General features: G+C 71.4%; 34 protein-coding genes, 1 tRNA gene and 1 rRNA gene (1 of these 36 cut by a window edge). 21 read left to right on the top strand and 15 right to left on the bottom strand.

The annotated features are described in order from the left end of the window. The first annotated feature begins 8 nt into the window (after nt 1-8). The 3 genes from rrf to EOT10_RS37655 all read left to right on the top strand — a co-directional run bounded on the left by rrf (nt 9) and on the right by EOT10_RS37655 (nt 1059). Nucleotides 9-125, top strand: a 5S ribosomal RNA gene (gene rrf / locus EOT10_RS37665). A gap of 115 nt (nt 126-240) precedes the next feature. Beyond that, a complete protein-coding gene (locus tag EOT10_RS37660; protein ID WP_189492608.1) occupies nt 241-903 on the top strand; it encodes a DegT/DnrJ/EryC1/StrS family aminotransferase in 663 nt (220 codons plus the stop codon). A gap of 83 nt (nt 904-986) precedes the next feature. Next, nucleotides 987-1059: transfer RNA gene (locus tag EOT10_RS37655), tRNA-Thr, on the top strand. A 67-nt stretch (nt 1060-1126) separates the two neighbouring features. On the opposite strand, the gene EOT10_RS37650 is transcribed toward EOT10_RS37655, so the two are convergent. Beyond that, complete coding sequence (locus EOT10_RS37650) at nt 1127-3808, bottom strand: SpoIIE family protein phosphatase (RefSeq protein ID WP_223281440.1); 2682 nt, start codon at nt 3806-3808, stop codon at nt 1127-1129. A 272-nt stretch (nt 3809-4080) separates the two neighbouring features. Between EOT10_RS37650 and EOT10_RS37640 the strand changes: the two genes are divergently transcribed. The 8 genes from EOT10_RS37640 (at nt 4081) to EOT10_RS37605 (ending at nt 18008) form a co-directional block, all read left to right on the top strand. Next, nucleotides 4081-9585, top strand: coding sequence for a HAMP domain-containing protein (locus EOT10_RS37640; protein WP_127832892.1), 5505 nt, complete (start codon nt 4081-4083; stop codon nt 9583-9585). Between the two features lie 274 nt (nt 9586-9859). Next, nucleotides 9860-10543 carry a response regulator gene (locus EOT10_RS37635; RefSeq protein ID WP_127832891.1) on the top strand — a complete coding sequence of 228 codons (684 nt, stop codon included), beginning with the start codon at nt 9860-9862 and terminating at the stop codon, nt 10541-10543. Between the two features lie 184 nt (nt 10544-10727). Continuing rightward, nucleotides 10728-13475, top strand: coding sequence for a DNA translocase FtsK (locus EOT10_RS37630; RefSeq protein WP_223281439.1), 2748 nt, complete (start codon nt 10728-10730; stop codon nt 13473-13475). A 202-nt stretch (nt 13476-13677) separates the two neighbouring features. Next, nucleotides 13678-14559, top strand: coding sequence for a helix-turn-helix domain-containing protein (locus tag EOT10_RS37625; protein ID WP_127832889.1), 882 nt, complete (start codon nt 13678-13680; stop codon nt 14557-14559). Between the two features lie 78 nt (nt 14560-14637). Continuing rightward, nucleotides 14638-16098 (top strand): 30S ribosomal protein S12 methylthiotransferase RimO, encoded by a 1461-nt coding sequence (rimO, locus tag EOT10_RS37620; protein ID WP_127832888.1) that lies wholly within the window; start codon nt 14638-14640, stop codon nt 16096-16098. Continuing rightward, nucleotides 16095-16778, top strand: a complete 684-nt coding sequence (pgsA, locus tag EOT10_RS37615) for a CDP-diacylglycerol--glycerol-3-phosphate 3-phosphatidyltransferase (protein WP_127832887.1) — start codon at nt 16095-16097, stop codon at nt 16776-16778. The genes rimO and pgsA overlap by 4 nt, the downstream gene beginning before the upstream one ends. A gap of 158 nt (nt 16779-16936) precedes the next feature. After that, nucleotides 16937-17524, top strand: a complete 588-nt coding sequence (locus EOT10_RS37610) for a CinA family protein (RefSeq protein ID WP_127832901.1) — start codon at nt 16937-16939, stop codon at nt 17522-17524. 109 nt (nt 17525-17633) lie between these two features. Next, nucleotides 17634-18008 (top strand): helix-turn-helix domain-containing protein, encoded by a 375-nt coding sequence (locus tag EOT10_RS37605; protein ID WP_127832886.1) that lies wholly within the window; start codon nt 17634-17636, stop codon nt 18006-18008. 565 nt (nt 18009-18573) lie between these two features. On the opposite strand, the gene EOT10_RS37595 is transcribed toward EOT10_RS37605, so the two are convergent. The 3 genes from EOT10_RS37595 to EOT10_RS37585 form a co-directional block, all read right to left on the bottom strand. After that, nucleotides 18574-19350: an SDR family NAD(P)-dependent oxidoreductase gene (locus tag EOT10_RS37595; protein WP_127832885.1), complete on the bottom strand. Its 777-nt coding sequence runs from the start codon at nt 19348-19350 to the stop codon at nt 18574-18576. Nucleotides 19351-19410: 60 nt separating this feature from the next. Further along, complete coding sequence (locus EOT10_RS37590; RefSeq protein ID WP_127832884.1) at nt 19411-20244, bottom strand: Fpg/Nei family DNA glycosylase; 834 nt, start codon at nt 20242-20244, stop codon at nt 19411-19413. Between the two features lie 217 nt (nt 20245-20461). Then, nucleotides 20462-25348, bottom strand: coding sequence for an ATP-dependent helicase (locus EOT10_RS37585; RefSeq protein WP_127832883.1), 4887 nt, complete (start codon nt 25346-25348; stop codon nt 20462-20464). A 109-nt stretch (nt 25349-25457) separates the two neighbouring features. Here EOT10_RS37585 and EOT10_RS37580 point away from each other — a divergent pair, with 109 nt between their 5' ends. From EOT10_RS37580 to EOT10_RS37570, 3 genes are read left to right on the top strand one after another with little or no spacing between them, the layout of a single operon-like run. Continuing rightward, complete coding sequence (locus EOT10_RS37580) at nt 25458-26354, top strand: AraC family transcriptional regulator (protein WP_127832882.1); 897 nt, start codon at nt 25458-25460, stop codon at nt 26352-26354. Continuing rightward, nucleotides 26327-27163, top strand: a complete 837-nt coding sequence (locus tag EOT10_RS37575) for an AzlC family ABC transporter permease (protein WP_127832881.1) — start codon at nt 26327-26329, stop codon at nt 27161-27163. The genes EOT10_RS37580 and EOT10_RS37575 overlap by 28 nt, the downstream gene beginning before the upstream one ends. Beyond that, nucleotides 27160-27468, top strand: coding sequence for an AzlD domain-containing protein (locus EOT10_RS37570; RefSeq protein WP_127832880.1), 309 nt, complete (start codon nt 27160-27162; stop codon nt 27466-27468). Before EOT10_RS37575 ends, EOT10_RS37570 begins: the two co-directional genes overlap by 4 nt. 78 nt (nt 27469-27546) lie before the next feature. Here the strand turns inward: EOT10_RS37570 and EOT10_RS37565 are convergent, their stop codons facing one another. Then, on the bottom strand, nt 27547-28959 hold the full coding sequence (locus tag EOT10_RS37565; RefSeq protein WP_223281438.1) for an alkyl sulfatase dimerization domain-containing protein: 1413 nt from the start codon (nt 28957-28959) through the stop codon (nt 27547-27549). Between the two features lie 179 nt (nt 28960-29138). On the opposite strand from EOT10_RS37565, the gene EOT10_RS37560 reads away from it, so the two are divergent. Then, the gene (locus tag EOT10_RS37560; RefSeq protein ID WP_127832879.1) at nt 29139-30335 is read left to right on the top strand and encodes a PucR family transcriptional regulator; all 1197 of its coding nucleotides are present in this window, start codon (nt 29139-29141) and stop codon (nt 30333-30335) included. Between the two features lie 57 nt (nt 30336-30392). On the opposite strand, the gene EOT10_RS37555 is transcribed toward EOT10_RS37560, so the two are convergent. Next, the gene (locus tag EOT10_RS37555; RefSeq protein ID WP_127832878.1) at nt 30393-31346 is read right to left on the bottom strand and encodes a hypothetical protein; all 954 of its coding nucleotides are present in this window, start codon (nt 31344-31346) and stop codon (nt 30393-30395) included. A 79-nt stretch (nt 31347-31425) separates the two neighbouring features. On the opposite strand from EOT10_RS37555, the gene EOT10_RS37550 reads away from it, so the two are divergent. Continuing rightward, complete coding sequence (locus tag EOT10_RS37550) at nt 31426-31620, top strand: DUF3046 domain-containing protein (RefSeq protein ID WP_127832877.1); 195 nt, start codon at nt 31426-31428, stop codon at nt 31618-31620. 59 nt (nt 31621-31679) lie between these two features. Further along, on the top strand, nt 31680-32960 hold the full coding sequence (locus EOT10_RS37545) for an AI-2E family transporter (RefSeq protein WP_223281437.1): 1281 nt from the start codon (nt 31680-31682) through the stop codon (nt 32958-32960). Here the strand turns inward: EOT10_RS37545 and EOT10_RS37540 are convergent. Further along, nucleotides 32954-33727, bottom strand: coding sequence for a hypothetical protein (locus EOT10_RS37540; protein WP_127832876.1), 774 nt, complete (start codon nt 33725-33727; stop codon nt 32954-32956). The two genes, EOT10_RS37545 and EOT10_RS37540, sit on opposite strands and share 7 nt — an antisense overlap. A 326-nt stretch (nt 33728-34053) precedes the next feature. Between EOT10_RS37540 and recA the strand changes: the two genes are divergently transcribed. The 4 genes from recA (at nt 34054) to EOT10_RS37515 (ending at nt 39525) form a co-directional block, all read left to right on the top strand. Continuing rightward, nucleotides 34054-35178, top strand: a complete 1125-nt coding sequence (gene recA / locus EOT10_RS37535) for a recombinase RecA (protein ID WP_127832875.1) — start codon at nt 34054-34056, stop codon at nt 35176-35178. A gap of 3 nt (nt 35179-35181) precedes the next feature. After that, on the top strand, nt 35182-35952 hold the full coding sequence (gene recX, locus EOT10_RS37530) for a recombination regulator RecX (protein ID WP_127832874.1): 771 nt from the start codon (nt 35182-35184) through the stop codon (nt 35950-35952). A 289-nt stretch (nt 35953-36241) separates the two neighbouring features. Then, complete coding sequence (locus tag EOT10_RS37520) at nt 36242-36985, top strand: ArsR/SmtB family transcription factor (protein ID WP_127832873.1); 744 nt, start codon at nt 36242-36244, stop codon at nt 36983-36985. Further along, nucleotides 36985-39525, top strand: a complete 2541-nt coding sequence (locus EOT10_RS37515; protein ID WP_127832898.1) for an FtsX-like permease family protein — start codon at nt 36985-36987, stop codon at nt 39523-39525. The genes EOT10_RS37520 and EOT10_RS37515 overlap by 1 nt, the downstream gene beginning before the upstream one ends. Nucleotides 39526-39545: 20 nt before the next feature. On the opposite strand, the gene EOT10_RS37510 is transcribed toward EOT10_RS37515, so the two are convergent. The 8 genes from EOT10_RS37510 to EOT10_RS37480 all read right to left on the bottom strand — a co-directional run. Continuing rightward, entirely contained in the window at nt 39546-39938 is a 393-nt protein-coding gene (locus EOT10_RS37510; RefSeq protein ID WP_127832872.1) for a rhodanese-like domain-containing protein, read from the bottom strand. Between the two features lie 53 nt (nt 39939-39991). Then, a complete protein-coding gene (locus EOT10_RS37505) occupies nt 39992-40519 on the bottom strand; it encodes a cupin domain-containing protein (RefSeq protein ID WP_127832871.1) in 528 nt (175 codons plus the stop codon). Between the two features lie 77 nt (nt 40520-40596). After that, complete coding sequence (locus EOT10_RS42950) at nt 40597-40668, bottom strand: putative leader peptide (RefSeq protein ID WP_317453359.1); 72 nt, start codon at nt 40666-40668, stop codon at nt 40597-40599. Between the two features lie 47 nt (nt 40669-40715). Further along, entirely contained in the window at nt 40716-42323 is a 1608-nt protein-coding gene (locus EOT10_RS37500; RefSeq protein ID WP_127832870.1) for an FAD-dependent monooxygenase, read from the bottom strand. A 185-nt stretch (nt 42324-42508) separates the two neighbouring features. Continuing rightward, nucleotides 42509-43396, bottom strand: coding sequence for an amino acid ABC transporter permease (locus EOT10_RS37495; RefSeq protein ID WP_127832869.1), 888 nt, complete (start codon nt 43394-43396; stop codon nt 42509-42511). Continuing rightward, a complete protein-coding gene (locus tag EOT10_RS37490) occupies nt 43393-44040 on the bottom strand; it encodes an amino acid ABC transporter permease (protein ID WP_127832868.1) in 648 nt (215 codons plus the stop codon). The genes EOT10_RS37495 and EOT10_RS37490 overlap by 4 nt, the downstream gene beginning before the upstream one ends. 135 nt (nt 44041-44175) lie before the next feature. Next, nucleotides 44176-45096 (bottom strand): glutamate ABC transporter substrate-binding protein, encoded by a 921-nt coding sequence (locus EOT10_RS37485; RefSeq protein WP_127832867.1) that lies wholly within the window; start codon nt 45094-45096, stop codon nt 44176-44178. A 105-nt stretch (nt 45097-45201) separates the two neighbouring features. After that, nucleotides 45202-45551 carry the 3' end of an amino acid ABC transporter ATP-binding protein gene (locus EOT10_RS37480; RefSeq protein WP_127832866.1) on the bottom strand. It continues 427 nt past the right edge of the window, so 350 of the gene's 777 nt are visible here — the last part of the coding sequence; its start codon lies off the right edge, out of view; its stop codon occupies nt 45202-45204.

Raw genomic sequence — 45551 nt, 5'->3', positions numbered from 1 at the left:
CATAGTGTTTCGGTGGTCATAGCGTGAGGGAAACGCCCGGTTACATTCCGAACCCGGAAGCTAAGCCTCACAGCGCCGATGGTACTGCAGGGGGGACCCTGTGGGAGAGTAGGACGCCGCCGAACTATCATTCAAAGAGCTGGTCCCTGAACTTCGGTTCAGGGACCAGCTCTTTTTTGTTTTGCGTCACTTGTCGTTCACGTTGCGCGGCCAACATCCCGTGTCATGGGGACAGTTGCAATGCTGAGGGCCGTCGGTATCGGAACCGGTGACGAGGTCATCGTGCCCGCCTACGGGAACGTCGAGGTCGCCGAGGCGGTCGAACTGGCCGGTGCCAGGCCGGTGTTCGCGGACATCGACCCCGACACGTACTGCCTCGACCCGAGTTCGGTCGAAGCTGGCGTCAGCGGGCGTACCGCGGGGATCATCGCCATACACCGCTTCGGGCAGCCCGCCGATGTGGCGCGGCTCCGGGAGATCGGTGGGCGGCGTGGGCTGCTGGTTCTCGAGCACGGAGAGTCGGACCAGTCGCACGACGGTCTCGCGCAGCGACGGGCGTACGCCGGCTATCTGAACGCGCGGTTGAGTGGGGTGCGGACGCCGCTCGGGAGCGACCGGCACAGCTACCAGCAGTACGTCGTGCGGGTGCCCGGCAACGGCCGGCCGGACCGGGACGCCTTCGCGCATGCCGTGCGGGCCAGGGGAATTGACTGCCGTGTGCCGGTGAAGACCCCCGTGCACCGGTTGCCGCGGTTCCGGCGTGACGTCGCGCTGCCGGAGACGGAGCGCGCGGCCGACGAGACGCTTGCGCTGCCTCTCAGTGCCTCGCTGTCCCGGCGGGACCTGCACAAGGTCGTGTCCGCGTGCAATGCGCTCGGAGGGCTGCTCCAGCCGGCGTTCTGAAGCGCGGGCGGGGCGGTTCGAAGCGCTCTCAAGTTCGGGTATGCTTAATTCTGTTGCTGCGGGGGAAACCCCGAAAGCGACCGGCCCCTATAGCTCAGTCGGTAGAGCGTCTCCATGGTAAGGAGAAGGTCTGCGGTTCGATTCCGCATGGGGGCTCAGATATGAAGGCCTCCGCCCTTTCGGGCGGGGGCCTTTCGCGTTGTCCGCGGGGCCCTCGGCCCTTTCAGTCCTTGTGGAGTCCGGGGACGCGCATCGTCAGGATGGCCATGTCGTCCGACGGGGCGTCAGAGGCGAAACGCTCCACGGCACGCATGATGCGGGCCGCGACGGCGCCGGCCGTGAGGCCCGTACACGTCGTCAGGACGTCTGCCAGGCCGTCGTCGCCGAGCATGCGGGTTCCTTCGCGGCGCTCGGTGATGCCGTCCGTGACGCAGAGGAGGACGTCGCCCGGGTCGAGGGTCATCGTCTGCTCGTAGAGCTCCAGGTCCTCCATGACGCCGAGGAGCGGCTGCGGTTCCGCGTACGGCTCGACCGTGCCGTCCTGGCGCAGGCGCAGGGGGAGCGGATGGCCGGCGCAGACCATCTTGAGGACCGCCGAGCCGTCCTCCTGCGGCCACAACTCGCCGTAGAGGAGCGTGAGGAAACGGCTGCGGGCGCCCTCGTCGAGGATGGCGGCGTTCAGGCGTTCAAGGACGGCGGGGCCGCCGAAGCCCTCGCGGGCCAGGAGGCGGAGGGCGTGCCGGGCCAGGCCGGTGACCGCCGCGGCCTCCGGACCCGTACCGCAGACGTCGCCGATGGCGAAGCCGTACGCGCCGTCGCGGATGGGGAACAGGTCGTAGAAGTCGCCGCCCACCTCGTTGCCCTCGCCGGCCGCGCGGTAGATGACTTCGACCTCGACGCCCGGGATGTGCGGGAGCTCCGGAGGGAGCAGGCTGCGCTGGAGGGACCGGCTGATGGCCATGCGCTCCGAGTAGAGGCGCGCGTTGTCCAGGGCGAGCGCGGCTCGACGGCTCAAGTCCTCGGCCAGTTCCAGGATTTCCTGGCGGAAGTGTTCGTCGGACGGCTTGCCGAGTGTGAGCATGCCGATGACGCGGTTGCGGGCGACCAGGGGGAGGACGACGGTCTCGCCGCCGACCGCCGCGGCCGTCGCCAGGGTCGTGCCGATGCCCGAGCTGACGCTCGCCGGGGCGCCGAGGCCCAGGCTGCGCATGGACGTCCGCAGAGCCGCCTGGTGGGCCGCTTCGGAGGGGGCGGCCCAGACGCGGGCGCCGGGCGTGGGGACCGGGTCCGGCGGGGCGATCTTGGAGAGGAGCGCCTTGAGGCCGTCGATACGCTCCTCGTCCTCGTGCAGCACGTAGGAGAGGTACGGCTCCGAGGACTGGTCGGCGATCGTGTAGACGGCGCACCAGGTGGCGAGCGTCGGGACCGTCATCTGGGCCATGAGCGCGAGGGTCTGGTCGCGGTCGAGGGTGCCGGCGAGGAGGTCGGATGCCTCGACCAGGAAGCTGAGAGAGCCGCGGCGGAGCTTCTCCAGCTCGCCGAGGCGGGCCGACTCGACGGCCAGGGCGATGCGGTCGGCGGCGAACTGGAGGCGCAGGGCCTCCTCGTTCGAGTACCGGTCGGGTGCTTCGGCGGCGACGCCGAGCGAGCCGGTGAGGCGGCCCTCGACCTTGAGGGGGACGGTGACGACCGAACGCATGCCCGTGCCGTTGAGGAGGGGGACGGCGCCGGGGACGACGGTGAGGTCCTCGTGGACGGCCGGCATGCGGGCCGAGCCGTAGCGGCCCGGGCCCACCTCCACGGGGACGCGGGCGAAGCGCTGGCGGGCCGAGGGGAGGCCGGTGGAGGCGCGGACCTCCAGTTCGGTCTCGTCGTCGGTCGCGAGGAGCAGGAACGCGGAGTCGCCGTCGAGCATGTCGCGGGCGCGCTCGACGGTGCGCTGGAGCAGGCCGTCGAGGTCGTCGGGGGCGGGGGAGCCGATGAAGACCTCGAACGGGTCGGACGCGTTGCCCTCGGAGAGGGTGCCGGTCTCCGCGGTGGTCTGGCCGCGCAACGGGGTCTGCAGGACGGCGCGTTCGTGGTCGCGGACGAGGAGGCAGACCGTGGACGGTTCGCCGTCGGCGTCGCGGACGCGGAGGTGGGAGGCGTAGACGGGTGTCACGCGGCCGTTGGCGCCGCGGATGCCGTAGCTGCCCTCCCAGCGCGAGAGCTGCAGCGCCTCGGCGATGCCCGTGCTCGTGCCGGGGGTGTGCGGCCAGGCCGCGAAGTCGGTGAGAGGTTTGCCGATGACCTGTTCGGCGACGTATCCGAAGAGGTGTTCCGCGTCCTCGCTCCAGGCCGAGACGGCTCCGGTGCGGTCGATCTGGACGACGGCGACCCGCACTCTGCCGTCGGCGGCCAGGGGAAGGACCTCGGTGGGGAGGGCGGGGCCGGCGGTGCGGGTGCCCACGGAGCGCTGGGGAAGGGCGAGTTGGAACCAGACAAGTTTGTGCGTCGGGGTGTAGTCGACGCCCCAGCGGGTGGCGAGGGCCGCGCAGAGCTGGAGGCCGCGGCCGCCCTCGCGGTCGGGGCTGCCCATGCTGACCGCGGACTGCTGGAGCGGGATCTCGCGTTCCGGGTAGCGGTCGGCGACCTCGATGCGTACGCCGTCGTCGGTGCGCAGGCACAGGACCTCGGCGGACGTGCCGGCGTGCACCACGGCGTTCGTCACGAGTTCGCTGGTGAGGACGACGGCGTCGTCGATGATGTCGGGGAAGCCCCACCCCTGGAGGGTGTCGCGCACAAAGGCGCGGGCGGTCGCGACGGACCGCCCGACGGGGTCGAAGGTGGCAGCCGCGCGCGCGGTGATCACAGAACTCCCAGTATCAGTCGTACGAGTCTCGACGCCCAGGTCTCCCGAACTCATGGCGCGGCCGCCCCCTCCGATGCCCGTCGTCCTCGTGCCACCGCCCTGGCCGGGCGGACCGGGGTGGGTGGACAGCCGCTGCCAAGGTTACTTACCTTCGCCGTCCATGCGGATGCCGGTCGTCAGTGTTTTCCGCCCAGAGGGTGTGCGGAGGGTGTGCGAAGCTGCCGAACTGTTATGGCCTGGTTCTGCCATGGTGAAACACTGGGCAGGCTTCCGAAGAGAACCCGAGCAATCCGAGCAGTACGGCCGACCCTTGCGGGAGGGACACAGTGGAGTCTGGCGCAGCGTCGCGAGGCACGAATACGCGCGCAAAGGGCGGTCAGTCCCTGACAAAGCAGCGTAAACCGCGCAATGGGACCACAGCGGTGGACACCGCTGCCCTGAACAGACTGCTCGCCGGGCTGGTGGCCATGCGGGACGGTAACTTCCGCAAGCGCCTCACGGTGTCGGGAGACGGCCTCATGGCCGAGATCGCGGCGGTCTTCAACGAGGTCGCGGACCGGAACCTGCACCTCACCGGCGAGTTGTCGCGCGTGCGGCGCATGGTCGGCCGGGAGGGCAAGCTCACGGAGCGGCTCGAGGCGGGCGCCTGTGAGGGCTCGTGGGCCGCGGCGATCAACGCCTCGAACGCCCTGGTCGACGACCTCGTACGCCCTGTCTCCGAGGTGGGGCGGGTGCTCACGGCGGTCGCAGAGGGTGATCTGTCGCCGCGCATGGAGCTGCGGTCGCAGGTGCCCGACGGGGCGGGGCATCCGCTGCGGGGCGAGTTCCTGAAGGTCGGGCGCACGGTCAACAACCTGGTGGATCAGCTGTCCACGTTCACCGACGAGGTCACGCGCGTGGCCAGCGAGGTGGGCACGGAGGGCAAGCTCGGCGGCCAGGCCCGGGTGCGCGGTATGTCCGGTTCGTGGAAGGACCTCACGGATTCGGTCAACACGATGGCGTACCGGCTGACGGCTCAGGTGCGTGACATTGCTCTCGTGACGACCGCCGTGGCCAAGGGTGATCTGTCCCGGAAGGTCACGGTTCACGTCGCGGGCGAGATGCTCGAGCTGAAGAACACCGTGAACACCATGGTCGATCAGCTGTCGTCGTTCTCCTCCGAGGTCACCCGGGTGGCCCGCGAGGTGGGTACGGAAGGCGAGCTCGGCGGCCAGGCGCAGGTGCCGGGTGTGGCGGGTGTGTGGAAGGACCTCACGGATTCCGTAAATCTCATGGCCGGCAACCTGACGGCCCAGGTGCGCGGGATCGCGCAGGTGACGACGGCTGTCGCCAACGGTGATCTGTCTCAGAAGGTGACGGTTTCGGCGCGCGGTGAGGTCGCCCAGCTCGCCGAGACGATCAACCAGATGACCGAGACGCTGCGCACCTTCGCCGACGAGGTCACGCGCGTGGCCAACGAGGTCGGTGCGGAGGGGCGCCTCGGCGGCCAGGCGAACGTGCCGGGCGCGGCGGGTACGTGGAAGGACCTCACCGACTCGGTGAACACGGTCTTCCGGAACCTGACCACTCAGGTGCGTGACATCGCGACCGTCACGACGGCGGTGGCGAACGGTGATCTGTCGCAGAAGGTCACCGTCGACGTCGCGGGCGAGATGCTCGAGCTCAAGAACACCGTCAACACGATGGTGGACCAGCTCTCCGCGTTCGGTTCCGAAGTGACCCGTGTGGCGCGGGAGATCGGTGTCGAGGGTGAGCTGGGCGGCCAGGCGCAGGTGCAGGGCGCGGCCGGCACGTGGAAGGACCTGACGGACTCCGTCAACACGGCCTTCCGCAACCTGACGGGCCAGGTGCGCAACATCGCGCAGGTGACGACGGCGGTCGCCAACGGTGATCTGTCGCAGAAGGTCACCGTCGACGTGTCCGGCGAGATGCTCCAGCTGAAGAACACCGTGAACACGATGGTGGATCAGCTGTCGAGCTTCGCCGACCAGGTGACCCGTATGGCGCGTGATGTGGGTACGGAGGGCCGCCTCGGCGGTCAGGCGCGCGTCGACGGCGTGTCCGGCACCTGGAAGGAACTCACGGACTCCGTCAACTTCATGGCGGGGAACCTGACTTCACAGGTGCGGCAGATCGCCCAGGTGACCACGGCGGTGGCGCGGGGTGACCTGTCGCAGAAGATCGACGTGGACGCGCGCGGCGAGATCCTGGAGCTGAAGAACACCATCAACACGATGGTCGACCAGCTCTCCGCCTTCGCCGACCAGGTGACCCGCGTGGCCCGCGAGGTGGGTACGGAGGGCCGGCTCGGCGGTCAGGCGCAGGTGCCCGGCGTCGCCGGTGTGTGGCGCGACCTGACCGACTCCGTGAACGGCATGGCCGGCAACCTCACTGCCCAGGTGCGCAACATCGCGCAGGTCGCGACGGCGGTGGCCCGCGGTGACCTGTCGCAGAAGATCGACGTGGACGCGCGCGGCGAGATCCTGGAGCTGAAGAACACCCTCAACACGATGGTGGACCAGCTCTCGAACTTCGCCGAGCAGGTCACGCGGGTGTCCCGCGAGGTGGGTACGGAGGGCATCCTCGGCGGGCAGGCCGAGGTCCAGGGTGTCTCCGGCACCTGGAAGGACCTCACGCAGTCCGTGAACGGCATGGCCAACAACCTGACCCTTCAGGTGCGCAACATCGCCGAGGTCACCACGGCCGTGGCGCGCGGCGACCTGTCCAAGAAGATCACCGTCGACGCGAAGGGCGAGATCCTCGAACTCGTCACGACCGTGAACACGATGGTCGACCAGCTGTCGTCGTTCGCCGAGCAGGTGACCCGGGTGGCCCGCGAGGTGGGCACGGAGGGCCAGCTGGGCGGCCAGGCACGCGTGCGGGGCGTCACGGGCATCTGGAAGGACCTCAGCGACAACGTCAACCTGATGGCCAACAACCTGACCAGCCAGGTGCGGAACATCTCGCAGGTCGCGGCGGCCGTCGCCAACGGTGACCTCACCAAGAAGGTCACGGTCGAGGCCCGCGGTGAGGTCGCGCAGCTCGCGGACACGGTCAACACGATGGTGACGACGCTGAGTTCGTTCGCCGACCAGGTCACCAGGGTGGCCCGCGAGGTGGGCACCGACGGCATCCTCGGCGGGCAGGCCCGCGTACCCGGAGTCTCCGGTACGTGGAAGGACCTCACCGAGTCCGTGAACGGCATGGCGTCGAACCTGACCGGACAGGTCCGCAACATCGCGATGGTCACGACCGCCATCGCGAAGGGCGACCTGACCAAGAAGATCGACATCGACGCCCGGGGCGAGATCCTCGAGCTGAAGACGACGATCAACACGATGGTCGACCAGCTGTCGTCGTTCGCCGAGCAGGTGACGCGAGTCGCCCGCGAGGTGGGTACGGAGGGTCAGCTGGGCGGTCAGGCGCGGGTGCGTGACGTCGACGGCACGTGGCGCGACCTGACCGAGTCAGTGAACGAGATGGCCGGGAACCTGACCCGTCAGGTGCGCGCCATCGCGGCCGTCGCGACGGCGGTGACCCGCGGCGACCTGAACCTCAAGATCGACGTGGACGCGGCGGGCGAGATCCAGGCCCTGCAGGACAACATCAACAAGATGATCTCCAACCTCCGCGACACCACGGTGGCCAACGAGGAGCAGGACTGGCTCAAGGGCAACCTCGCCCGTATCTCGGGCCTCATGCAGGGCCGCCGCGACCTGGAGGACGTGGCGTCGCTGATCATGAGCGAGCTGACGCCGGTCGTCTCCGCGCAGCACGGCGCGTTCTTCCTGGCGCTGCCGACGGACGAGGCGGAGGCGGCGGGCGCGCCCGAGGACGCGTACGAGCTGCGGATGCTGGGCAGTTACGGCTACTCGATGGGGTCCATGCCGACGTCGTTCCGGCCCGGCGAGACGCTGATCGGGACGGCCGCCCAGGAGCGGCGCACGATCCTCGTGGAGAACGTGCCGCAGGGCTATCTGAAGATCGCCTCCGGGCTCGGTGAGGCGCCGCCCGCGCATGTCATCGTCCTGCCGGTGCTCTTCGAGGGCACGGTCCTCGGAGTCATCGAGCTGGCGACCTTCCAGCCGTTCACGCAGATCCAGAAGGACTTCCTGAACCAGATCGCCGAGATGATCGCGACCAGCGTGAACACCATCTCCGTGAATACGAAGACGGAGGTGCTGCTCAAGCAGTCGCAGGAGCTCACCGAGCAACTGCGGGAGCGGTCGGCCGAGTTGGAGAACCGGCAGAAGGCGCTCCAGGCGTCCAACGCGGAGCTGGAGGAGAAGGCCGAGCTGCTGGCCCAGCAGAACCGCGACATCGAGGTCAAGAACACCGAGATCGAAGAGGCCAGGCAGGTCCTGGAGGAGCGTGCCGAACAGCTCGCGGTCTCCATGCGCTACAAGTCGGAGTTCCTGGCGAACATGTCGCACGAGCTGCGCACGCCGCTCAACTCCCTGCTGATCCTCGCCAAGTTGCTCGCCGACAACGCGGACTCGAACCTGACGCCGAAGCAGGTCGAGTTCGCCGAGACGATCCACGGCGCCGGTTCCGACCTGCTCCAGCTGATCAACGACATCCTCGACCTGTCGAAGGTCGAGGCGGGCAAGATGGACGTGTCGCCGACCCGCATCGCCCTGGTGCAGCTCGTCGACTACGTAGAGGCCACTTTCCGCCCGCTGACCGCGGAGAAGGGCCTCGACTTCTCCGTACGGGTCTCTCCCGAACTGCCCGCGACGCTCCACACGGACGAGCAGCGCCTGCTCCAGGTGCTGCGCAACCTGCTGTCGAACGCGGTCAAGTTCACCGACTCCGGAGCCGTCGAACTGGTCATCAGGCCGGCGAGCGCGGACGTGCCCGACGCCATCCGCGAGCAGCTCCTCGAGGCGGGCTCGCTGCGGGAGGCGGACGGTGACCTCATCGCCTTCTCGGTGACCGACACCGGCATCGGCATCGCGTCCAGCAAGATGCGGGTCATCTTCGAGGCGTTCAAGCAGGCCGACGGGACGACGAGCCGTAAGTACGGCGGTACGGGCCTCGGCCTGTCCATCAGCCGTGAGATCGCACGGCTCCTCGGCGGCGAGATTTACGCGCAGAGCGAACCGGGGCGCGGCTCCACGTTCACGCTGTACCTGCCGCTGCACCCGAGCGAGCTGCCGCCCCAGGGGTACCCCCAGCTCGCTCCGACGATCGAGCCGGGGAGGGCCTTGCCGCCCGTGGAGGGCACCATGCCGCCCGAGGCGTCGATGCCGCCGGAGGTCAGGTCGTACCAGGACACCCAGCACGGGCCGGCCGCGCTCTTCAGGCGGCGCCGCAGGCAGGTGGCCGCGCCGGAGCAGAGGTCGGCGCTGCCCGGCCGGCCGGCGCCGGTGTCGCCCGCGCCCGACCGTGCCCAGGAGCAGTGGGCGGGGGCCGCGGAGGAAGGGGCACCGCAGGAGCGCCCCACGTTCCACTTCGGCGGCGAGAAGGTGCTCATCGTCGACGACGACATCCGTAACGTGTTCGCGCTCACCAGCGTCCTGGAGCAGCACGGCCTGTCCGTGCTGTACGCCGAGAACGGCCGGGAGGGCATCGAGGTCCTGGAGCAGCACGACGACGTGACGGTCGTCCTGATGGACATCATGATGCCGGAGATGGACGGCTATGCGACGACGACGGCGATCCGCAGGATGCCGCAGTTCGCCGGGCTGCCGATCATCGCGCTCACCGCGAAGGCGATGAAGGGCGACCGGGAGAAGGCCATCGAGTCCGGGGCTTCCGACTACGTCACGAAGCCGGTCGATCCCGACCATCTGCTGTCGGTGATGGAGCAGTGGATGAGCGGGGAGTGACCGGGCAGGGGTGTATTGCCGCGCAGTTGCTGACTGAGTGTGGCCGAAGCCGTGTAGAACCGCCGTATGCGGGGAACCTTTTGGTCTCCCACCGCGTTTCTGCTACGTACACGGTGACATCGCGGTGACAGGGTGTGGCGACAGGCGGGGTGCGGCTACCATGACCGGCACAAGGACGGGCGGCGCAAGGGAGTCGTCCCCTGGGACGGCTTCCGGAGCCGTCCCAAGTCCTGCGGACAGGGGCGGCCCCATGCCGGGGCGAGGAGGGCGGGCCATGGTGCAGAAGGCCAAGATCCTCCTGGTCGATGACCGGCCGGAGAATCTGCTGGCGCTGGAGGCCATCCTCTCCGCGCTCGATCAGACACTGGTGCGGGCATCGTCCGGGGAGGAAGCGCTCAAAGCACTACTCACGGACGATTTCGCGGTCATTCTGCTGGATGTCCAGATGCCGGGCATGGACGGTTTCGAAACCGCCGCGCACATCAAGCGCCGCGAGCGGACACGCGACATCCCGATCATCTTCCTCACGGCCATCAACCACGGCCCGCACCACACGTTCCGTGGGTACGCGGCCGGCGCGGTGGACTACATCTCGAAGCCGTTCGACCCGTGGGTCCTGCGCGCGAAGGTCTCCGTTTTCGTCGAGCTGTACATGAAGAACTGCCAACTGCGGGAGCAGGCGGCCCTGCTGCGGCTCCAGCTCGAAGGCGGCGGCAAGTCGGCCGTCGGCGACTCCAAGGAGCCCGCCGGTCTGCTGGCCGAACTCTCCGCGCGGCTCGCGGCCGTCGAGGAGCAGGCGGAGGCGCTGTCGAAGCAGCTCGACGACGAGTCGGCCGACGCGGCCGCGGTCGCCACGGCCGCCCACCTCGAACGCAAACTCACCGGCCTGCGCCGCGCTCTTGACGCCCTGGAGCCCGGCACCGGCAGCGGAGCCGCCACGCTGCCGTCGCAGAACTGAGCAGCGGTCGGCCTTTCGAGGAAGCGTTCTGGGGAAGCTTCCGTCCTGGGGAAGGCTCCTGGGGAAGGGTCCTGGGGAAGCATCTTGAGGAAGCGTCACCTCAGGGCGCACCGATCCGCGACACAGACGGGTGAAGCCCTGGGCACACGTGTCCGCAGTGGTCTCCACCGGTAACCTCACACCCATGGCCTCACGTCCCGCAGCCAAGAAGACGCCCGCGAAGAAGGCGGCCGCGCCGACCAAGGCTCCGGCGAAGAGGGCCCCAGCCAAGAAGGCCGCCGCGAAGAAGGCCCCGGCGAAGAAGGCGCCCGCCAGGAAGGCCGTCGGGAAGAAGCCCGCGCCCAAGCCGGCGCCCAGCCCCACCGGGGGCGTGTACCGGCTCGCCCGCGCACTGTGGCTGGGCGTCGCACACAGCGTCGGCGCGATGTTCCGCGGCATAGGGCGCGGCGCCAAGGGGCTCGACCCGGCGCACCGCAAGGACGGCCTCGCCCTCCTGCTCCTCGGCCTTGCGCTGATCACCGCGGCCGGTACCTGGTCCAATCTCCGCGGGCCCGTCGGCGACCTGGTCGAAATGCTGGTCACGGGCGCTTTCGGCCGCCTCGACCTGCTCGTACCGCTGCTGCTCGGCGGCATCGCGGTCCGGCTCATCCGGCACCCCGAGAAGCCCGAGGCGAACGGGCGCATCGTGATCGGCCTGTCCGCGCTCGCGATCGGCGTGCTCGGCCAGGTCCACATCGCCTGCGGCTCGCCCGCCCGCAGCGACGGAATGCAGGCCATAAGGGACGCCGGCGGACTCATCGGCTGGGCCGCGTCCACCCCCCTCAGCTTCACCATGGGCGATGTCCTCGCGGTGCCGCTCCTCGTACTGCTCACCGTCTTCGGGCTGCTCGTGGTCACGGCGACGCCCGTCAACGCGATCCCGCAGCGCCTGCAGCTGCTCGGCGTGAAGCTCGGCGTCGTACACCCCGACCCGGAGGACGAGGCGTTCGGCGCGGCCGGGGACGACGAGGAGTACGACGAGCAGTGGCGCGGGGCCCGGCCCGTGCGCTCCAGGCGGCCCTCCGCGGACCCTGGGGCCTACGACCCGGATCAGGCAGAGCAGGAGGCCCTGTCCAAGCGGCGCAGGCCCCGGCGCACTCCCGTGCAGCCCGTCCTGGACCGGCCCATGGACGCCGTCGACGTGGCCGCGGCCGCCGCCGCGGCGCTCGACGGTGCGGTGCTGCACGGCATGCCGCCCTCGCCGCTGGTCGCCGATCTCACGCAGGGCGTCGGCGCGGAGCGGGAAGGCGGGCCGGAGCGCACGGCTCCGGTGCCGACCGCGCGGGCCAAGACCCCGGCCAAGGAGACGGCCCCCGAGCCCGCGCCGGCGAAGTCCGGCGTGCCCGACCTGACCAAGTCCGCGCCCGACACCATGCGGGACCTGCCGCCGCGCGCCGAGCAGCTCCAGCTCGCCGGCGACATCACGTACTCCCTGCCGTCGCTCGACCTCCTGGAGCGCGGCGGCCCCGGGAAGTCGCGCAGCGCGGCCAACGACGCCGTCGTCGACTCGCTGACGAACGTCTTCACCGAGTTCAAGGTCGACGCCGCCGTCACCGGCTTCACGCGCGGTCCGACGGTCACCCGCTACGAGATCGAACTCGGCCCCGCCGTGAAGGTCGAGAAGATCACGGCCCTCGCCAAGAACATCGCCTACGCCGTCGCGTCGCCGGACGTCCGGATCATCTCGCCCATCCCCGGCAAGTCCGCCGTCGGCATCGAGATCCCGAACACCGACCGCGAGATGGTCAACGTGGGCGACGTCCTGCGCCTCGCCGACGCCGCCGAGGACGACCACCCGATGCTCGTCGCGCTCGGCAAGGACGTCGAGGGCGGCTATGTCATGGCCAACATGGCGAAGATGCCGCACATCCTCGTCGCCGGTGCCACCGGCTCGGGCAAGTCGTCGTGCATCAACTGCCTGATCACGTCGATCATGTGCCGGGCGACCCCCGAGGACGTCCGCATGGTCCTCGTCGACCCCAAGCGCGTCGAGCTGACCGCGTACGAGGGCATCCCGCACCTGATCACGCCGATCATCACCAACCCCAAGCGGGCCGCCGAGGCGCTGCAGTGGGTCGTGCGGGAGATGGACCTGCGCTACGACGACCTCGCGGCGTTCGGGTACCGGCACATCGACGACTTCAACCAGGCGATCCGCGACGGCAAGCTCAAGACGCCGGAGGGCAGCGAACGCGAGCTGAAGACGTACCCGTATCTGCTGGTCATCGTCGACGAGCTCGCGGACCTCATGATGGTCGCGCCGCGCGACGTCGAGGACTCGATCGTGCGGATCACGCAGCTCGCGCGCGCGGCCGGCATCCACCTGGTGCTCGCCACCCAGCGCCCGTCGGTCGACGTCGTCACCGGCCTCATCAAGGCCAACGTCCCCTCCCGGCTCGCCTTCGCCACCTCCTCGCTCGCCGACAGCCGCGTCATCCTCGACCAGCCCGGCGCCGAGAAGCTGATCGGCAAGGGCGACGGGCTGTTCCTGCCGATGGGCGCGAACAAGCCGACCCGTATGCAGGGCGCGTTCGTCACCGAGGACGAGATCCATGCCGTCGTCCAGCACTGCAAGGACCAGATGGCGCCCGTCTTCAGGGAGGACGTCACCGTCGGGACCAAGCAGAAGAAGGAGATCGACGAGGACATCGGCGACGACCTCGACCTGCTGTGCCAGGCCGCCGAGCTGGTCGTCTCCACGCAGTTCGGGTCCACCTCGATGCTCCAGCGCAAGCTGCGGGTCGGCTTCGCGAAGGCCGGGCGCCTCATGGACCTGATGGAGTCGCGGAACATCGTCGGGCCGAGCGAGGGATCCAAGGCGCGTGACGTACTTGTGAAGCCGGACGAACTGGATGGAGTGCTCGCCGTGATCCGGGGGGAGGCTCACCCGTAAGGGAGCGTGAGGCAACCGTTTCTCTTCGCCGTACGTCAAGTTGAGGGAGGGGACAGTTCCATGCCCCAGCATCACGGTGACCGGCCGTCCCACCCGGCCATTCCGATGGCGTACAAAGTCTGACCGCCCGGTTGCCCCACCCTTTCGTACCCCCCCTAGACTGAACCTCCAGCAGGTGGTTACACGCTCGAAAGGCGCCCCCGTGTCCATCGGCAACTCCCCTGAAGACGACCGTCCTTCGGACGACCTCCGCGCGACGACCCCGCCGGCCGTCGAGCAGGCGACCGGGCCCTCGGACGCCCTTCCCTCGATCGGCCACGTCCTCCGTCAGGCGCGCGTCGACGCGGGGCTGACCGTCGACGAGATCAGTACGTCCACCCGGGTGCGTATCCCGATCGTGCAGGCGATCGAAGAAGACGACTTCTCCCGGTGCGGCGGCGACGTGTACGCCCGCGGCCACATCAGGACCATCGCGCGCGCCGTGGGCGTCGACCCCGAACCGCTGCTCGCGCGGTACGCCGACGCGCACGGCGGGCGGCCCGCGCCGACGCCGGCCACGCCCCTGTTCGAGGCCGAGCGGATCAGGTCCGAGCCGCGCCGGCCGAACTGGACGGCGGCCATGGTCGCCGCGATCGTCGCGGTGATCGGCTTCGTCGGGTACACCGCGTTCGGCGGCAGCGGCGCCGACGCTGCCAAGCAGCAGGCGGCCGACGGCGCCTCGCCGGCCACCGGCAAGCCGAAGCCGTCGGCGACCCACAAGCCCACCAGGCCCACCGACCCCAAGGCCGACCCGACCGACAGCGCGATCGCCGCCGCGCCCCGGGACAAGGTCACGGTCAAGATCAACGCGGCGGACGGCCGCAGCTGGATCTCCGCGAAGGACCACAACGGCCGGATCATGTTCGACGGCCTGCTCGAACAGGGCCAGTCGAAGACGTTCCAGGACAACCAGAAGGTCGACCTCGTCCTCGGTGACGCGGGAGCCATCCAGCTGTATGTGAACGGCAAGCAGGTCTCCAACGAGTTCCAGCCCGGACAGGTCGAGCGGCTCACGTACACCAAGGGCGATCCCGAGGTCGGATGAGCGAAGGGTTGCCCGGGGATGACCTCCGGGTAACCCTCCCGGGCGGGGGTGTCCGTGGGACGAAGTAGTCTTGAGCCCATGCCCGAACGCCGTACCGTCGCCCTTGTCACTCTTGGCTGCGCCCGTAACGAGGTGGACTCGGAGGAGCTCGCAGGCCGCTTGGAGGCGGACGGCTGGGAGCTCGTCGAGGACGCCGAAGCCGCGGACGTCGCCGTCGTCAACACCTGCGGCTTCGTCGAAGCCGCCAAGAAGGACTCCGTCGACGCCCTTCTCGAAGCCAATGACCTCAAGGGCCATGGCAGAACCCAGGCCGTCGTGGCCGTCGGCTGCATGGCCGAGCGGTACGGCAAGGAGCTGGCGGAAGCCCTGCCCGAGGCCGACGGCGTACTCGGTTTCGACGACTACGCCGACATCTCCGACCGGCTCCAGACCATCCTCAACGGCGGCATCCACGCCTCCCACACCCCGCGCGACCGCCGCAAGCTCCTGCCGATCAGCCCGGCCGAGCGGCAGGACGCCGGCGCCGAGGTCGCGCTTCCCGGACACGCGCCCGTGGACCTGCCCGAGGGCGTCGCGCCCGCGTCGGGCCCGCGCGCACCGCTGCGCCGCCGCCTCGGCACGAACCCCGTCGCCTCGGTGAAGCTGGCGTCCGGCTGCGACCGCCGCTGCTCGTTCTGCGCCATCCCCTCCTTCCGCGGCTCCTTCATCTCGCGCCGGCCCAGCGACGTCCTCGGTGAGACGCGCTGGCTCGCCGAACAGGGCGTCAAGGAGGTCATGCTCGTCTCGGAGAACAACACCTCCTACGGCAAGGACCTCGGCGACATCCGCCTCCTGGAGACGCTGCTGCCCGAGCTGGCCGCCGTCGACGGGATCGAGCGGGTGCGTGTCAGCTACCTGCAGCCCGCCGAGATGCGTCCCGGCCTCATCGACGTCCTCACGGGCACCGACAAGGTCGTCCCGTACTTCGATCTCTCGTTCCAGCACTCGGCGCCCGCCGTGCTGCGCTCCATGCGCCGCTTCGGTGACACCGACCGCTTCCTCGACCTGCTCGCCACGATCCGCGACAAGGCGCCGCAGGCCGGTGTCCGGTCGAACTTCATCGTGGGCTTCCCCGGCGAGACCGAGGAGGACCTGGCCGAGCTGGAGCGTTTCCTCACGGGCGCCCGGCTCGACGCGATCGGCGTCTTCGGCTACTCCGACGAGGAGGGCACGGAAGCGGCGACGTACGAGCACAAGCTCGACGAGGACGTCGTCGCCGAGCGCCTCGCGCGCGTGTCGCGGCTCGCCGAGGAGCTGGTCTCGCAGCGCGCGGAGGAGCGTGTCGGTGAGACGGTCCGCGTGCTCGTCGAGTCCATCGACGACGAGGACGGCGCCGTCGGTCGTGGCGAGCACCAGGCGCCCGAGACGGACGGACAGGTCCTGCTCACGAGCAGCGAGGGCCTGAGCGTCGGCCGTATCGTCGAGGCGAAGGTGATCGGCACCCAGGGCGTGGACCTGGTCGCCGAGCCGCTCGAGTGTGCTGAGGAGACGGCCAGATGACCGGAGTGCCGGCCTCCGCTGCGGGCGGTACCGGAAAACCGGCGCCCGGCGGCAAGCTGGGCGCTGCGGCCGTCAACCAGGCCAGCCTGTGGAACATCGCGAACATTCTGACCATGATCCGGCTCGTCCTCGTGCCGGGCTTCGTGGCGCTCCTGCTGGCCGACGGCGGCTATGACCCCGTCTGGCGCGCCTGGGCCTGGGCGGCCTTCGCCGTCGCCATGATCACGGACGTCTTCGACGGACATCTGGCCCGCACGTACAACCTCGTCACGGACTTCGGGAAGATCGCCGACCCCATCGCCGACAAGGCGATCATGGGGGCGGCGCTCGTCTGTCTCTCCAGCCTCGGCGACCTGCCGTGGTGGGTGACGGGAGTGATCCTCGGCCGCGAGCTCGGCATCACGCTGCTGCGGTTCTGGGTGATCCGGTACGGGGTGATCCCGGCCAGCCGCGGCGGAAAGATGAAGACCCTCGCGCAGGGCACGGCCGTCGGCATGTACGTGCTGGCGCTGACCGGACCGCTGGCCACCTTCCGTTTCTGGGTGATGGCGGTGGCGGTCGCACTGACCGTGATCACCGGACTCGACTACGTGAAGCAGGCCGTGGTGCTGCGCCGGCAGGGCATGGCCGCCGCCGAGCGGGCCGCGCGCGACGAGCGTGAGGCGGCGGCGGAACGGTGACCTCCGGGGCGGGTGCGTCCGACGGGGTGGCCTCTGGGGCGGGTGCGTCCGGCGGGGTGGCCTCTGGTGCCGGTGCGTCCCGCGGGGTGGCCTCTGCTGCCGGTGCGCTCGGCGCGCTCGGTGGTGGTGGGGCGGAGGGGCTTGGTGCTGCCGCTGAGGTGCTCCGGCTGCTCGCTGAGCGCGGTGAGAGCCTCGCCGTCGCCGAATCGCTCACCGGCGGCCTCGTGGCCGCCGAGATCACCTCGGTGCCGGGTGCCTCGCGCGTCTTCCGCGGATCCGTGACCTCGTACGCGACGGAGCTCAAACGGGACGTGCTCGGCGTCGACGGCACTCTCCTGGCCGAGCGCGGGGCGGTGGATCCCGAGGTGGCCCGGCAGATGGCCACCGGCGTGCGCCGGGTGCTCGGCGCGGACTGGGGGATCGCGACCACCGGGGTCGCCGGCCCTGACGAACAGGACGGCCGGCCGGTGGGGACGGTCTTCGTCGCGGTCGACGGCCCGGAGACCGGGATCGCGCGGCCCGAGACGGCGGGCGAGCGGCCCGGGGCGGCGGTCGCGCGGCCCGAGGCGGGGGGCGCCGGTTTCGCTCGTAGCCGGAAAGTGGCCGAGCTGCGGTTGAACGGCGACCGTTCGGAAATCCGTAGGGAGAGTGTACGGAGTGTGCTTGAACTGCTTCTTGAGCAGCTCTTGAGCGAACGCGCAGAGAATGAGCGGGCACAGGATACGGAACAGAACGGGGGGTTTTGATGTTTACAGCCCTGAGTGAACACGACATCGCTCCCCGCACGGCCGCGGCGCAAGGCGGTACGGTGGGGCGTGAAGGATGCGGCTACGCGGTCCGAGGAGGGAGCCACCGATGATTCTGCTCCGTCGCCTGCTGGGTGACGTGCTGCGTCGGCAGCGCCAGCGCCAGGGCCGTACTCTGCGCGAAGTCTCCTCGTCCGCCCGAGTCTCGCTCGGCTATCTCTCCGAGGTGGAGCGGGGGCAGAAGGAGGCATCCTCCGAGCTGCTGTCCGCTATTTGCGACGCGCTTGACGTACGGATGTCCGAGCTCATGCGCGAGGTGAGCGATGAGCTCGCTCTCGCCGAGCTGGCCGAGTCGGCAGCCAGTACCGATCCGGTGCCCGCACCGGTTCGCCCGCGGCTCAATTCCGTCTCCGTGGCCGGTGTCCCACCGGAACGGGTGACCATCAAGGCGCCTGCGGAAGCGGTGGACGTCGTCGCTGCGTGATCTCGCGCGGCGTGATGTCTCGTGCAGGTGTCACTCATAAGTGTGTGAAAGCCCCGGCCGGGTGATCGGCCGGGGCTTTCGCGTACCCAGGTGTGGGGCGCCGGGTGGGGAGGGCGTGGGCGCCGGGTCGTCTCGACATGCCCGCATCAGGACATTCGTGCCATGGTGAAGGGGATTTCCACGTGCGGGAGCGTCTCGCTCTAGCTGTGTGGCGTCGGCGTTCGGGTTCGATCCGGCATCGGGCAGGAGGTGGCCTCCGTGGCCTGGAGGGCGCGACTCCGGATACCGGCCGTGACGTGGCGGTCCGTGACGTGGCGGTCCGTGCGCTGGCGGTCCGTGCGGTGGATACCCGTCGTGGCCTTCGGGGTGCTGTGGTGGTGGGGTCTGCTGCGTCTCGTGTTCTCGCCCGACGTGGGGGCGTTCGAGGGCGCGGTGGCCGCCGGCGGCTGGGGGCTGAGCCTGCTGCCCGTGCACTGCGTGCCGAAGTCGCGGGCCGCGGGGGTGGCGGGTGCGGGGAGGAGAAGAAGGGCGGCTGGGGGAACAGGAAGGGCTGGTCGGGGCACCGTTACCAGGGCATGGCGACGCCGCCGTTAGGGCGGAGGATCTGGCCCGTGGTGAACGATGACGCGTCGGATGCCAGGTGCAGGACGGCGTGGGCGATGTCGTCCGCCTCGCCGACGCGGCCCAGCGGGGACATCCGGACCATCACGGCCTCGGTGTGCGACTGCTCCGCCGCGTCGTGCCGGCCGGTCATGGGCGTACGGATCCAGCCGGGCGCGACCGCGTTGACGCGGATGCCCTGCGGGCCGACCTCGGTGGCCAGCGTCTTCGTCAGCTGGACGACCGCGGCCTTCGAGACGCCGTAGCAGAGCAGGCCGGGGCCGCCCGTGTCCACCGCGCCCGAGGCCATCGTGATGATGCTGCCGCGCGTGCCGGTCGCGATCATGGCGCGGGCGGCCTCCTGGCAGGCGTACAGCACGCCCTTGAAGTTGATGCCGAGTACGCGGTCGAGGTCTTCGTCGCGGGTCTCCAGGACGGAACTGCTGTGCATGATCCCCGCGATCGCGGCCATGACGTCGAGGCGGCCGCTCGCGTCCACGGCGGCCGTCACCGCCTCGGCGAGCTGGGCGCGGTCCGCGACGTCGAGCGCGTGGGTGTGGGCCGTGCCGCCCTTGCTCTTGATGAGCGTCGCCGTCTCGTGCAGACCTTGCGCGTCACGGTCGGCGCAGTGAACGGCGGCCCCGGCTTCGGCCAGGAGCAGGGCGGAGGCACGTCCGATGCCGCTCGCGGCGCCGGTGACGAATGCGGTGCGTCCGGTGAGGTCGTACGCGGTGAGGGCCATGAGGGGACCGTACGAGCAGTTCTGACGGTCCGTCAATTAGTGGGCGGGGGTTGGTAGGGGCTATCTGGTGGGCCCGGGGTGGGCGGCGGAGGGGTGTGGGGCCGGTCCGTGCTGGCAGGCCGGGCACCAGTAGGTGGGGCGGTCGCGTGCGCCGTCGCCCTGGTCGGCCGAGCGGATCGGGGTGCGGCAGCGCAGGCAGGGGCGGGGCGCCCGGCCGTAGACGTAGAGGCGCCGGCCCGGGCGGTCGCTGCCGGTGGTGACGCGTGCCGGGCGGTCGCGATTGGTTTCGAGGAGCCTTTTGGCGAGCTCGGGCAGGTGCGCGGCCGTGCCGGCGGGGAGGTCGCCGACGGGCAGCCACGGGGTGACGCGGAGCAGGAAGCAGAGCTCGGACTTGTAGACGTTGCCGATGCCCGCGAGATTGCGCTGGTCGAGGAGCGCGTCGCCGAGAGGGCGGGCCGGGTCGCGCAGGAGGTTGCGCAGGGCGGTGTCGGCGTCCCAGTCCGGGCCGAGCAGGTCGGGGCCGAGGTGGCCGACGACCTTGTTCTCGTCGGTCGTGCGCAGGAGTTCGAGGACGGGGAGGCGGTAGCCCACGGCGGTGCGGGTGGCGTTCCCGAGGACCGCGCGGATCTGGTGCCCGGGGCCTCCGGTCCAGCGCTCACCCGGCGCGTAGACCTTCCACGAACCGTCCATGCGGAGGTGCGAGTGCAGGGTCAGGCCGCCCTCGATGCGGGTGAGGAGGTGCTTGCCGCGAGGGGTGACGTCGAGGACCGCCCGGCCGGTCAGATCTGCCGTCGCGAAACGGGGTACGCGCAGGTCTGAGCGGGTGAGCACCTGGCCCGCGAGGGCGGTGTGCAGTCGCCGCGCGGTCTGCGCGACGGTGTCTCCTTCGGGCATGCGTCCAGGGTGGCACGGGTGGGTGGGTGACGGGTGGGCCCGCGTGGGGTGGTGGGGCTGTGCCGGTGGGCGGTACGGGGTCGGTGCAGGCCTCGTACCCGTTTCGGTGGGCGGTACGGGGTCGGCGCGGGCCTGTGCGAGTGGGGTGGCCGTGCCCGTTCCGGTGGGAGGTGCGGGCCTGCGCGCGTGGGGGGCTAGCGGTTTCGGGTCGTCGGGGTTATGCCCGTAGGCGCAGGCCGCGGGGGGTCGCGTGGAAGCCGGCCGATTCCAGCAAGGAGGAGAACGGGGAGGTCAGCGCCGCGGTTCCGTTCACCCGCTCCACGGTGATCGTGCCGAGGGAGCCCGATCTCGCGGCGTCGGCCAGGGCCTGTGCCGCCGCGGGAAGGCGGGCGTCCTCGGCCAGGTCGGCAGCGGAGAGCGCTCCCGCGTCGCCGTCGGACGCGGTCCAGGCCAGCAGCGTCTTGCCGCCGCGCTCCATGTACAGGGTCAGCTCGCCGTCGACGAGCACGACCAGGGAGCCCGCTTTGCGGCCGGGCTTGTGGCCGGCGCCGGTGGGGGAGTCGGGCCAGGGCAGGGCAGCCCCGTACGCGTTCGCCGGGTCGGCGGCGGCGAGGACGAGGGCTCTGGACATGCCTCTGCGCCGGGGAGCGCGGCCGGAACCGGAACCGGAACTGGAACGACTCGGCGTGGGCCATGCGTCCTGTTCCGTGAAGTCCGGGGGGAAGTCCGGGACCGCGTACGGGCCGGTGGTCGCGGACCAGGACGGGTCACCGGAGGCCGACGGGGCGGACAGGTGCGGCGGCCACGTGGAGTCGGGGGCGGCGCCCGTCGGTGCGGCTGCGTACGGGTCGGGTGGGGTGTCACCGCGGTCGCGGGCGTTCGCCGCGGCGCGCAGGCGGTCCACCGCGCCGTCCATCGCGAACTGGGCCGCCCCCAGGCCTTCGACGACGTATCCGCGCCGGGCCTGGCCGCTCTCCTCGAAGGCCGACAGGACGCGGTACACCGCGGAGAAGCCGCCCTCCACGCCCTCCGCTGCGACGGCGCCCCGGGTCACGACGCCGTGCCGGTCGAGGAGCGTGCGGGCCAGGGCGTGGGCGCGCACCGTCGGGTCGGGGTCGACGGCCGGCAGCAGCGACCAGCGGCCGGCGACGGTGGGCGGGCCCGAGCGCGAGGCGGTCCGCGCGGCGGCGGTGAGGCCCCCGTAGCGGCCGCGGGGGATCGAGCGGCGCGCCCGGTGAGCCGTGGAACCCGCGGTGCGGCCCGACCCGAGGAGCGCGCGCATGGGCGCGAGCGTGTCGTTCGTGAGCCGTCCGGACCAGGCCAGATCCCAGAGCGTGTCCGCCAGTTGGGGATCGGTCGCGTCCGGGTGGGTCGTCGCGCGGACCTGGTCGGCGATCTGGCGGAAGAACAGACCGTAGCCTCCGGAGAGGGTGTCCAGGACCGACTGGTGCAGGGCCGTCAGCTCCAGGGGATGGGCCGGCGGGAGCAACAGGGGCGCCGCGTCGGCCAGATAGAGGGAGACCCAGCCGTCCTTGCCGGGCAGGGAGCCCGCGCCCGCCCACACGATCTCGCCCGCCGCGGTGAGTTCGTCGAGCATCGCCGGGGTGTAGCCCGAGACGCGGGACGGCAGGACCAGCTTCTCCAGGGCGGAGGCAGGGACGGACGCGCCCTGCAACTGCTCCACCGCGCGCACCAGTCCGTCCACGCCCCGCAGCCCGTGCCCGCCCAGGTGCTGCCACTGGGGCAGGAACTGGGCGAGGGCGGCGGGCGGCACCGGCTCCAGCTCGTGTCGCAGCGCCGCGAGCGAACGGCGCCGCAGCCGCCGGAGCACCGTCGCGTCACACCACTCCTGACCGATGCCCGCCGGGTGGAACTCCCCTTGTACGACCCGCCCGTTCGCCGCGAGGCGCTGCAGCGCGCCGTCCGTGACCGCCGCGCCCAGACCGAAGCGGGCGGCCGCGGCGGCCGACGTGAAGGGGCCGTGCGTGCGCGCGTACCGGGCGAGCAGGTCGCCCAGGGGGTCCTTGACGAGCTCCATGAAGGCTTCGGGTACGCCCACCGGGAGTGCGGTGCCGAGCGCGTCCCGCAGTCGGCCCGCGTCCTCGATCGCGGCCCAGTGGTCGGCCCCGGCGATACGGACCCGGATGGCGCGGCGGGCGGACGCCAGGTCCTCGGCCCACCCCGGCCGGGCGCCCCGCTCCGCCAACTCGGCGCCGGTGAGCGGCCCGAGGACGCGCAACAGGTCGGCGACGCCCTCCACGTCCTTGATGCGGCGGTCCTCGGTGCGCCACTGGAGTTCCTGCTCCAGTTCGGTGAGCACGTCGGCGTCGAGCAGCTCGCGCAGCTCCGCCTGGCCGAGCAGCTCGGCGAGCAGACGAGAGTCCAGCGAGAGGGCCGCGGCGCGCCGCTCGGCGAGCGGGGAGTCGCCCTCGTACAGGAACTGGGCGACGTAGCCGAACAGAAGCGAGCGGGCGAACGGGGACGCCTCCGGGGTGGTGACCTCGACGAGACGGACCTTGCGGGACTCGATGTCCCCCATCAGCTCCGTGAGGCCGGGTACGTCGAAGACGTCCTGGAGGCACTCCCGCACCGCTTCGAGGACGATCGGGAACGAGCCGAACTCGCTCGCCACCTGGAGGAGTTGGGAGGCGCGCTGGCGCTGCTGCCACAGGGGCGTGCGCTTGCCGGGGTTGCGGCGCGGCAGCAGCAGCGCGCGGGCCGCGCACTCGCGGAAGCGGGCCGCGAACAGGGCCGAGCCGCCGACCTGGTCGGTGACGATCTGGTCGACGTCGCCCTTGTCGAAGGCGACGTCCGCCGCTCCCAAGGGGGCCTGGTCGGCGTCATACTCCGTGCCCGGCCTTGCGGGGTCCTGGTCGAGGAGGTCGAGTCCCATCAGGTCGGCGTCGGGCAGGCGCAGCACGATGCCGTCGTCGGCGTGCATGACCTGGGCGTCCATGCCGTACTTCTCGCCGAGCCTGGCGCCGAGGGCGAGCGCCCACGGAGCGTGCACCTGTGCGCCGAAGGGGGAGTGCACGACGACCCGCCAGTCACCGAGCTCGTCACGGAACCGCTCGACCACGATCGTGCGGTCGTCCGGGATGTGGCCGCAGGCCTCGCGCTGCTCGGCCAGGTAGGACAGCACATTGTCGGCGGCCCAGGCGTCGAGTCCCGCCTCGAGGAGGCGCAGCCGGGCGTCGTCGTCGGACAGTGAGCCGACCTCGCGCAGGAACGCGCCCACCGCGCGCCCCAGTTCGAGCGGCCGGCCCAGCTGGTCGCCCTTCCAGAACGGGAGCCTGCCCGGGACGCCGGGCGCGGGGGAGACCAGCACGCGGTCGCGCGTGATGTCCTCGATGCGCCAGGAACTCGTACCGAGGGTGAAGACGTCGCCCACACGGGACTCGTAGACCATCTCCTCGTCGAGCTCGCCCACGCGGCCGCCGCCCTTCTTGGGGTCGGCGCCGGCGAGGAACACCCCGAAGAGGCCGCGGTCCGGGATCGTGCCCCCGGAGGTGACGGCCAGGCGCTGGGCCCCCGGGCGTCCCGTGACCGTGCCGGCGACGCGGTCCCACACCACGCGCGGGCGCAGCTCGGCGAAGGCGTCGGAGGGATAGCGGCCGGCGAGCATGTCGAGGACGCCGGTGAACGCGGACTCCGGGAGCGACGCGAAGGGCGCCGCGCGGCGGACCAGCGCGAGCAGGTCGTCGACCTGCCACGTGTCGAGCGCCGTGATCGCGACCAACTGCTGGGCCAGCACGTCCAGCGGGTTGGCGGGGACGCGCAGGGACTCGATGGAGCCGGTCCGCATCCGCTCGGTGACCACCGCCGACTGGACGAGGTCGCCCCGGTACTTCGGGAAGACGACGCCGGTGGAGACCGCGCCCACCTGGTGGCCCGCGCGCCCCACACGCTGGAGGCCGGAGGCCACGGAGGGCGGGGACTCCACCTGGACGACCAGGTCCACCGCGCCCATGTCGATGCCCAGCTCGAGGCTCGACGTGGCGACCACCGCGGGCAGCCGGCCCGCCTTGAGGTCCTCCTCGACGAGGGCGCGCTGCTCCTTGGAGACCGATCCGTGGTGCGCGCGGGCGATCACCGCGGGCGCCCCGTTCGCCGCGCCCGAGCCACCCATCAGCTCGGCCGGCGCGTGGTCCTCGGGCATCACCTCGCCCGTCGCCCGCTCGTACGCGATCTCGTTCAGCCGGTTGCACAGGCGCTCGGCGAGGCGGCGGGAGTTGGCGAAGACGATCGTCGAGCGGTGCGACTGGACCAGGTCGGCGATGCGCTCCTCGACGTGCGGCCAGATGGACGGCCGCTCCGCGCCCTGGTCGGAGTCGGCGACCGGCGATCCGCCGAGCTCGCCCAGGTCCTCCACGGGGACGACCACCGAGAGGTCGAACTCCTTGCCTGAGCGCGGCTGGACGATCTCCACCTTGCGCTGCGGCGACAGGAAGCGCGCCACCTCGTCGACGGGACGGACCGTCGCCGACAGGCCGATCCGGCGCGCGGGCCGGGGCAGCAGCTCGTCGAGCCGCTCCAAAGACAGCGCTAGATGGGCGCCGCGCTTCGTGCCCGCGACCGCGTGCACCTCGTCGAGGATCACCGTCTCGATGCCCGTGAGCGCGTCCCGCGCGGCGGACGTGAGCATCAGGAACAGCGACTCGGGTGTCGTGATCAGAATGTCCGGCGGCCGGGTCGTCAGGGCCCGGCGCTCGGCCGGGGGCGTGTCCCCGGAGCGGATGCCGACCTTCACCTCGGGCTCGGGCAGACCGAGGCGCACCGACTCCTGCCGGATGCCCGTGAGCGGGCTGCGCAGATTGCGCTCCACGTCGACCGCGAGGGCCTTCAGGGGCGAGACGTACAGGACGCGGCAGCGCTTCTTCGGGTCCGCGGGCGGCGGCGTCGACGCCAGCTGGTCCAGGGCCGCCAGGAACGCGGCCAGGGTCTTGCCGGAACCCGTCGGCGCGACGACCAGCACGTCCGAACCCTCGCCGATGGCCTGCCACGCCCCGGCCTGCGCGGCCGTGGGCGCGGAGAAGGCCCCCGTGAACCAACCGCGGGTCGCGGGGGAGAAGCCGTCGAGCGGGCTGCGTGCGGACCTGACCATGCACCCATCGTGCACCTCCCCACTGACAAAGCCCCGGACCTGCGCAAACGCCGTCCGCCCGGAGCCGGCGGTGGGCGGGCGCGGGCGGCCGTGACGCAGAATGGGAGCCATGGCGGGAGCGGGAACGAAGGAATGGGCCAGGCACTGGCGCTACGAACACCTGCCCGGCCTCGACCTGCTGCGGGCGCGCTACGTCCGCCACACGTTCCCCCGCCACAGCCACGACGGCTACGTCTTCGGCGCGGTCACCAGCGGGATCGAGGACGTGGGCCTGCCGACCGGCACGGTGCACGCGGGCCCCGGCACCGTCGTCATGATCAATCCCGAGGTGGCGCACACGGCCCGGGCGGGGGGCCCCGACGGCTGGGCGTACCACACGCTCTACCCGTCGGCCGGCGTCATAGCCGAGATCGCGGGCGAGACCACCTCGGTCCGCGGGACCGCCGCCTTCGCCGAGCCGATCGTCACCGACCCGCACGCCGCCCACCTCATCCGCGAGGTGCACCGCGCGGCGGAGGAAGGCAACGCGCTCGCCGCCGACAGCCTGCTGCGCGTCGTGGTCGCCCGGCTGCTGCGGGAGCACGGGCAGCCCATGACCGCGCGCCCCGGCCGGTCCGCGGGCGCCACGATCGCGGCACGCGCGCGTGCCGTCCTCGTCGAGCGCATGGCCGAACCGCCGTCCCTGGAGGCCCTGGCCACCGAACTCGGGACCAGCCCGTTCGCCCTGCTGCGCGCCTTCAGAGACGCCTACGGCATGCCGCCCCACACCTGGCTCACCGACGCGCGCGTGCGCGCCGCCCGACGTCTCCTCGACGGCGGCACGGCACCGGCCGACGCCGCCGTGACGGTTGGGTTCACGGACCAGCCGCACCTGAACCGGCACTTCACCCGGATCGTCGGCGTCCCGCCGGGCGCCTACCAGCGGGAGCGCAAGAACGTACAAGACCAGGCGGTGCCGCCCCTCGTACCGTCGACGGCGTGGCAGAACAGACATCATCCGCAGTGATACGCGCCGGGTCACCGCCGGAGCGCGAGACCGCAGGGCCCGGGGCCGGACGGACTGAGGCCGGGCAGGCCGAGAAGCCCGACTCCGCTGTCGTCCGGGACGCGCTGGGCGTCGGCATCGCCGTCGGCCTCTCCGGGTTCGCCTTCGGCGTGACCTCGGCCGGCAGCGGCCTCAGCGTGCTCCAGACCTGTGCGCTCAGCCTGCTCGTCTTCACCGGCGCCTCGCAGTTCGCCCTCGTGGGTGCCATCGCAGCCGGCGGCAACCCGCTCACCGCGGCGGCCGGCGCCTTCTTCCTCGGCGTGCGCAACGCCTTCTACGGGCTACGCCTGTCGCAGCTGCTCGCCCTCCCGCGCGTGGTGCGCCCCTTCGCCGCGCACTGGGTCATCGACGAGACCGCGGCCGTCTCGCTCGCCCAGCCCACGCGCCGCAGTGCCCGTATCGGCTTCACCGTCACCGGGCTCACCCTCTACGTGCTGTGGAACCTCACGACCCTGCTGGGGGCGCTCGGCGCGCAGGCCATCGGCGACACCGACGCCTGGGGCCTCGACGCGGCCGGACCCGCCGTCTTCCTCGCGCTGCTCGCGCCGATGCTGCGGACGTCCACGGAGCGTGCCGTGGCCGGTATCGCCGTACTTCTCGGCCTCGGACTGCTGCCCGTCCTGCCGGCCGGGGTCCCCGTCCTGGCGGCCGCGCTCGCCGCGCCGGCCGTGCTCTACGTAGAGGGGCGTCGGGCGGCACGCAGAGGGACCGGAGAGAACCCACGACCGGACACACAGAAGGCCGACGGCCGGCAAGGAGAGGACCGATGAACATCTGGATCGCGGTCGGAGCGACCGCAGTCGGCTGTTACGCGGTCAAGCTCATCGGCCTGCTCGTGCCCGCCGGTGTCCTGGAGCGGCCCGTCGTCCGGCGGCTGGCCGCGCTGCTCCCGGTGGCCCTGCTGGCGGCGCTCACGGCCCAGCAGACGTTCGCCGACGGGCGCATGCTCGTTCTCGACGCGAAGGCGGCCGGGCTCGCGGCTGCGGCGGTCGCGCTGATGCTGCGCGCGCCGTTCCTCGTCGTCGTCGCGGCGGCCGTCGTGGTCACGGCGGGGCTGCGCGCCCTCACGGGATGAGCGCCATCGCCTTCATGCCTCACGCGCGCGTGAGGCATGAAGGCGGGCAGCATCCACGTGGGCGCCGAGCCCCGTTCGTCAGCAGCAGCCGTCCTCGTCGTCGATCACGCCGACGCCGATGGCCCCCGCGGCTCGCCTGCGTCCCTCCGGGGAACGCGTCAGTTCCGTCTCCAGGTCCGTGCCGGCCGCCACGGCCGCCGACTCGGCGGCGGCCCAGTCGAAGATGCCGCGCGCCATGAGCGACGTCTCCTCGTGGGCCCGTCGCCTGAACACGTCGGCACGCACGCGTGCCACCGTCGGATCGGCGGGCGCCGCGAGGGCCGCCGTCTCCGCCAGATGCGAGGCGAGGCGCAGCTCGCCGGCGGCCAGCAGCTCGGAGGCACGCAGCGCGAGCGCCTCCGCCCCGCCCGCGGCACGGGCGAACTCGGCCGCGAGATCCGCCTCCGGGGCCGGCTTGAGGTGCGCGGGGTTCTGGTCGTACCAGCCGCCCCACAGGCGCCACAGGTTGCGTACGACGAACTCCGGCTCGTCGTAGGCCGGGTGGAGGTACGGCTTCGCCAGCAGGTCCTCGGGGACCTTCACCCCATGGATGACGGCGTCGAGGCGGTGGCCCGCGTTCATCAGCGCCCTGGTCTGCTCGCACAGCGTCTCCAGGAGACGTGCGGTGTCGTCGAGAGCCTGGTGCACGCGGTCGGAGCCCACGATGGGGACGCCGTGACCGGGCAGGAGGAGTTCGGCGCCGAGCTCCTGCATCGCCCGCAGGGCACGGGCCCAGTCCTCGGGATAGCGCTGCACCTTCTGGGGGTTGCCCGCGTTCGGCGCGTTCCAGATGAACAGGTCACCGGTGCACAGCGTCTTCAGCTCGGGGATCCACACATAGGTGTGGTCGTCGGTCTCCCCGCGCGCGTGCACGAGCTCGAACGTCAGCTCGCCGCGCCGCACGGTGTGCCGCTCCCTGTAGACGACGTCCGGATAGCGGTACGTGGTGGGCCACTCCAGGGAGGGCACTCCGAACTGCCTGCGATTGATCCAGGAGTTGTGACCAGCCGTCCTGATGTAGCGGTCGAACCGCGCGGCGACGGCCTCATGGGCGATCACTTCGGGACGCGGAGCACCGCTCTCGTCGGCCTCGCGGTCGAAGGGCGCCACTCCGAAGACGTGGTCCACATGACCGTGTGTGTAGACCACGGAGCGCACCGGCCCCGCGCCGAAGCCGGCGACGGCCCTGTGCAGCCGCTCCGCCGTCCGGAAGTCGCCCGAGTCGACGAGGACGACGCCGTCCCCCGTGTCGAACGCCGCCACGTTGGCGAACGCGGGAAGGAAGCCCACGCGGTCACGCAGCCGCACCAGTTCGTCCCCGGAGTAGGCGCCTGTCAGATGGGGCATCAGCGTCGCCGTGCCCTGCCAGACCCGGTCGACGTAGTCGGCGTACGTCATGCGATCGGTGTCCCCGGTGTGCTCGTCACGGTCCCGCTCTTTGTGCTCGGTCATGTTCAGGGCTCCTCGTGTGCGGTGCGGTCGATGGCCACCGGCCACGAGTTTCGTCCCCCGGTGTGAGATCGGACACCGCCTCACGTCACACGTCCCGGCCGTGGGTAATGTGACGCGTCACAAACGACGTGTCACCAACGCAGTGCCCCCGTCCATGTCCAAGGAGGAGTGGAGGACCCGTGGCCCTGTCACCCGAGGCCCGCTCCCTTGCGGCGCGCTGCGAACCGAGAGTCAACGAGCTCGCCCGCCGCATGGCCCGCGAGGAGTTCGAGGAACTTCCCGGGTACGCGGAACTCCCGGACGACGTCAAGGACTTGGAGATCGCCGCGACCGCCCGGCACGGCGTACGGCTCTTCCTGCGCAGCGTCGGCGAGCCGGACCCCGCGCCATCAGGCAGCCACCGGCTGTTCCGTGAGCGGGCCGCGCAGCGGGCCGAGGAGGGCATGCCGCTGCATCTCCTCCTGCGCACCCACGCGCACGGCCTGTACGTCCTGTGGCAGGCCCTGCGCGACGTCGCGGTCCCCGGCGAGGAAGGAGCGCTCGTCGAGCTCGTCGACGTCCTGCTGAGCTGGCAGCCGGGGATCGTCGGGGCCGTCACCGAGACGTACCTCGACGAGCGGTCGGCGCTTGAAGCCGAGCGGCGGGCCCAGGTCCGCTCCCTGGTGCGCGGTCTGCTCGACGGGATGGTCCCGCCCGGCCACGTCCTCCTCGACCAGCTCCGCCTGGAAGGGCCCGCGCTCGTGCTCGCCCTCGGCATCGAAGCGGACCCCGGCGCGGACCCCGGCGAGGGGGCGGTCGCCGTGCGCCGCAGGCTGCGCCGGGTGCAGACCGCCCTGGACCACACCTTCGGGGTGGAGGTGCTCGCGCTCCTGGAGTCCGACGGAGGGCGGGTGATCGTGCCCCTGGACTGCCGGCCGCCGGACGACCTGCCCCGCCACCTCGCCAAGGCGAGCGGCTGTCAGGTGCGGGTCGCCGCCGTGCAGGCGGCAGGCCCCGGAGAAGTGACCGAGGCGGCGCGCACCGCCACCGAGATCCTGCGGATCACGCGCGCGTGCGGCATCCCGGCCGGACTGCACCGCCTCGACGACGTGCTCCTGGAGTACCACCTGTCCCGGCACAGCGAGACGAGCCACCGGATAGCGGCCCTCCTGGACCCGGTCGCCGACCGGCCCGAACTCCTGGAGACCCTGCGGACGCATCTCGCGCACCAGCAGGACCGCAGGGCGACCGCCGCCGCGCTCGGACTGCACCCCAACACGGTCGACAACCGGCTCGCCCGCATCGGCGAGCAGACGGGCATCGACCTGTCGGCACCCCGCGGCACGGCCCTCGCGATCGCCGCGCTGCTCCTCAGGGACGCCGACAGCGCACTCTGAGGGCCCGCCCCTGCGCGAGCCCGCCCCCGTGCGAGTCAGCCCCCGCGCGGAGGGCCGTCAGGAGATGGGCCGCCCGTACGCCCGCAGTGTCCGCAGCGCCTCGATCGTCACCATCGGGCGCGCCTCGAGAGCGACGCCGGGGGCCCACTGGCGCCAGCGGACCGGCCACCCGCCGTCGTCCTGCTGGTCGCTCGCGAGGAAGTCCAGAGAGCGCGCCATCTCCTCGTCCGTGAACCACGCGCGTGCCACCGACTCCGGCGTCTTCGCGTAGTCGTGCGGGAGATGGTGCTCACCCGGCGCGTACCCGGGCGCCACGGGGTACTCCTCCGGCCGCTCCGGATCGAGCAGCGCGAGACGCTGCTCGCGCACGAGCCGGCCGAGCCGGTCGGCCGCCGCCTCCGCGCGCGGGCGGTCGGGCGCACCGTCCAGGAAGGCCACGGCGGCCTCGATCTCGTAGGGGTGGGACTTCTCCAGCGACTCGACGGCGGCCCAGCAGAAGTCGGTCGCGCGGAAGAGCCACGCGTGCCACACCTGGTTGCGGTGCAGCAGGCCGACCACGGGACCCGTCGCGAGCAGCTCGCCCGGCGGGTCGTCCACGACCGGGACGAACGGCGCGCAGGGGTAGCCGCGCTGGCTGGGATGGACCGCCGGCAGGGCGCCCTCGGCGGTCGACACGGAGGTCAGATAGCGGCACACGCGCTCCACCCGCTGACCGCCGCAGCGGCCGATCGAGTCGAGGACGCGCAGCGCGTGCCCGGTGTGCAGGGGCTGGCTGACCGGGCCGCGCAGATCGGGCTCGAGGGCGTGACCGTACCCCTCGTCCTCGTTGAGGTAGGCGGCGAGGGCGGTCTCGACGGCGTTCGCCCCCGACCGGCCCGCGCCCAGGAAGTGGTAGGCGAAGCGGCGCTGCTCCAGCACGCGCGCGGTCAGCCAGACGAACTGCTCGGCACGGGAGAGCGGGGAGGGCGCCGAGGTGGGCTGGGGGAGTGGGGATGCTCCGTTTTCGGCCATGTACCGACCGTAGGACGGAAAGCGTTCTCGAGGGGTCTTCCGTGCCGGGCTGCACTCTCAGGGGCTGGATACTGGTGTCATGCGGTTGACGGTTTTCTGGCAGCGGATGGCGGATCACTTCGGTCCTGGCTACGCCGACTCGTTCGCGCGTGATCATGTGATGACGGAACTCGGCGGGCGCACGGTGCACGAGGCACTCGACGCCGGCTGGGAGGCGAAGGACGTCTGGCGGGCGGTGTGCGCCACGGCGGACGTGCCGTCCGAGAACCGTTGACCAGCTCGGACGAACGGGGGCGGCGACCCGTTGTCGGTGGCGTGGGCGAGACTTGCTCCGTGGCACCGACAGACGAGACCTTGCAGGCGACAGCCGACGCCTCCCCGCCCGGCCCGACGCCGCCCCCGGGAGGCGGGGCGGCCGCGACGGCCCGTGCGCGGATGCCGCGCTGGCTGCCGCGCGCCATGGTGCTCGCGCTCGCCCTCGTCGCCTGCTTCCAGCTGGGCAGCTGGGCGTTCCACCAGCTCACCGGACTGCTGATCAACGTACTGATCGCGTTCTTCCTGGCGCTCGCCGTGGAGCCGGCCGTCAGCTGGATGGCCGGGCGGGGCATGCGCCGGGGCGCGGCCACCGGGATCGTCTTCCTGGGTGTCATGATCGCCGCACTGGGTTTCGTGGTCCTGCTCAGCTCGATGCTCGCGGGCCAGATCGTCAGCATGGTCGAGGACTTTCCCGACTATCTCGACTCGGTGATCAACGGGATCAACCAGACGTTCCACACGGACCTGAGCAGGGTCGCGGTCCAGGACAGCCTGCTGCACTCGGACTGGCTCCAGAAGTACGTGCAGAACAGCGCCGGCGGCGTCCTGGACGTGTCGGGGCAGGTCCTGGGAGGCCTGTTCCAGCTGCTGACGATATTGCTGTTCTCGTTCTACTTCGCCGCCGACGGCCCCCGGCTCCGGCGCGCGCTGTGCTCGGTGCTGCCGCCCGCCAAGCAGGCCGAGGTGCTGCGCGCCTGGGAGATCGCGGTCGACAAGACCGGCGGCTATCTCTACTCGCGCGGTCTGATGGCGCTGATCTCCGGCATCGCGCACTACGTCCTGCTCCAGGCGCTCGGCGTGCCCTACGCGCCCGTGCTCGCCGTCTGGGTGGGTCTGGTGTCCCAGTTCATCCCGACCATCGGCACGTATCTGGCCGGCGCCCTGCCGATGCTGATCGCCTTCACGGTCGACCCCTGGTACGCGCTGTGGGTGCTGGTCTTCGTCGTGGTCTACCAGCAGTTCGAGAACTACATGCTCCAGCCCAAGCTGACCGCGAAGACCGTGGACATCCACCCCGCCGTCGCCTTCGGATCCGTCATCGTGGGCACGGCGCTCCTCGGGGCGGTCGGCGCCCTCATCGCGATCCCCGCCGTGGCGACGCTGCAGGCCTTCCTCGGGGCCTACGTGAAGCGCTACGACGTCACGGACGACCCGCGGGTGCACGGCCACCGCCGCAGAGCCGGCAGCTCGCCTCTCGCCCGTGTACGGGCGGCCCTGCGGGGGCAGGACGAACCCCCGGGCGAGGCGGTGCCGGCGCAGGAAGAGGGCGCGAGCGATGCGCGGGGCGGCTCTCAGTAAGTGATCGCCGCCCAGATTCCGGCGGCGACGACGGCGGCCGCGTAGCAGGCGACCGCTGCGCGCATCACCGAGATCCTCGTCCCCCCGCTCCAGGCCGTACGGGACATCAGCCAGGCCAGCGCGGGCAGGACGAGCACGGCGTGCAGGCTGACACCGTGCAGCGGCTTGAGCGGCGCCGTCGAGTGATAGGCCGCTTCCTGGTGACCGGTCTTCGTGAGGATCACCCCGCGCGCGATCATCGCGGCGCCCGAGGCCAGCGCGACGATCAGGATCGCGAATCCGGCCCGCAGCGCGAGCGGCATGCCCGTGGGCCCCGACGGCCGGCGGCGGAACGAGGCGACGGCGAACACCGAGAGCACGACCACCAGGATTCCGCCGCCCACGGCGAGGGACATCGACACCGCGGTGTCGAAGCCGGACTCCATGTTGAGATGCGACGGCACCCGCCGCCACGCCTGGAGGGTGATCCCGCCCACTTCCAGGACGCAGTCGGCGGCGAACACGACGAGCAGGACGCTCCTGGTGCGGCCACCGATCCGCAGGTACGACGTCACCCAGGTCAGCGCGATCAGCGTCAGGCCGAAGGAGACGCCGAAGGTGACCGGCTTGCGCCAGGAGACAGGCCCGTCCCAGGGTCCTCCGTCCACCGCGAAGACCAGCAGGTGGACGAGCCCGGACAGCGTGAGAACGGCGCCGGTGGCGTAGCAGAGGCGCTCGGAGGGGCGGGTGCTCCGCAGGATTTCCGGGCGGGAGCTCTGGTTCGGCATGGGACAAGGCTCGCGGGCGCGGGGTGTTCCGTCGTCCTCCGGCCGGAGGCGGCGCTCGTACGACGCGGGGAGTAGCCGTCGGCCGACACGGGTCCGGACGCGGGGTGCGAGGTGCCGCGTGGTGCGCTTGACACTAAAATCGAACATCCATTCTTATGGAGTGTCCGGCGGCTCTCTCCCCAGTGATTCCGGGGATTTCGGCGAGAGTGGCAGGCCTGTGAGCCTCGAGTTATCCACAGGCGGACGGGCGTCGAGGCCGATTGTCAGTGGCAGGCGTTAGCGTCTTTGACGTGAAGCGATCGACTCAAGCAAATCGGGTGGAACCCATGGCAGGAACTGACCGCGAGAAGGCGCTCGACGCCGCGCTCGCACAGATTGAACGGCAATTCGGCAAGGGCGCAGTGATGCGCATGGGCGAGCGGCCGAATGAGCCCATCGAGGTCATCCCCACCGGGTCGACCGCGCTCGACGTGGCCCTCGGCGTCGGCGGCCTGCCGCGTGGCCGTGTGGTGGAGGTGTACGGGCCGGAGTCCTCCGGTAAGACGACCCTGACGCTGCACGCCGTGGCCAATGCGCAGCGGGCCGGCGGCGCCGTGGCGTTCGTGGACGCCGAGCACGCCCTCGACCCGGAGTACGCGCGAAAGCTCGGCGTCGACATCGACAACCTCATCCTGTCCCAGCCGGACAACGGTGAGCAGGCGCTCGAGATCGTCGACATGCTGGTCCGCTCCGGCGCCCTCGACCTGATCGTCATCGACTCCGTCGCCGCCCTGGTGCCGCGCGCGGAGATCGAGGGCGAGATGGGTGACTCGCACGTGGGTCTGCAGGCCCGTCTGATGAGCCAGGCGCTCCGGAAGATCACCAGCGCGCTCAACCAGTCGAAGACCACCGCGATCTTCATCAACCAGCTGCGCGAGAAGATCGGCGTGATGTTCGGCTCCCCGGAGACGACGACCGGTGGCCGGGCCCTGAAGTTCTACGCCTCGGTGCGGCTCGACATCCGCCGTATCGAGACGCTGAAGGACGGCACCGACGCGGTCGGCAACCGTACGCGCGTGAAGGTCGTCAAGAACAAGGTCGCGCCGCCCTTCAAGCAGGCCGAGTTCGACATCCTCTACGGCCAGGGCATCAGCCGCGAGGGCGGCCTGATCGACATGGGCGTGGAGCACGGCTTCGTGCGCAAGGCCGGCGCCTGGTACACGTACGAGGGCGACCAGCTCGGCCAGGGCAAGGAGAACGCGCGCAACTTCCTGAAGGACAACCCCGACCTGGCCAACGAGATCGAGAAGAAGATCAAGGAGAAGCTGGGCGTCGGTGTGAAGCCGGAGGCCCCCACGGCCGAGCCCGGTGCCGACGCGGCGGGTGCCGCCCCTGCTGACGACGCGGCCAAGACGGTTCCCGCGCCCGCGGGCAAGGCCACCAAGTCCAAGGCCGCGGCGGCCAAGAGCTAGTCCGTGACGCGACGAACCGACTGGGCCGATCACGCCTACCCCACCTCCCCGCCGGACCAGGGCGACGGGGTCACCGGTGACCCCGGCGGGCACGGGGAGCCGTATGGCGGGGACGGGCCACGTGACGGTGGCGGTCCACGCAGCGGTGGCGGCAGCCGGGGCAGTGGGCGCGGCCGGGGGCGCCGGCGGCGCGGCGGCTTCGGTGAGACGGCCGGAGGCCAGGAGGACGACGGCCCCCCTTCTTCGACGAGGGCCGAGAAGGGGGAGCCGCCGGCGGATCCGGCGGAGCGGGCGCGGGGCATCTGCCTGCGCCTGCTCACGGGACAGCCGCGCACACGGAAGCAGCTAGCCGACGCACTGGCGAAGCGGGACATCCCCGATGAGGTGGCGGAGGAAGTGCTGTCCCGCTTCGAGGAGGTCGGCCTCATCAACGACGGCGCCTTCGCGGACGCGTGGGTGGAGTCGCGGCACCACGGCCGGGGACTGGCCCGGCGCGCACTCGCCCGCGAGCTGCGGACCAAGGGGGTGGACTCGGCGGTGATCGACGAGGCCGTCGGGCAGCTCGACTCCGAGCAGGAGGAGGAGACCGCCCGCGAGCTCGTGGCCCGCAAGCTCCGCTCCACGCGGGGCCTCGACCGCGACAAGCGGCTGCGCCGCCTCGCGGGCATGCTCGCCCGCAAGGGATATCCGGAGGGCATGGCGCTCAGGGTGGTCCGCCAGGCCCTGGAGCAAGAGGGCGAGGAGACGGAGGACCTCGGGTACGGGGACTTCTGAGGGCTGAGGGCCGAGGGCCGAGGGCTGGCGTTGGGGCTGATGGCTGAGGGGTAGGGCTGGGGGACGGAGGGGCAGGGCGGGGCTTCGGGGTGTGGGTCCCGGGACCCGGGAAGGGCGGGGGCCCGCGCGGCGGGGACGGGGGACGGGGACGAGGGAGGGGGCGGCGTCGGTACGGGGGTCCGACGTCGAACTCGCCCTCGCCTGAACGGGGTTGGTGGGGTTAACCCCCGTGCCATGACGCCTGGTCACCGCAGTGCACAGAGGTATGTGCACAGGCGACTGTGTACGCATGACACCGGAACCCGGCTCCGCCGCTCCCGCCGGGCGTCAGGAGCTGACCGATCTCGGCGCTTTGAAGGCGCTGGCCCAGCCCCGGCGCCAGCAGATCCTCCAGCACCTCACCCTCCACGGCCCCGCGACCTCCGCGACACTGGCCCGCGCCCTCGGTCTCAACACCGGCGCCACCAGCTACCACCTGCGTGAGCTGGCCCGCTACGGATTCGTCGAGGAGCCCCCGGCCCCGCCTGCGCCCCCGCACAGGCCCCCACTTACGCCCCCGCGCCCGCCCCGGCGTGAGCGGTGGTGGCGGGTCGTCCCGGGGGACCGCCGCTTCCTGCCCCGTAGCCGCCAGAGTGCCGAAACCCGGCTCGTCATGGGCGAGTTGAGCCACCTCTCGTACGCCGCCGACCTCGAACTCTTCGAGCGGCTCCAGCGCGAGAGCGCCGACGCGGACAGGGACAGGCGCAGGGGCACGGACGCGAACGACGGGGAGTGGGTCGACGCCTTTCCCTACTCGCGCGGCACGCTCCGGCTGACGCTGCCCGAACTCCGCGCGTTCTTCGAGGAGTACATCGCCCTCCTCAACCGCTACAAGCGTCCCGACAGCGAGACCCCGGACGGCACGCGCACGGTCCTCACCCGCCTGCTCGCCTTCCCCGCTCCCCACGACGCACGCCACGACGCACGCCGCGACGCACCCGAGAACGCCCCCGACATCGCCCCCGGCCGCCGGGCAGAGACGGATACGCCATGATGCTTCTGCGCTACGCACTGCACACCGTCCGGGACCGCAAGGGCGGCTTTCTCGGTGCCTTTCTCGCGCTCATGTGCGCGGCCGCCCTGATCACGGCCTGCGGCACGCTCCTGGAGACCGGCCTGCGGGGCACCATCCGCACCGAGCGCTACGCGGCCGCCCCCGTCGTCGTCTCCGCCGACCAGAACGTCCACCGGACCACGGTCAAGCACAAGAAGGGCAAGACCAAGGTCAAGCACAAGGCCAAGCCGATCGCCGAGCGGGCCTGGCTCCCGGAGGACACCGCGCGACGCCTGCGCGAGGTGCCGGGCGTCGGGCGCGTCGTACCGGAACTGACCTTCCTCGCCCAGCCGTTGGTGCCCGGAGCCGTCGACCCCGACAAGCCCGCGTACGGGCACGCCTGGGACTCCGCCGCGCTGACCCCCTTCGCCCTGACGGCCGGCACCGCGCCCGCGAGGCCGCATGACCTCGTCGTGGACCGGGACCTGGCCGCCCGCGCTCACCTCTCCCCCGGGGACAGCCTCACCGTCCAGTCCACCCGGGCCCCGCGCACCTACCGCGTCACCGGCATCGCCGCGCCCACCGGGCACGCGTCGGTGACCCACCAGACCTCGCTGTTCTTCGCCGCCCCCGAGGCCCGCCGCCTCGCGGGCCACGCCGGCCAGGTCACCGCCCTGGGCGTCATCCCGGCCCGAGGGCAGGAGCCGGCCGCGCTCGGCCGGGCCGTCGCCAAGGCCCTCGACGGCACGACCGCGCAGGTCACCACCGGCGACGCCCGAGGCCCCGTGGAATTCCTCGACGCCGCGGGAGCCCGCGTCAAACTCGTCAGCATGGGTGGCGCGATGGGCGGCACGTCGCTCCTCGTCGCCGTTCTCGTCGTCGTGGGCACGTTCGCGCTCTCCGTCCAGCAGCGGCACCGCGAACTCGCCCTGTTGCGCGCCATCGCCGCCACGCCCGGGCAGATCCGCAAGCTCCTCGGACGTGAGGCGCTCATCGTCGGCGCCGCTGCCGGTGTCCTCGGTTCGCTCGCGGGGCTTCCGCTCGGGGCATGGCTCCACCAGCGCTTCGTGGCGCTCGGAGCGGTGCCGCCGACGCTCGAACGGACCGTGAGCGTCTTCCCGTTGTTCGCCGCGGTCGGCGCCACCCTGTTCGGCGCCTGGGCAGCCGCCCGGATCTCCGCCCGCCGCATCGCCCGTATCCGCCCGGCCGAAGCGCTCGCGGAGGCCAGGGTCGAGCGGGCGCGGCCCGCCTGGGGACGGGTGGCCGCCGGTCTCGTCCTGCTCGCGGGCGGTGCCGTCCTCGTCGCCGTGCTGAGCGTGCTGCGCACCGAACCCGCGTCGACTCCCGTGACCTTCCTGGCCGTTGTCGTCCTCACGTCGTCCGTCGCCCTGCTCGGTCCGCTGCTGGTGAAGGCCGCCGCAGCCGTCCTGGCCGGGCCGCTGCGCCTGGCCGGTCCCGGCGGCAGGCTGGCCACCGCCAACCTGCGCGGCAACGCCGCCCGGATGGCCGCCGTCGTCACCCCCCTCACCCTGCTCATCGGAATGACCTGCACCGTCCTCTTCGCCCAGCCCACCCTGGGTGACGCGGCACGGGCCCAGGCGCGCGAAGGGATCCACGCCGACTGGATCGTCGCCGCACAGGGCCCCGGCGTCCCCGGCGAAGCCGCCCGCAAGCTCCGCGAGGCCGACGGCACCGTCGCGACCGAGGTCGTCCGCACCACCGTGCGCGTGGGACTCGACAAGTACGCGGCTCAGGGAGTCACCCGCGCCGGCCTCACCCGTACGTGGGACCCCGACGTCACCGCCGGATCACTGGAGAACTTCCGCCGGGACGGCGTCGCGGTCAGTGAACTCGCCGCGGACCAGCTCCACTTGAAGCCCGGAAGCACCCTGAAGCTGACCCTCGGGGACGGCACGCCGGTCACCCTCACCGTGGCGGCCGTCTACGCGAAGGGTCTCGGTTTCGGCGATCTGACCATGGCCCACGACCTGGTGGCCCGGCACGTCGACAATCCGCTCGCCTCCTCCGTACTCGTCAGGACCAGCCGTACACAGGAACAACTCGCCGGCACCGTCCGTGAGTTCCCGGGCCTGCGCGTTCTCGCCCCCGCGGCGGCCGACGGCCTCCAGGCCCGGCGGCAGCAGGACAACGCCGAGGTCAACCTCCTCGCGATGGGCCTGATCCTCGCGTTCACCGCGATCGCCGTCGTCAACACCCTCGCGATGTCCGTGTCCGAACGGATCCGGGAGTTCGCGATGCTCCGGCTCGCGGGCGCCACCCGCCGCCAGGTCCTGGGGATGCTGCGCACCGAGGCCCTGGCCGTGCTGCTCCTCGGCACCGTCCTGGGCAGCGGGATCGCGCTGGCCGTCCTGACCGCGTTCAGCGTCGGCATGACGGGCGCCGCCGCACCCGTCGTCACCCCCCTCGTCTACGTAGGGGTGGTCGCCGCCGCCGGACTCCTCGCGCTCACCGCGACCGCGCTGCCCGGCCGGGTCGCCCTGAAGCCGAAGCCGGTCGAGGTCGCGACGGCCAAGGAGTAAAGGAGCCAAGGAGTAAGCGACTACGTCGTCACCGGCAGGCCCGCCGCCTTCCACGCCTGGAAGCCGCCCACCAGATCCGTGGCCCGGTGGAGCCCCAGTTGCCGCAGGGAGGCGGCGGCGAGGCTCGACGCGTAGCCCTCGTTGCAGACGACCACCACGCGCAGGTCGTGGCTCGTGGCCTCGGCCGCGCGGTGGCTGCCCTGCGGGTCGAGCCGCCACTCCAGTTCGTTGCGCTCGACCACGAGTGCTCCGGGGATCAGCCCGTCCCGCTCACGCAGGGCCGCGTACCGGATGTCGACGAGCAGCGCGTCGCCCTCGCTGACAGCCGCGTGCGCGGCCCGGGCCTCGACCCGGTCGAGGCCCAGGCGCACCCGTTCGAGCAACTCATCGATATCGACAGGCCGTTCACCCACAGGCCGTTCACCTAGAGGTCGGTCGCTTACAGGCCGTTCACCGTCAAAACTGCTCACTGCCAGTCCTCCGGACGTTCCACGTTCTCCAGGCGCAGCACCGCGCCCGTGCGGCTGTAGCGGCGGATCTGCGGGAGCGGCGGGTAGTAGGCGTGTACGGAGATCGCGTGCTCGCTCGTGGACTCGTTGAGGACCTCGTGCACATGGTGCCGGCCGAAGGCCCTGCCCTGGCCCGCAGCCAACGTCCGTTCGCGGTCGATGTCCTCGGACAGCTCCAGGGTCTTCCAGCCGTCGGCGGGCAGCCGGGCCGCGAGCGAGTGCTCCTTGAGTGCGCCCGACGCCGTGAGGAAGGCGCCGACGGATTCGGCGTGGTCGTGCCAGCCGGTGCCCGTGCCGGGCGGCCAGCCGATCAGCCAGGCCTCGCCGCCGCCGGGCCCTTCGAGCCGCACCCAGGTGCGGCCCTCGGGGTCCAGCGGGAGCGAGTCGATGAGTTCACGGTCCTCGGCGGTACGGCGTACGAAGTCGAGGAGGTCACGCTGCGTGGGCGCGGCGGTGACGAGGGAAGGGGTGGGTGAGCCGGACACGGATACCGTCCTGAAGGTTCGCGGAGAGCGCGCCGGCAGCCGTGGTGAACGGGGGCGCGCAGGGGGAGGAGGCGAATTCAGCAGGACGGGCGACACGTGCAGCCCGCATAGCGGACGAGGTCCATATGGACCCTCCGCCACAGGCGCACATCGGTGTCGGTCACGATCCGGAGTACACCATGGCGGAGGGGGCCGGTCAACTGGTTCTGGCGCCGCTCCCGGCCTTCGCGCCGCTCTCGGCGGGCCCTCCGAGGGCGGCCTGCGCGGCCGCGTACAGCTCGGCGGGACGCACCCCGCCGAGGGCCGTGACCAGGTGCCCGTCCGGCCGGACAAGGAGTACGGAGTGTGCCGGGGCGCCGGGATAACTCTCCGCGACCAGCAGCTCCGCCTCGTGCGGCAGGGCCGCGACGGCGGCCGCGAGCCGGGGCATGACCCCGGCCTTCACCCAGTGCCGCCGCTCCCACACACCCGTGCCGGGCGCGATCAGGACGACGAGCAGATGTCCGAGGCCGAGCCGGTCCCGCAGCCGGACGAAGGATCCGTCGGGGGCCGTGACCCGCACGTCCCGGACGGGCGCGCCCGGCGCCGTGCCCACGCCGACCTCGGCCTCGACGGGCTCAGGAGCGAGGGGCGAGTCCTCGTACGAGCCCGGGGCCCCCAGCGCCCCGTGCCCCAGATGACCGTCCGTGAGCAGCACGTCGTGGCCGCGCGTGGATCCCGCGACGTAGGAGCGCAGGCCTTTGCCGCCGCGCAGTATCGGCAGCGCCTGGTCGGCGGCGCGCAGCCGCCCGGCGACGACCGCGCGGCGCTCGGTCTGATAGCTGTCGAGGAGCGCCTCGTGCGGCCCTTCGTGCCAGGCGACGGCCAGTTTCCAGGCGAGGTTGTCCGCGTCCCGCAGGCCCTCGTCGAGGCTCTGGGTGCCGAGCGCGCCGAGCAGGTGCGCGGCGTCACCGGCGAGGAAGACCCTGCCTGCCCGCCACCTCCGAGCGAGGCGGTGGTGCACGGTGTGGACGCCCGTGTCGAGCAGTTCGTACGGCGGTGTCGAGCCGCCGGACCAGCCGGCCAGGGTCTCCCTGATGCGGGTCACCAGGATGTCGGGCGTGACCAGCTCGCTGCGGGGCGGCAGCAGCCAGTCGAGGCGCCAGACCCCGTCGGCGAGTGGGCGGCCGACCACCTCCCCGCCGGACGGGCCCGAGGTCCGCCACGGAAGGCTCCGATGGAGCAACGCCTCGCCGGGCCACGGGAGTTCCGTGCGCAGCGCGGCGACGGCGTGCCGTTCGACGGCGGTGCGCCCGGGGAAGCGGATGTCGAGGAGTTTGCGGACCGTGGAGCGCGGGCCGTCGCAGCCCACCAGGAAGCTGCCGCGCCACCAGGTGCCCTTCGGGCCGCGGGTGTGCGCGGTCAGTCCCGCGCTCTCCTGCTCGATCGAGTCGAGGCGGCTGTTGACGGCGACCTTGACGAGGCGTTCGGAGTCGACGGCCTGCCGCAGGGCGCCCGTCAGCTCGTGCTGGGCCAGGTGCAGCGGTGACGGCAGCTGGTCACCGAAGGTGAGCTCACGCATCACCTGTTTGCGGCGCAGCGAGCGCCAGCCGGTCCAGCGGGCGCCGGTCGCGTCGAACGGCGTCCGGGCGAGCCGTTCGACGAGGGCGGCGGTGTCCTCGCGGAGGATCACCGTCCGCGCGGGGCGCTGTTCGTCCTTGCCGGGGCCCTCGTCGAGCACGACGGAGGGGACGCCGTGGCGGGCGAGTGCGAGGGAGAGCGTGAGCCCGACGGGGCCGGCGCCGACGACGATCACCGGGTCCACGGCGCGGCTCCTCCTGCCCCGGGGAGTGCTGTGGGAGGTGTACAGGAAAGGGCAGTTGGAGCGGGGTGCGCGATCACAGAACGTATGCAACCCATTGCGGGTGCTTGCGTCAAGTGACGGAGGCAGTGGCGATCACGCCACTGCCTCCGTTCGCTCACATCTCGTCAGTTCTTCTGCGTGGCCGTTCAGTCGGCCGCTTCGGCGAGGGCGGGCTCGGTGGCGGCGGCCACCGCGATGCCGGTCTTCGCGCGCCGGCCGCGCTTCTCGATCCACGTGGCGAGCCCGGCCAGGGCCAGGCACAGCGCCACATAGATGGCACCGACGACGATGACCACCGCGGTGATCGGGTTCTCGCCGTTGACGATGATGTTGTTGGCCATCGTGCGGGCCGCGAACAGCAGCTCGTCGTACGTGATGATGTAGCCGAGCGAGGTGTCCTTGAGGGTGACCACCAGCTGGCTGATCATCGTCGGCAGCATGGAGCGCACGGCCTGCGGCAGCAGCAGCATGGTCATGACCTGGGACTTGCGCAGTCCGATGGCGTACGCGGCTTCCACCTGTCCGCGCGGCACGGCGTTGACGCCAGCCCGGATCACCTCGGCCTGCACACAGCCGTTGTAGACGGTCAGACCGATGACGAGGGCCCAGAAGGCGGTGTTGTCGCCGATGACACCGAGGTCGGACTTGTAGGTCAGGAACAGGACCCACAGGGCGTAGATCGTGATCAGCAGCGGGATCGCGCGGAACAGCTCGATGAAGCCCGTGGCGAGCCAGCTGACCGCCTTGTGCTCCGAGAGGCGCGCGACGGCGAGGAGCAGGCCGAGCACCAGGGAGAGCACGCCGGCGACGGCGAACACCTTCAGGGTGGTGAGCACGCCGTCGCGGATGCTGGTCCGCACGCCGGCGTTGTTGAAGATGTTCCAGACCTCGGGCTCCAGCTGGCCCTTGGCGTTCATCCGGTAGAGGGTGAACGCGACCAGGCCGAGCACGGCAAGGGAGCCGGCGACCGTGTAGATGCGGTTGCGTACGCGGGCCTTGGGGCCCGGCGCGTCGTACAGGACGCTCGAACTCATCGTGCGACCCCCATGCGCCGCTCGAGCAGCCGGAAGAGGCCGCTGATGGTGAAGGTGATGACCAGGTAGCCGAGCGCCACCCAGAGGAAGATCCAGGCGATGGGGAAGCCCTGGTCGCTGAGGAGCTTCTGCACACCGAACAGCTCGGTGACGCTGAAGGCGCCCGCGATCGCCGAGTTCTTCGTGAGCGCGATGAAGATCGAGCTGAGCGGAGGCAGGACGGTCCGGGTGGCCTGCGGAAGGATGATCAGGCGCAGGGTCTGGAAGAAGCTCATCCCGATCGACCGCGCGGCCTCGGCCTGCCCGAGCGGCACCGTGCTGATGCCGGACCTGACGGCCTCGCACACGAACGCCGACGTGTAGCAGGCGAGCGCGATGAGGGCCTTGACCCACGGGCTCATGCCCGGCATGAAGATCACCGGGACGACGAACCACGCCACAAGGAAGAGCACGGTCAGCGGGGTGTTCCTGAAGAGCGTGACCCAGGCGGTGCCGAAGAAGCGCAGCGGGGGCACGGGGGAGGCACGGAACCCGGCGATGATGACACCCAGGACCATCGCGAGGAGCCCGCTGGCCAGGGTCAGCAGGACGGTGCCTATGAACCCCTCGCGGAATTCCGCGAGATGGTCGAGCAATACGTTCACGGGGATGTCCTCGTGGGCGGCGGCGGACAGGCGGCGCGGGCCGCGCCACGGGCGCCCTGTGCGGGTGCGCCCGTGGCGGACGGCTCACGGCCGAGGGGTCGTACGAAGGGGACCGGGGCCCCCTTCGTCAGCGCGTCAGTAGCGCTCGAGGGCCGGCGGGGCGGTGTACGCGGACTTGGACAGGCCGAGCGTCGCGTCGTACGCCTTCTTGTAGTCGCCGTTCTTCTCGTGCGCCTCGATGGCGTTCGAGACCGCGTCGCGCAGGGCCTTGTCGTCCTTGTTCATGCCGACGCCGTAGGGCTCCTTGGTGAACGGCTGGCCGACGACCTTCAGCTTGGTCGGGCGCTGGGCCGCGTAGCCCTTGAGGATCGCGTCGTCGGTGGTGACGGCGTCGACCTCGTTGTTGAGGAGCTGCTGCACACACTCGGAGTACTTGGACAGCTCGACGGTCTTGGCGCCGTACTTGGGCTTCTTGATCTCCTGGAGCGGGGTCGAGCCCTTGATGGAGCAGACCGTCTTGCCCTTGAGGGAGTCGGGGCCCGTGATGCCCTTCTCGTCGCTGCGGACGAGGAGGTCGGCGCCGGCCATGAAGTAAGGACCGGCGAAGCCGACCTGCTTCTTGCGCTCGTCGTTGATCGTGTACGTGCCGACGTAGAGGTCGACCTCGCCCTTGGAGATCGTCGTCTCGCGGACGTTCGAGTCGACCGTCTTGAACTCGATCTGGTCGGGCTTGAAGCCGAGGTCGGCCGCGACCATCTTGGCGATCTCGATGTCGAAGCCCGAGCGCTTGCCGTCGGTGTCCTGGAAGCCCAGGAACGGCTGGTCGTTCTTCGCGCCGATGACGAGCTTGCCGGCCTTCTGCGCGCGCTTCAGCGTCGCGGAGTCCAGCTTCACACCCGAGGCGACGGTGTACGTGGGCAGCTTCGGCTGGTCCTTGCCGCCGGCGCCGCCGGCGGGCTTGTCACCGGCGTTGCCGGTGGAGCCGCCGCACGCGGTGGCGGTCAGCGCGAGCACGGCGACGGTGGCCGCGACGGCGGCGGACTTGCGGAGCTTCATGGTGAACATCCTTCGGTTCGGCAGATTTCGGCAGATCTCGGCTGAATTCGGCAAAAGTTCGGCAGAGTTCGGCCGTGAAAAAGTCGGACGCCGGTGCGTCCCGGGTCAGTGGTGCAGGATCTTCGACAGGAAGTCCTTGGCCCGGTCGCTGCGCGGGTTGCTGAAGAACTGGTCGGGGGTGGCCTCTTCGACGATCCGGCCGTCCGCCATGAAGACCACACGGTTGGCCGCCGAGCGCGCGAAGCCCATCTCGTGCGTCACGACGATCATCGTCATGCCGTCGCGGGCGAGCTGCTGCATGACCTCCAGGACCTCGTTGATCATCTCCGGGTCGAGAGCCGACGTCGGCTCGTCGAAGAGCATGACCTTGGGGTCCATCGCCAACGCCCGTGCGATCGCGACGCGTTGCTGCTGCCCGCCGGAGAGCTGCGCGGGGTACTTGTCCGCCTGCGTGC

The organism is Streptomyces antnestii (assembly GCF_004005495.1).
Taxonomy (GTDB): Bacteria; Actinomycetota; Actinomycetes; order Streptomycetales; family Streptomycetaceae; genus Streptomyces; species Streptomyces antnestii.
This window is presented reverse-complemented; position numbering and strand designations above follow the sequence as displayed.

Bases quoted from the DNA above. Each gene is read 5' to 3' on its own strand.
- EOT10_RS37660 (WP_189492608.1), top strand. From the start codon at position 241: ATGCTGAGGGCCGTCGGTATCGGAACCGGTGACGAGGTCATCGTGCCC.
- EOT10_RS37650 (WP_223281440.1), bottom strand. From the start codon at position 3,808: ATGAGTTCGGGAGACCTGGGCGTCGAGACTCGTACGACTGATACTGGG.
- EOT10_RS37635 (WP_127832891.1), top strand. From the start codon at position 9,860: ATGGTGCAGAAGGCCAAGATCCTCCTGGTCGATGACCGGCCGGAGAAT.
- EOT10_RS37630 (WP_223281439.1), top strand. From the start codon at position 10,728: ATGGCCTCACGTCCCGCAGCCAAGAAGACGCCCGCGAAGAAGGCGGCC.
- rimO (WP_127832888.1), top strand. From the start codon at position 14,638: ATGCCCGAACGCCGTACCGTCGCCCTTGTCACTCTTGGCTGCGCCCGT.
- pgsA (WP_127832887.1), top strand. From the start codon at position 16,095: ATGACCGGAGTGCCGGCCTCCGCTGCGGGCGGTACCGGAAAACCGGCG.
- EOT10_RS37605 (WP_127832886.1), top strand. From the start codon at position 17,634: ATGATTCTGCTCCGTCGCCTGCTGGGTGACGTGCTGCGTCGGCAGCGC.
- EOT10_RS37595 (WP_127832885.1), bottom strand. From the start codon at position 19,350: ATGGCCCTCACCGCGTACGACCTCACCGGACGCACCGCATTCGTCACC.
- EOT10_RS37590 (WP_127832884.1), bottom strand. From the start codon at position 20,244: ATGCCCGAAGGAGACACCGTCGCGCAGACCGCGCGGCGACTGCACACC.
- EOT10_RS37585 (WP_127832883.1), bottom strand. From the start codon at position 25,348: ATGGTCAGGTCCGCACGCAGCCCGCTCGACGGCTTCTCCCCCGCGACC.
- EOT10_RS37580 (WP_127832882.1), top strand. From the start codon at position 25,458: ATGGCGGGAGCGGGAACGAAGGAATGGGCCAGGCACTGGCGCTACGAA.
- EOT10_RS37570 (WP_127832880.1), top strand. From the start codon at position 27,160: ATGAACATCTGGATCGCGGTCGGAGCGACCGCAGTCGGCTGTTACGCG.
- EOT10_RS37565 (WP_223281438.1), bottom strand. From the start codon at position 28,959: ATGACCGAGCACAAAGAGCGGGACCGTGACGAGCACACCGGGGACACC.
- EOT10_RS37555 (WP_127832878.1), bottom strand. From the start codon at position 31,346: ATGGCCGAAAACGGAGCATCCCCACTCCCCCAGCCCACCTCGGCGCCC.
- EOT10_RS37550 (WP_127832877.1), top strand. From the start codon at position 31,426: ATGCGGTTGACGGTTTTCTGGCAGCGGATGGCGGATCACTTCGGTCCT.
- EOT10_RS37540 (WP_127832876.1), bottom strand. From the start codon at position 33,727: ATGCCGAACCAGAGCTCCCGCCCGGAAATCCTGCGGAGCACCCGCCCC.
- recA (WP_127832875.1), top strand. From the start codon at position 34,054: ATGGCAGGAACTGACCGCGAGAAGGCGCTCGACGCCGCGCTCGCACAG.
- EOT10_RS37520 (WP_127832873.1), top strand. From the start codon at position 36,242: ATGACACCGGAACCCGGCTCCGCCGCTCCCGCCGGGCGTCAGGAGCTG.
- EOT10_RS37515 (WP_127832898.1), top strand. From the start codon at position 36,985: ATGCTTCTGCGCTACGCACTGCACACCGTCCGGGACCGCAAGGGCGGC.
- EOT10_RS37495 (WP_127832869.1), bottom strand. From the start codon at position 43,396: ATGAGTTCGAGCGTCCTGTACGACGCGCCGGGCCCCAAGGCCCGCGTA.
- EOT10_RS37485 (WP_127832867.1), bottom strand. From the start codon at position 45,096: ATGAAGCTCCGCAAGTCCGCCGCCGTCGCGGCCACCGTCGCCGTGCTC.